At 37.3% G+C, this 53,525-nt stretch carries 48 protein-coding genes, 1 pseudogene and 1 other annotated feature; of the genes and pseudogenes, 43 read left to right on the top strand and 6 right to left on the bottom strand.

Features of this window, described 5'->3' with window-relative positions; genetic code table 11:
- Positions 1-190: 190 nt before the first annotated feature.
- The gene (locus FC36_RS12785) at positions 191-355 is read left to right on the top strand and encodes a C-terminal helicase domain-containing protein (protein ID WP_225349945.1); all 165 of its coding nucleotides are present in this window, start codon (positions 191-193) and stop codon (positions 353-355) included.
- A 294-nt stretch (positions 356-649) separates the two neighbouring features.
- Here FC36_RS12785 and FC36_RS02605 read toward each other — a convergent pair whose 3' ends face one another.
- Together FC36_RS02605 and FC36_RS02600 are read right to left on the bottom strand one after the other, a co-directional pair.
- Complete coding sequence (locus tag FC36_RS02605; protein ID WP_225349944.1) at positions 650-1,963, bottom strand: UDP-N-acetylmuramoyl-L-alanyl-D-glutamate--2,6-diaminopimelate ligase; 1,314 nt, start codon at positions 1,961-1,963, stop codon at positions 650-652.
- A 212-nt stretch (positions 1,964-2,175) separates the two neighbouring features.
- Positions 2,176-3,024 (bottom strand): helix-turn-helix domain-containing protein, encoded by an 849-nt coding sequence (locus tag FC36_RS02600; protein ID WP_025020989.1) that lies wholly within the window; start codon positions 3,022-3,024, stop codon positions 2,176-2,178.
- Between the two features lie 190 nt (positions 3,025-3,214).
- Here FC36_RS02600 and FC36_RS02595 point away from each other — a divergent pair, with 190 nt between their 5' ends.
- The 9 genes from FC36_RS02595 (at position 3,215) to FC36_RS02560 (ending at position 12,652) form a co-directional block, all read left to right on the top strand.
- Positions 3,215-4,999, top strand: coding sequence for a DUF2207 domain-containing protein (locus tag FC36_RS02595; RefSeq protein ID WP_025020988.1), 1,785 nt, complete (start codon positions 3,215-3,217; stop codon positions 4,997-4,999).
- 135 nt (positions 5,000-5,134) lie between these two features.
- Positions 5,135-5,998 carry a PLP-dependent cysteine synthase family protein gene (locus tag FC36_RS02590; RefSeq protein WP_235805795.1) on the top strand — a complete coding sequence of 288 codons (864 nt, stop codon included), beginning with the start codon at positions 5,135-5,137 and terminating at the stop codon, positions 5,996-5,998.
- 204 nt (positions 5,999-6,202) lie between these two features.
- Positions 6,203-6,352: a teichoic acid D-Ala incorporation-associated protein DltX gene (locus FC36_RS11550; RefSeq protein ID WP_225349943.1), complete on the top strand. Its 150-nt coding sequence runs from the start codon at positions 6,203-6,205 to the stop codon at positions 6,350-6,352.
- Between the two features lie 13 nt (positions 6,353-6,365).
- Entirely contained in the window at positions 6,366-7,886 is a 1,521-nt protein-coding gene (gene dltA / locus FC36_RS02585; RefSeq protein WP_025020986.1) for a D-alanine--poly(phosphoribitol) ligase subunit DltA, read from the top strand.
- Entirely contained in the window at positions 7,879-9,069 is a 1,191-nt protein-coding gene (dltB, locus tag FC36_RS02580; protein WP_025020985.1) for a D-alanyl-lipoteichoic acid biosynthesis protein DltB, read from the top strand. Before dltA ends, dltB begins: the two co-directional genes overlap by 8 nt.
- 18 nt (positions 9,070-9,087) lie before the next feature.
- Complete coding sequence (gene dltC / locus FC36_RS02575) at positions 9,088-9,321, top strand: D-alanine--poly(phosphoribitol) ligase subunit DltC (RefSeq protein ID WP_025020984.1); 234 nt, start codon at positions 9,088-9,090, stop codon at positions 9,319-9,321.
- Between the two features lie 6 nt (positions 9,322-9,327).
- Positions 9,328-10,578 carry a D-alanyl-lipoteichoic acid biosynthesis protein DltD gene (gene dltD / locus FC36_RS02570; protein WP_025020983.1) on the top strand — a complete coding sequence of 417 codons (1,251 nt, stop codon included), beginning with the start codon at positions 9,328-9,330 and terminating at the stop codon, positions 10,576-10,578.
- A gap of 45 nt (positions 10,579-10,623) precedes the next feature.
- The gene (locus tag FC36_RS02565; RefSeq protein WP_025020982.1) at positions 10,624-11,775 is read left to right on the top strand and encodes a PTS sugar transporter subunit IIC; all 1,152 of its coding nucleotides are present in this window, start codon (positions 10,624-10,626) and stop codon (positions 11,773-11,775) included.
- On the top strand, positions 11,765-12,652 hold the full coding sequence (locus tag FC36_RS02560) for an alpha/beta hydrolase (protein ID WP_035188336.1): 888 nt from the start codon (positions 11,765-11,767) through the stop codon (positions 12,650-12,652). The genes FC36_RS02565 and FC36_RS02560 overlap by 11 nt, the downstream gene beginning before the upstream one ends.
- Here the strand turns inward: FC36_RS02560 and FC36_RS02555 are convergent.
- Positions 12,633-13,142 carry a hypothetical protein gene (locus FC36_RS02555; protein WP_025020981.1) on the bottom strand — a complete coding sequence of 170 codons (510 nt, stop codon included), beginning with the start codon at positions 13,140-13,142 and terminating at the stop codon, positions 12,633-12,635. The two genes, FC36_RS02560 and FC36_RS02555, sit on opposite strands and share 20 nt — an antisense overlap.
- A 121-nt stretch (positions 13,143-13,263) precedes the next feature.
- Here FC36_RS02555 and FC36_RS02550 point away from each other — a divergent pair, with 121 nt between their 5' ends.
- The 4 genes from FC36_RS02550 to FC36_RS02535 all read left to right on the top strand — a co-directional run bounded on the left by FC36_RS02550 (position 13,264) and on the right by FC36_RS02535 (position 20,287).
- On the top strand, positions 13,264-13,944 hold the full coding sequence (locus tag FC36_RS02550; protein WP_023860132.1) for a response regulator transcription factor: 681 nt from the start codon (positions 13,264-13,266) through the stop codon (positions 13,942-13,944).
- A gap of 4 nt (positions 13,945-13,948) precedes the next feature.
- On the top strand, positions 13,949-15,289 hold the full coding sequence (locus FC36_RS02545; RefSeq protein ID WP_081781963.1) for a sensor histidine kinase: 1,341 nt from the start codon (positions 13,949-13,951) through the stop codon (positions 15,287-15,289).
- A gap of 309 nt (positions 15,290-15,598) precedes the next feature.
- Positions 15,599-18,406, top strand: a complete 2,808-nt coding sequence (locus FC36_RS02540; protein WP_056986691.1) for an EAL domain-containing protein — start codon at positions 15,599-15,601, stop codon at positions 18,404-18,406.
- Positions 18,407-18,523: 117 nt separating this feature from the next.
- Positions 18,524-20,287, top strand: a complete 1,764-nt coding sequence (locus FC36_RS02535) for a 1-deoxy-D-xylulose-5-phosphate synthase (protein WP_025020978.1) — start codon at positions 18,524-18,526, stop codon at positions 20,285-20,287.
- A gap of 127 nt (positions 20,288-20,414) precedes the next feature.
- Here the strand turns inward: FC36_RS02535 and FC36_RS02530 are convergent, their stop codons facing one another.
- Positions 20,415-21,371 carry a helix-turn-helix transcriptional regulator gene (locus FC36_RS02530; protein ID WP_225349942.1) on the bottom strand — a complete coding sequence of 319 codons (957 nt, stop codon included), beginning with the start codon at positions 21,369-21,371 and terminating at the stop codon, positions 20,415-20,417.
- 149 nt (positions 21,372-21,520) lie between these two features.
- On the opposite strand from FC36_RS02530, the gene FC36_RS02525 reads away from it, so the two are divergent.
- The 14 genes from FC36_RS02525 (at position 21,521) to FC36_RS12250 (ending at position 34,218) form a co-directional block, all read left to right on the top strand.
- Positions 21,521-21,760, top strand: a complete 240-nt coding sequence (locus FC36_RS02525; protein WP_023858773.1) for a Mor transcription activator family protein — start codon at positions 21,521-21,523, stop codon at positions 21,758-21,760.
- A 221-nt stretch (positions 21,761-21,981) separates the two neighbouring features.
- A complete protein-coding gene (locus tag FC36_RS02520) occupies positions 21,982-22,773 on the top strand; it encodes a zinc-ribbon domain-containing protein (protein WP_056986690.1) in 792 nt (263 codons plus the stop codon).
- A gap of 12 nt (positions 22,774-22,785) precedes the next feature.
- A complete protein-coding gene (locus tag FC36_RS02515; RefSeq protein WP_025020975.1) occupies positions 22,786-23,337 on the top strand; it encodes a hypothetical protein in 552 nt (183 codons plus the stop codon).
- Positions 23,338-23,339: 2 nt separating this feature from the next.
- Positions 23,340-23,924: a hypothetical protein gene (locus FC36_RS02510; protein ID WP_025020974.1), complete on the top strand. Its 585-nt coding sequence runs from the start codon at positions 23,340-23,342 to the stop codon at positions 23,922-23,924.
- Between the two features lie 304 nt (positions 23,925-24,228).
- Positions 24,229-24,477, top strand: coding sequence for a hypothetical protein (locus FC36_RS02505; RefSeq protein WP_023858769.1), 249 nt, complete (start codon positions 24,229-24,231; stop codon positions 24,475-24,477).
- An 89-nt stretch (positions 24,478-24,566) separates the two neighbouring features.
- A complete protein-coding gene (locus tag FC36_RS02500) occupies positions 24,567-25,499 on the top strand; it encodes a GTPase (RefSeq protein ID WP_025020909.1) in 933 nt (310 codons plus the stop codon).
- The gene (locus FC36_RS02495) at positions 25,480-27,765 is read left to right on the top strand and encodes a dynamin family protein (protein ID WP_025020910.1); all 2,286 of its coding nucleotides are present in this window, start codon (positions 25,480-25,482) and stop codon (positions 27,763-27,765) included. The genes FC36_RS02500 and FC36_RS02495 overlap by 20 nt, the downstream gene beginning before the upstream one ends.
- A 16-nt stretch (positions 27,766-27,781) precedes the next feature.
- Positions 27,782-28,369: a hypothetical protein gene (locus FC36_RS02490; RefSeq protein WP_025020911.1), complete on the top strand. Its 588-nt coding sequence runs from the start codon at positions 27,782-27,784 to the stop codon at positions 28,367-28,369.
- Positions 28,370-28,374: 5 nt separating this feature from the next.
- Positions 28,375-31,617, top strand: coding sequence for an ATP-binding protein (locus FC36_RS02485; protein WP_051527974.1), 3,243 nt, complete (start codon positions 28,375-28,377; stop codon positions 31,615-31,617).
- Positions 31,618-31,637: 20 nt separating this feature from the next.
- Positions 31,638-32,168 (top strand): HNH endonuclease, encoded by a 531-nt coding sequence (locus tag FC36_RS02480; protein WP_025020912.1) that lies wholly within the window; start codon positions 31,638-31,640, stop codon positions 32,166-32,168.
- Between the two features lie 4 nt (positions 32,169-32,172).
- On the top strand, positions 32,173-32,577 hold the full coding sequence (locus tag FC36_RS02475) for an SMI1/KNR4 family protein (protein WP_025020913.1): 405 nt from the start codon (positions 32,173-32,175) through the stop codon (positions 32,575-32,577).
- Between the two features lie 117 nt (positions 32,578-32,694).
- Positions 32,695-33,105: a DUF697 domain-containing protein gene (locus FC36_RS02470; protein WP_025020914.1), complete on the top strand. Its 411-nt coding sequence runs from the start codon at positions 32,695-32,697 to the stop codon at positions 33,103-33,105.
- A gap of 185 nt (positions 33,106-33,290) precedes the next feature.
- Positions 33,291-34,034: a hypothetical protein gene (locus FC36_RS02465; RefSeq protein ID WP_025020915.1), complete on the top strand. Its 744-nt coding sequence runs from the start codon at positions 33,291-33,293 to the stop codon at positions 34,032-34,034.
- 28 nt (positions 34,035-34,062) lie between these two features.
- Positions 34,063-34,218, top strand: a complete 156-nt coding sequence (locus FC36_RS12250; protein WP_023858709.1) for a hypothetical protein — start codon at positions 34,063-34,065, stop codon at positions 34,216-34,218.
- 242 nt (positions 34,219-34,460) lie between these two features.
- On the opposite strand, the gene FC36_RS02460 is transcribed toward FC36_RS12250, so the two are convergent.
- On the bottom strand, positions 34,461-35,039 hold the full coding sequence (locus FC36_RS02460; RefSeq protein WP_025020916.1) for a hypothetical protein: 579 nt from the start codon (positions 35,037-35,039) through the stop codon (positions 34,461-34,463).
- Between the two features lie 265 nt (positions 35,040-35,304).
- On the opposite strand from FC36_RS02460, the gene FC36_RS02455 reads away from it, so the two are divergent.
- The 11 genes and pseudogenes from FC36_RS02455 (at position 35,305) to FC36_RS12585 (ending at position 44,337) form a co-directional block, all read left to right on the top strand.
- The gene (locus tag FC36_RS02455; RefSeq protein WP_056986689.1) at positions 35,305-35,829 is read left to right on the top strand and encodes a DapH/DapD/GlmU-related protein; all 525 of its coding nucleotides are present in this window, start codon (positions 35,305-35,307) and stop codon (positions 35,827-35,829) included.
- A 24-nt stretch (positions 35,830-35,853) separates the two neighbouring features.
- A complete protein-coding gene (locus FC36_RS02450; protein WP_025020917.1) occupies positions 35,854-36,363 on the top strand; it encodes a cyclophilin-like fold protein in 510 nt (169 codons plus the stop codon).
- A 145-nt stretch (positions 36,364-36,508) separates the two neighbouring features.
- Positions 36,509-37,498 (top strand): LacI family DNA-binding transcriptional regulator, encoded by a 990-nt coding sequence (locus FC36_RS02445; RefSeq protein ID WP_025020918.1) that lies wholly within the window; start codon positions 36,509-36,511, stop codon positions 37,496-37,498.
- A 131-nt stretch (positions 37,499-37,629) separates the two neighbouring features.
- Positions 37,630-38,982, top strand: coding sequence for a glycoside hydrolase family 32 protein (locus tag FC36_RS11830; RefSeq protein ID WP_025020919.1), 1,353 nt, complete (start codon positions 37,630-37,632; stop codon positions 38,980-38,982).
- A gap of 18 nt (positions 38,983-39,000) precedes the next feature.
- Entirely contained in the window at positions 39,001-40,269 is a 1,269-nt protein-coding gene (locus tag FC36_RS11825) for an oligosaccharide MFS transporter (protein WP_056986688.1), read from the top strand.
- 188 nt (positions 40,270-40,457) lie between these two features.
- Entirely contained in the window at positions 40,458-41,831 is a 1,374-nt protein-coding gene (locus tag FC36_RS02430) for a L,D-transpeptidase (RefSeq protein ID WP_025020920.1), read from the top strand.
- A 424-nt stretch (positions 41,832-42,255) separates the two neighbouring features.
- Positions 42,256-42,927, top strand: a pseudogene (gene pgmB, locus FC36_RS02425) (beta-phosphoglucomutase).
- A 162-nt stretch (positions 42,928-43,089) separates the two neighbouring features.
- Entirely contained in the window at positions 43,090-43,662 is a 573-nt protein-coding gene (locus tag FC36_RS02420; protein WP_025020921.1) for a helix-turn-helix transcriptional regulator, read from the top strand.
- A 261-nt stretch (positions 43,663-43,923) separates the two neighbouring features.
- Complete coding sequence (locus FC36_RS12400; protein WP_338086174.1) at positions 43,924-44,109, top strand: AbrB/MazE/SpoVT family DNA-binding domain-containing protein; 186 nt, start codon at positions 43,924-43,926, stop codon at positions 44,107-44,109.
- Complete coding sequence (locus FC36_RS12395) at positions 44,072-44,212, top strand: hypothetical protein (RefSeq protein WP_035188254.1); 141 nt, start codon at positions 44,072-44,074, stop codon at positions 44,210-44,212. The genes FC36_RS12400 and FC36_RS12395 overlap by 38 nt, the downstream gene beginning before the upstream one ends.
- The gene (locus FC36_RS12585; RefSeq protein ID WP_263640294.1) at positions 44,212-44,337 is read left to right on the top strand and encodes a hypothetical protein; all 126 of its coding nucleotides are present in this window, start codon (positions 44,212-44,214) and stop codon (positions 44,335-44,337) included. The genes FC36_RS12395 and FC36_RS12585 overlap by 1 nt, the downstream gene beginning before the upstream one ends.
- A 194-nt stretch (positions 44,338-44,531) precedes the next feature.
- Here the strand turns inward: FC36_RS12585 and FC36_RS02410 are convergent, their stop codons facing one another.
- A complete protein-coding gene (locus FC36_RS02410) occupies positions 44,532-45,485 on the bottom strand; it encodes a ketopantoate reductase family protein (protein WP_025020922.1) in 954 nt (317 codons plus the stop codon).
- A 64-nt stretch (positions 45,486-45,549) separates the two neighbouring features.
- Positions 45,550-45,786 (bottom strand) — a binding site (T-box leader).
- 1,514 nt (positions 45,787-47,300) lie between these two features.
- Between FC36_RS02410 and FC36_RS02405 the strand changes: the two genes are divergently transcribed.
- The 4 genes from FC36_RS02405 (at position 47,301) to FC36_RS02390 (ending at position 53,348) form a co-directional block, all read left to right on the top strand.
- A complete protein-coding gene (locus tag FC36_RS02405) occupies positions 47,301-48,944 on the top strand; it encodes an APC family permease (protein WP_025020923.1) in 1,644 nt (547 codons plus the stop codon).
- A 504-nt stretch (positions 48,945-49,448) separates the two neighbouring features.
- Entirely contained in the window at positions 49,449-50,552 is a 1,104-nt protein-coding gene (locus FC36_RS02400) for an ATP-binding protein (RefSeq protein ID WP_056986687.1), read from the top strand.
- A gap of 586 nt (positions 50,553-51,138) precedes the next feature.
- Positions 51,139-51,747, top strand: a complete 609-nt coding sequence (locus FC36_RS02395; RefSeq protein WP_025020924.1) for a cadmium resistance transporter — start codon at positions 51,139-51,141, stop codon at positions 51,745-51,747.
- Positions 51,748-52,046: 299 nt separating this feature from the next.
- The gene (locus FC36_RS02390) at positions 52,047-53,348 is read left to right on the top strand and encodes a sensor domain-containing diguanylate cyclase (protein WP_025020925.1); all 1,302 of its coding nucleotides are present in this window, start codon (positions 52,047-52,049) and stop codon (positions 53,346-53,348) included.
- The last annotated feature ends 177 nt before the right edge of the window (positions 53,349-53,525 follow it).

Genomic DNA, 53,525 nt, shown 5'->3' with positions numbered 1-53,525 from the left:
CGGACTGGAGGCCTTGAAACCGAAGAAGAAAGGTAGGCCAAGTAAGGTGTCAAAGAAAAGTAAGAAGAATGCCAGTAAAATGGTCAACTACCCCAGTCTTTAGACTAGGGTAGTTGACCCATGGTGAGGTTCCAGTCTTTTTGATTTCCTTAAAGGCGGGGGAACGGGGCTAAACCTCACAGAAGCGGATATGGTTATCCACTACGATCCTTGGTGGAATGTGGCTGCGCAAAACCAAGCTACCGATCGGGCCCACCGAATTGGCCAAGCAAACAAGGTGATGGTTTACAAGCTGATTGTCAAGGATTCCTTGGAAGAAAAAATTATGGACATGGAAGCAAAGAAGGCCAAGTAAGCTGACGACATTCTTTCCGGTAAAGGGCTGCAAGATGCAACCATTACCCGGGAAGAATTACTGGAAATTATTTAGAAAAATTATCGAACCGTTAGAAATCAACGCTTTTGTGGCGTGAAATCTCTAGCGGTTTTTGTTTTTCTAATTACAAGTAAAGGCTGCTTGAACTTCAGCGACATCGTCGAATTTGGTGATGGTATCGCCGATGATTTGGTAATTTTCGTGACCTTTACCTGCTAGTAAAATTACATCACCTGGGTGGGCGAGTGCGACAGCCTTGCGAATAGCTTGACGTCAGTCAAGTTCAATTTCAATCTGGGTCATGTCGTCAAGGCCTCTTAACATGTCTAAGATGATGTCAGCCGGATTTTCTTGGCGGGGATTGTCAGTAGTTAAGATGACCAAATCACTGTACTTTTGGGCAATTTGAGTCATCTTAGGGCGTTTATCGGCGTCCCGATTACCGCCACACCCAAAGACGGTGATAATTCGGCTTTGGGTCAGAGGTTTGAGCGTTTGGAGCGCATTGGCTAGGGCAGCTGGTGTGTGAGCGTAGTCAACAAACGCGTTGATTTCATGGGGGCCGGTTACCAATTGTAAGCGCCCTTTAACTCCGGTAACTGTTTTGAGAGCAGCGATAATTGTCTTGAGGTCTAGGCCATAAACATAGGCCCCAGCAATGGCGGCTAGGGCATTGTAAACGTTGTGGGTCCCGACTAAGGGAAGGTAAACGGCATAACTTTGGCCTAATGCTTGGAGGGTGAAATCCGTCCCCTGGGCGTGGTGGTGCAGCTTGGTCGCTTGAAAATCGGCATCCTTATTAATTCCGTAAGTCAAAATTTGGGCTTCAGTGGATGTTATGATGAAATCAGCTAGGGTGTCGTCTTGGTTGATGATGGCAGTTTTGCCCTTTTGTAAGTTACCTAATTGTGAGAAGAGCAAACTTTTAGCATGAGCATATTCCGCCATATTCTGGTGATAATCCAAGTGGTCTTGGGAGAAGTTGGTAAAGATAGCGGTATTAAAATCAACTTCCCAGGTCCGGCCTTGGACGAGGGCCACAGAAGAAACTTCCATGCTGACAGCTTGGACTTTGGCTTCAACCATTTGGGCGAATAGTTTTTGTAATTTATGATTGGCTGGTGTGGTGTTGATGGCTTTAAGATATTGATTGTCAACCTTATGGTACATAGTGCCCACTAGGCCAGTTTTTATGTGTTGATAGCGATAAACAGCGTCTAAAAGGTGAGTTACGGTGGTTTTACCGTTGGTCCCAGTCACCCCAGTTAAGTGGAGTTTTTGACTAGGGTGATCATAAAAGATGGCACTTAAAGTGGCCATGGCTCGCCGGGTGTCGCGGACGTAGACCACGGGCACTTTGACTTGGAGGGGCTTTTGAGCCACAATCAGGCGGGCGCCCTGATTTATGGCTTGGGTAACGAGGTCGTGACCATCAGTTTTGAAACCGGAAATTGCGATAAAGACACTATTGGGTATCAGTTCATGGGTATTTTGGCTGACCAAACTTACTTCAAAGTCAAGATCTTGGTCAGCGGGTAAGGAAATTCTTCGATAGTTTAGGCTGTTGATTAAAGTTTGTGCATTCATGAGATAACCCCCTGGTTATTTTGTAATTGGATATCTCTAGCTTAGATAAGTTTTGTGAATATTTTATGACTAAATTATGGCAATCTTCAGAGTGTTCTGTGTAAATTTAGGAAACGGTGGATTCTGCCCTTCAAGATGAGGGGGACTGGCAGTCATTTATGTCATTATTGTAAAACTTTGGTTTAAGTTTTTTTGTTAGGGGGAAGTTTTTTTCAGGCCCCCAGGAAGAAAAGTTCTTCCCGAAAGGCATCGGGTTGGGCCATGTAGTTTTGGAGCGTATTAGCGTCAAAGTTGTCAAAGCAACGGACCGCACGAGTTAAAATTTTGGTGAAAGCTTTAAAAATGTAGCCTTTAAAGTTATGGTGGCCAGGTTTTTTGGCGAGATTGCGTACGCGTACCATGACGGGGCGGAAGTTACGTATAAGTTCAAAATTTAAAAGCGGATTGGTTTCAAATAAAAAGGCTTCAACTTCGCTACATGAACTTACGGTGACCGTTTTTTCGGCTTGCTTTTTGGCAGCAAAAATCAAGTGCCCTAGTTCGTAGCTTGAAGCAAGTGAGCTATTATAAGTCGCTAAGAGATCCGCTAAATGGGGGTGGAGACCAGCCTTAACTTGTCCTTCTTTGAGGCAGCCAGCTTCATCACCTTGCTTTAAGTCTGGTTGCGTCAGAGTCGGCTGGGGAGTTGCTGGTAGCTGGGCTTGAGATTTAGTGGAATTTTCTGGTGCTGGCTTTTGCTTAGCTGGTATTAAATCCTCAGGTTTGAGGGGAAAGAAATAGCGGTTAGCTTGACCGGGATGTTTGGCAGTTTGTACTTCTAAAAGACCCGCCTTTTTGAGAGCTTGAATATCTTGACTGATGGAGCGTTTGGTAACTTGGAATTCCTGACTGAGCTCGTCATGGGAGTAAACGATGTAGAAGTCGCCATCTTGATAAAAGTTAGAACCATGGCGCATAGAAGAGGCTAGTCGGTTATAAAAACGGCCCATGATGAGCATTTGCCGGCTAGATAGTTGGTAATTGAAGAGAAAATCGTAAACTTTGAAGTAAGTGCTAGTCATAATAAAAATCTCCTTGAAAAATTGTCTTTATATAAAGTAAGGAAATTAGCGCTTAAAATGTCCTATTTTTTTAAAAAATATTTTGAAATAATTTAACTAAGTATTTTAAATTTTTCCCGGAAATTAAAATCGACCGTTGTGGTTGGCTTTTTAGGTGTGGTTTCGGTAAAATAAAAGGGGGTGAAATAAAATGAAAAAGTTGATTAAAAGTGGTTTTTGGGTGGTTCTAGGTTTATTTTTAGGAATTTTATTTCCGCTAGTTGCCCGAGCCGATTACCAGATTACGGCCTATCAAATTCAAGCCCAAATCCAGCCGAATGGCAGTTTGAGTCTTCAAAGAAAGATTACTTATGATTTTGATGATGAGGCTAATGGCGTCTACTACCGGCAAAATTTAGCTAGTGGGCAGAAGCTAAGTCAACCAGAAGTTAAAGTTAATGGGCAAAAAACCCGCAACTATGAATTAAATCACGATCAAGCGGGGTACCGTTTCAAGGTTTATCATCATACGAATGGTGGGAAGGTAACCTTTACTTATGATTATGTAATTGAGAAGGCCGTGATTAATTGGCAAGATACAGCAGAATTGAATTTTAAAATTATTGGTGACGGCTGGGAAGAAAGTCTACACAACGTGCAGGTCAAAGTTAGCCTTCCCCAAAAGCAAGTATCTTCACTGCAAGCTTGGGTTCATGGACCATTGAATGGTTATAATGAGGTTAATCGTTCTTTAGGTTACAGTAAATTTAGGGTGGCTCGCGTACCGGCGAAGACTTTTGTGGAAATTCACATGGTCTTTGATAAAGCCTTAACTGCTAATAATCCTGAGTTGCGCTCTAGCAAGCGCTTAGCCCAGGTGCGCGCCCAAGAAGCTAAATTTGCTAAGGAAGCTAACGCTAAGCGTCGCAATCAAAAGCTATTAGCGTATGTCACTGCGTTTTTGGGAAGCTTGTTGGTCTTGCGTTTGATGTGGGTAGGTTTTGTAAAGAAACCCGAATATGGGCCACGTCCGCTTAAAAAGAGTTTAACGCCTCATGTTTTTGAACCTCCAACTTATCCGGCGGCGATGGCGCAAGCTTTGCGTACAGCGCATGTTCCAAATGCATTAGGTTTGAGTGCTCATTTATTAGAGTTAGTAGCTGCTAAAAAGCTTAAGTTGGAGGAGCTGCCGGGCTCCAAAGGTTCTAAAGAGTATCGCCTAACCTTAGTGGATTTTGTAGATGAAGAATTAATAGATTTTCTGTTCAAAGAAGTGGGGGATGGTAAGAGTTTTACGACCCAGAAATTACGACGGTATGGTAAACGTGCGCGCACTTCTCAGAAAATCAACGATGCTTATAGTGCCTGGCAAGAGGCAGTTTATACCGGTTTGTTTCAACAAGGATATCTTTCAAAAACGCAACAAGATGCGGGAACGAAATTTAACTTAAAGTTAATCTTGGGGATAGTAGCAACCATCTTTTTAGGTCTAGGGATCTTCTTTTTGAATCAAGAGTTTGGCCTTATTTGCCTCTTAATTTGGTTACCGCTAGAATTGATGGTGGCGCTGATTTGGGGATTAAGGAAGTCAGCTTACACAGTACAAGGAGCCCAGGAAGCTACTAAGCTCAATGGTTTGTATAAGATGCTAGATGAAATTGGTAATTTCCGTCCGAAAGAAGTGGGGGATATTACCTTATGGGAAACGTTATTACCTTATGCTACCGCGTTTGGCTTATCGGAAAAGGTAGTAGCGGCCCTAAAAACTGATTTTTCAGTGGCGGAGTTTCAAGCTAGTGGTCATGAGCTGCTTTACTATTCTCTAATTAGCCATAATATGGTGGCAAGTTTCAGTGAGAGTTTTGATCGTAGTTTTGAGCAAAGCTTGACTAATTATAGTGCTTCATCTTCATCGTCATCATCTGGTAGTTCAGGTGGCTTTTCAGGTGGCAATTCAGGTGGCTTCGGCGGTGGCTCCGGTGGCGGTGCGTTTTAATTAAAAAATAAAATCTGAATTCGAATTTGGGAAAACACACGCCCAATTCTGAGTTCGGATTTTTTAATTATTTGACATTATGTAAGCGCTGTCTTAAAATGGTAATTGATTTTACTTAAATGGATGGTGATGGTTGTGGAAGCGCAAGATAATTTGGGAGTGGGACACACGCCCTTGTATAAATTACACACTCCGGCAGATTATGCTGCTGTTTATGTCAAACTTGATTACAAAAATCCTACTGGATCAACCAAAGATCGGGTTGCGGTGGAAATTATTCGTCAAGCTTTAAATCATGATTTGCTTCAGGCAAATGGTACTTTGGTTGAAGCAAGTAAGAAAGATTTTGGCCTTTCTTTGACAGTCTTTGCGAAAAAAATGGGTTGTCATGCGGTGATTGTCATGCCTGAGGATGCGCAAGCACAAAAGGCTGTGATTGAAGCGCATGGAGGTCAAGTGGTGACAACTTCTGCTAATCTAGGGATGGAAGGCGCCCGCAAGAAAGCCCAACTTCTAGCTGATGAAAAAGGCTGGTTTATGCCCAATCAGTACTATAACCCTGCTAATTCAGATGCTCATGAAAAAGGTACGGGCCCAGAAATCATTGCCGCTTTAGCAGGTAAGCGTATTGATGCTTTCGTTGCTGGAATCAATACTGGTGGCACACTTAGCGGGGTGGGTCATGCTCTAAAAGAAGAATGGGTTGGGACTCAAGTAGTGGCGCTTAGTAACCACCATACCCCATTTCTACAGCAGGAGAAGAGCCAACCTTATAGTTTAGAAAGTTTAGGGAATGGCTTTGTCCCTGATATTTTAGATCGGGATATTTACGATGAGGTTTTGCAATTAGACCTAGCTGCCGCGCAAAAGCTGGGTTCCGAAGTAGCACGAAGGGAAGGAATAGTTGTGAAGGCGAAGGCGGCTGAAAATATCTGGACAGCTTATCAAGTCGCCCGGCGTTTGGGGCCGGGTAAGATAGTCGTAACGATTGCGCCATAAAGAGTCCCGCAAAGTTCGTCTGGGTGACGGACTTTGCATTAGCAATTTAAAAAAGTTATTTTAACTTTCAAAATAAATTAAAAAGCAACTAGGGTAAAAACTCTGTCTCCAGAGAATTTATGAAGAAATTTCATTTTAATAATGAAAGACTTTCATTATTAAAAATAAGGTATATGCAATAATTACTATGAGGAGGGAATTAAGGTGTTTAAAGTAATGCGAAATTTTTTCCAAAGACCAGTCGTAAACTTTATCGGCCGGACTCTATTATATTTATTGATTATGATTGGCTTGGTTTACCTCTATAACTATAGCGGGATTAATCAGCCACACTTTATCTACAATGAGTTTTAAGGAGGGATTTTAGGTGGAAAATATTTTAACTCAAATTGACCAGTGGGCTGTAACTGACCCCAACCGTGTTTGCTATGACTATTTGGGGCATAGCTACACCTATGGTCAGCTAAAAGAAAAAAGCGATAATTTAGCTGCAGCCCTTGAAAAGATGGAACTTCCGCAACATGCACCGATCTTGATTTTTGGTGGCCAAGATTTTAATGTGCTAGTAACTTTTTTAGCCAGTGTTAAAAGCGGGCATGCTTATATTCCTGTCGACATTCATTCTCCTTTGAGTCGGATTCAAATTATCAATGAAATTGCTACTCCAGCTGCAATTATTAATCTGTCTGATTCAAAATTAAACATAACTGCAGATCGTGTCTTAGATAAGGCAGAAATTCTTGCATTGATAGCGCAAAAAGGGCAGATATCTCCAGAAAACTTTGTTCACGACGAAGAAACTTTCTACATTATCTTTACGTCTGGAACCACGGGGAAACCAAAAGGTGTTCAAATTAGTGCTAATAACTTACAAAGTTTCTTAACTTGGATGCAAACAGACTTTAATCTTGAAGAGGGAGAAAACTTTTTAGCGCAAGCGCCTTATTCTTTTGACCTGTCGGTTATGTCTCTTTATCCAAGTTTAACTACTGGTAGTAAGCTTTCGGTCTTACCGCCAGAAGTTACTAATAATTTTAAAGAACTTTTTACCCGCTTACCAAAATTAGCTTTAAGTACCTGGGTTTCAACGCCGTCTTTTATGGAAATTTGCCTTTTACAACCGACTTTTAATGCGCAAAACTTACCTAGTTTAAAGCATTTTATCTTTTGTGGTGAAGAATTAACCAAAAAGACTGCGCAAGAATTAAAAACACGTTTCCCAACTAGTCATATTTTTAATACCTATGGCCCAACGGAAGCAACTGTTGCAGTTAGTCAAGTAGAATTGTCTCAACAAATTTTTGACCAGTATACTCGCTTACCAATTGGGTATGTCAAAGACGATTGTCATGTAGTTTTAGTAGACGAAGACTTAAATGAAGTCCAACCAGGCCAACAAGGAGAAATTTTAATCCAAGGTCCGGGACTTTCTAAATGTTATCTCAATAACCCAGAAAAAACCAATCAAGCCTTCATTGATTTTCAAGGCAAACGGGCTTACCGGACTGGAGATTTGGGTTCAATGACGGACGATGGTCTCTTACTTTATGGGGGCCGGGTAGATTTCCAAGTGAAGATGCATGGTTTTCGGATTGAACTTGAAGATGTGGATCACCACTTGAATCGGGTGAAATTGATTAGTCAAGCAATTACAATTCCTAAACATGATAAAAATAAGAAAGTTACTCAATTAATTGCTTACGCAGTTGTTAAAGAAAATGACTACCCATCTAATCTAGCGTTAGCGAAGGCTATTAAAGAAGAAATGGCAACTTTTACGATGGAGTACATGATTCCACAACGCTTTGTCTTTGTAGATTCTTTACCTCTTTCGGTCAATGGCAAGATTGATCGCAAGAAGTTGATTGCTGAGGTTAACCATGATTAATGTTCAACCTTACGCAACCCCAACCTACTTTGTCTGGCTATTTTTAGCGCTAGTACCACTAATTATCGGTCTTTTGAAAGGCAAGCGTTTCATGCTTTATGAAGTGGTTCTAAACTTTGTTATTCTAGTTTTAACTTTTGGCGGTTCCAAGTGGCACGAAGGGGTTGCCTTAATCTGTTATGTGATTTTTGAGACCCTTCTTATTTGGGGCTATCACACTTATCGTCAAAAGAAGAACGGGACATTTATTTTTTGCGTGGCAGTCTTTTTAGCAATCTTGCCTTTAGTTATTGTAAAGATTGTCCCCGCAATTCAGATGGGGAAAACGTCAATTTTAGGTTTCTTAGGGATTAGTTACCTGACCTTTAAAGTGGTGGGAATGATTATGGAAACCAGAGATGGTATGCTGAAAGAATTTTCCTTTTTAAAGACGCTCCACTTCATTCTCTTTTTCCCAACGATTTCATCCGGTCCCATTGATCGTTATCGTCGTTTCAGTAAAGACTATGCCAAACCTTTGAAAAAAGACAAATATCTTGATATGTTGCAAAAGGCCGTCTTTTATATCTTTTTAGGTTTTCTGTATAAGTTCTTACTGGCTTACTTCTTTGGTAGCTATTTATTACCAATCATCTCGAAACATGCCCTAGTACATGGGGGTATTTCTTGGTGGCTTGTAGCATATACTTATTGCTATTCAATGGATCTGTTCTTTGATTTTGCAGGTTACTCTTTATTTGCGGTGGGGATTTCTTATATGATGGGTGTGGCAACGCCGATTAACTTTAATAAGCCATTTGCTGCCCCTAATATCAAGGAATTTTGGAACCGTTGGCACATGTCTTTATCATTTTGGTTTAGAGATTACATTTATATGCGGCTAGTCTTTTTCTTAATGAAAAAGAAACTCGTTAAAAATAAGGTTACGCTTGCTAATCTCGGGTATTTAACACTATTTTTAATTATGGGCTTTTGGCACGGTTTAACTTGGTATTACATTGTTTATGGACTTTACCATGCCTTAGCTATCATTACTTGTGATGCTTGGATTCGTTTCAAGAAAAAACACCAACTGCCAAGCAATCATTTTACAAAGGCTCTAGCAATTTTTACAACTTTTAATGTTGTTTGCTTTAGTTTTCTGATATTCTCAGGCTTTTTGGATACGTTATTTTTTAAATAATACGAGGAGGAATTTAACATGGAACAAGAAGTATTAAATTTATTAGAAGAATTAACCGGCTCTGATGAGGTACAAACTAATCTTGATTTAGACTTATTTGAATCAGGACTTTTGGACTCGATGGCAACGGTTCAACTCTTATTAGAATTAGATGCGACTTTTGATATTGAAGTACCAGTTTCTGAATTTGAAAGATCTGAATGGAATACGCCCGCTAAAGTGATTGCTAAAGTTAAGGAATTACAGGACTAATGCACCATGAAAAAGAGGCTATGGAATATCTTTGGGCCCGTTATTTTAGCGGGACTAATCTTAATAGGTTTACTCTTTATCCCTTTTAACACGGGGAAAAGTAGCCAGTCTACCTTAGATAAGGCAGCTGTTTCCTTGAATAAAAATATTTTTAAAGGCGAAAGTGTAAAACAGTCTGCCTTAGCTAAGAATTATGTGCCATTTTTTGGATCATCTGAACTATCAAGACTTGACGCGTTTCATCCAGCGGTATTGGCTAAAAAGTATCATCGCTCTTATCGGCCATTCCTGTTAGGAAATGCAGGGAGTCAATCGCTAAGTCAGTACCTAGGAATGCAAGAAATTAAAGGGCAGTTACAAGGCAAAAAAGCTGTTTTTATTATCTCACCACAATGGTTTGTTAAAGGGGGGGCGAATCCGTTAGCTTTTGCGCAATATTATTCCAATTTAGAATTTGTTGATTTTGCTTTGGGAGCGCAAAACACGACCACCGACCGCTTCGCTGCTTCTCGTCTACTAGCTTTGCGGGCCAACCAAGCTGGATATTTAGAACGTACGGTTTTGAAACGGATTGCAAAAGGGCAACACCTAACTACCTGGCAAAAAGTTGCTTTAAAATTGAAGAGAAATCAACTTTTAAAAGAAGATGGTTTGTTCTCAACGCTTACGCTAAAGGGAAAAAATTTAGCGAAAGTAAATAAGCAAATGAAGTCTCTACCTAAAACTTATAATTATCAAGTTCTTAATAAATTGGCTTTAAAGCAAGGACGTAAAAGTACTTCCAGTAATAACTTAGGAATTGCCAATAAATTTTGGAAGCGACGACTTGAAAAAAAGTTACCTGAATTAAAGGATTCACAAAAGAATTTTAATTACACGAAGTCAGTTGAATACGGTGACTTTCAGTTAGTTTTAAACCAATTTGCTCAAAGTAAGACGGATGTGCTTTTCATCATCCCTCCTATTAATAAGAAATGGAGTACCTACACGGGATTATCGTTGCCAATGGTTGACAAAACGGTCGGTAAGTTACGTTATCAACTTCAAAGTCAGGGGTTTAATAATGTTTTAGATTTATCTAAAGATGGTGGGCAAGAATACTTTATGCAAGATACCATCCACTTAGGCTGGCGCGGATGGTTGCGAGTTGACCAGGCCGTGAAGCCATTTTTAGAGACGAAAGCTAGTCCAACTAACTATCATTTAAATAATTACTTTTATAGCAAAGCTTGGCAAAACAAAAGTCAAGTTAAGTAGTATAATGTAAGCGGGTTTTCCCGCTTTTTTTAATGAGGTGATTTTATGCTATCAAATTTATTAGATATTGATAATTGGCTTAAAAAGCATGTTTTTGTCAGAAATATGAATCAAACGCTCGACCAACTATTCCCTATCGTTTTAATCGGTGCGGTTAGTGCGCTGTTACAGCAACTTTTCTTTTCTCGGGAAGCTTATTTGAGGGAAATTTTCCATTTGAAAATTTTTCCAACTATGTATTTTTTACAAAACATTACGGATTTAACCTTGGCTACGGTGGCGTTATATGCAACTGTTCTAATGGCATATTATACGGCTCAAAATAAAGGTGCCGGAGTGGTGGTTAGCATGATGGTCTTTTATTTTCTGACTTACCATCCTGATGAACATGGTGTTAATCTAGCTGGGAGAGCGTATGGGATGAATGGTCTCCTCTTAGGGTTGGTTTGTGGATATTTTGTCGCTCAGATGCTTAACCTTTATGGCCTTAGAAAGGGTGGTGGTCTGTTATTTCTGAGCGCGATTGCCCTTAATTTTTTAGCCGGTTGGTTGATCTATAATGGTTATGTAGAACTATTTTTTACCGATGTTCAACAAAGATTAAATAATCAGACTAACATAGGGGGACTTTTTATCTGGAGCCAAGTTTTACTACTTTTAACTTGGTTAGGTTTAGGACATAATATCGTTTTGAATTATAACCAATTTGACTATCAAAATCTGCATTATGCACTACAACATAATGGAAAAGTACGCTATCCTGTTAGTTCTTACACAATTTTAAATCAATATGCTAACCTCGCCGGAGTAGGCGCGATTGTAGCTTTGGTTATTTGTGTAATTATCTGTTCTTATTCAAAAGCCCGTCGTCAGAGGGCACGCTTGGCTTTATTACCGACAATTTTTAATCAGACTAGCGTAGCCTTTATTGCTTTAAATTACTTTTTAAATCCGCTTTATTTAATAGGTGGAGCCCTTGCTACAAGCTTTAATATCCTAGTAGTCTATGGTTTACTTTCGTTAAATATTTTGCCAGTAGGCTTGTACCCACCTTTAAAAGGCGCTCCTAGCTTATTTTATGCTTTTATCGCTAACCGTGGAACTTGGGGGATTCTCCTCCTAGTGATTTGTCTACTTTTTTGTGATATTTTGATTTACATGCCCTTTGTAAAGGTGGTCGAGAGTCGTGAAAAATAAAAATTTACTGTTTTTGAGTTTAGTCTTTTTACTTTTAGGGTTATTAGCCGTACCCACGAGAGTCTGGACTAGAAAAAATGCCACTAATATTGATACTATGCGGGCGTCACGGTTGTCTCCGGTTATTATGATTCCTGGTTCTTCAGCTACAGTGAATCGGTTTGATCCCTTGGTAAAACTTTTAAATCAGGGCTTACCTAAAAATAAACGCCACTCTCTATTAAAGATGAAAGTTTATAATAGTGGGAAAATTATTTCGTCAGGGTCTTTAAGAAAGGGGGACAATGAGCCGATAATAGTAGTTGGGTTTGAAAATAATCATGATGGTTACGTTAACATAAAAAAGCAATCTAAAATGTTCGCCAAAGCATTCAAGTTGCTAACCAAGACCTATAAATTCAATAATTTTAAGGCACTTGGTCATTCGAATGGGGGCCTAATATATACAGCTTTTCTTGAAAATTACTATGCTCCTTACAGCAATGATATCAAAGTAACGAAACTTATGACCATTGGTTCTCCCTATAACTTTGATGAACAATCAGATACGAAAAAGACCCAAATGCTAACCGATTTCATCAAAAAATCCTCTAAGTTACCCAAGAGCTTAGTGGTTTACTCGGTAGCTGGGACGGAAAATTATAGTTCAGATGGCTTGGTTCCAATTCAAAGTGTGCAAGCAGGAAAATATATTTATCAAAAAAAGGTTAAATCCTTTATGGAAATAACCGTAACAGGGGTTAATGCGCAACACTCCAGTTTACCCCAAAATAAGCAAATTGTTCGTTTGATTAAACAGTATATGTTAAAGCGGAATAATAAAGGTAATTTTCTTAGGCGGCAAGATAATGATAAAATTAGTGGTGAAAAGCTTTAATGGTCTTTAATTCTTGGTACACTAAAGTTTGCCACATAAAGGCTAAAGTAAACCCACCTAGCAAGTCAGTTGCTGTTATGCCTTGACTTAAAAGAATGAATCCTGCTAGCAGGATGAGGGGACAAAAGAGTTTTGGGATAAGTTGTTGTTTTAAATTCAATAAAAATAGTGTAATTAAAAAAATAGCAGTATCAGGAAAGCCATGGACTTGATTAGCAATAATGATTTTAAAGCAAATTAAAACTGCCCCGCCAGAAAAGTAATCCCACAGAATTCCTAAAGCTCGTCCCCGTTCTTTTTTATAAAAGAGAATCATGGTTTGTCCAACCATTAAAATTAAGATTAAGGGCCACAAATTAAAAGGAATTTTGACTATTGTCGGCATTAGAAAAAGCTGGTTAAAACTTTCTAACCAGGTTAAATCAAAAATCAGACTTAAGCTTAAACCACTAAATCCCAAAAATGATAGCAAAGCTAGGACTTTTCTCATTGGGAGCCACCCCTTTCATTAAGGTACTTTATAATTAAGTATATGGAGTAATTTGGCAAGTTTAAAGAAGCATATTCTGATATTTATCTGAAAAAATTTCACATTAATTAGAGGTAAAATTATGAAGGAAACAATTTTGTTAGTTGAAGATGAAGTGGCGCTAGCGGAATCATTAAAATTGGAATTAGAATTTGAGGATTATCAAGTTTTAACCGCCAATGATGGGTTACAAGCACTAGAGGTTTTTCAAGCCAATGCCACGCAAATTTCGTTGATTATCCTTGATTGGATGTTACCACGGTTAGATGGCCTGGGAGTTTTACGGCGAATTCGTAAAGACTATCAAGTACCCGTGATTATGTTAACGGCGCGAGATTATGTAGGAGATAAAGTTGCCGGGTTGAAGGGAGGAGCAGACGATTACGTTACGAAACCCTTTGACATTGAAGAACTTTTGGCACGCATTGAAGTAATTCTTAGGCGGTTGACCTCGAGTACCAATCTGAAAACTTATCGTTTAGGGGGGCTTAGTTTAGATGAAAAGTCTCGCCAAGTAGTGCGTGATGGGCAAGCAATCTTACTAACGCAAAGAGAGTTTCAATTACTCCTAGAGCTTTTTAAAAATCAAGGGGAAGTTTGTACTCGAGATGAACTTTTAGACAAGGTTTGGGGAATTGATTTTGATGGCCAACCAAATACTGTCGATGTTTATATCCGCCTGTTACGTAATAAAATTGATAAAAATTTCGATAAGAAGTTATTACAGACAGTTCGGGGCCTAGGTTATATGTTAAAGGGGTAGGACTATGAGGACGTTCGTTAAAAGGGTTCAAGCGTATTTAAATCAGAGTTATATGCAAATTTTGCGCATTAATTTTATCCTAATAATTACAGCTGTAACCTTTATTTTTGGGCTTTTGATCTCCTTAGCCCTTACTCGGCAAGCAATTATGACAACGAAAAATAATAATGCAATCTACATGCGCTTATTGACGGAAACCGTCTTTACCAATGATCGCGAATGGAATTGGTGGATTTTGAAACATGGGATGAAGCATAAACAACTTTATGTCTATATCAATATTGCAGATGGCAAAAAGGGAGTCGTCGATTACTATTCTCCTCGAACAGAGAAGTTTTTAAGCCAGGCTAAAAAAGTTTTGGGAAGTAAACGCTATTACCGTTATCAAGGAAATTATTATTATTACACCAGTGCTAAGCGCTATGGGAATAGGTACTATATGTGGTGGAGTATGACGGGTGTGATTGATATTTTAAAAGACGTTCTAATTGTTATTTTAGCGGTTTGGCTATTGTTAATCATTACCAGTCCTTTTTATATTGAGCCAATAGCGAAAAGGTTAGCGCAACCTATTCAAGATTTGGATAATAATGTTAATAAGTTACCTAAGGAAACACAGAAAACTTTAAGTGTTCCAGCGTGGCCACATGAAGTTCATGATTTGACTGAAAATTTCAATCATCTTTTAGTCCGTCTTTATCAACAAAACCAAAAAGAAAAAGATTTTGTCAACAATGCTGCCCATGAATTAAAAACTCCGATTGCAACGATTAAAAGTCATGTACAACTAATCAAGCGTCGGGGGAAGACTAATCCTCAGATTATTGACAAATCTCTAACTTATATCGCAAGTGAAGTTGAGCACATGAACCAATTAATTGAAGAGCTTCTAATTTTGGCACGGACAGCGCAAAAGCTTGAGCTCCAAAAAGAAAAACTGGATCTTGAAGTGTTGACTTTTGAGCTGTTAGAAAGTCTCCCACTCAAGCAAAAAATTAAGGTAATCGGGCAGGGGAGTATTTTAGCTGATCGCGAAGCTTTACGCCATATTTTAGAAAATTTACTCACCAATGCGGGTAAATATGCTCCCGCTGATTCTGAGATAGAAATAACTATCGCTGAAAGAAGCTGGACGATTACGAATCATGGTCCGATGATTAATGAAAATGATCAGGCGCACCTTTTTGAACGTTTTTTCCGTGGTGCAGATGTACGTGGGAAAATTAAGGGGACAGGTCTAGGATTAGCGATTGTAGCTCAATTAGCCCACCGTAACGCTTTAAAAGTTGAGGTTACGTCAACTAAAAAAGCAACAAGTTTTACAATCGTTCAAAGTGAAATTTAGTTTTTTCTCTAGGATTGCATTCATTATAAAAGGCATGGTCATGACAACGACCATGCCTTTTATTTAATGACCACGATGTTTTTGGCGGTGTTTAATCACTCGCATTTATATCCATAGAAAAGCTATCTTTATCCATATTGTCTATTACTGAAATAATAATTAAATTGATTTTATGTTTTTGAAGTATGATGTGCTATAATGTAGGAAATATGACTGATTTTTATGAGAATTATGAATTGTAATCATGGAAAATAACTGGGATGGGTAGACATGGTAAAAAACATGTCGATATAATTTAGGGGATTTAAAATGTCATTTACGTTTATTGATAACTACTTATCTACTAACTATGTATTAGCCAATATTTTTTCTAGCATTATTTTATTAATTATTTTGTTAGCCAACCGTAATGTTGACGATTTTAGCCGCGCACGTCAATATTTTACCTGGGGCACGCTAGCCTTAATTGCGTATTTTTTGTGTGATTCCTACTGGATGATGATGAAAACTGAAGTTGTAAAATTCCATTGGTTAAGAGCGGTTTGGATTAATGCTTTCTTAGCATGGATTTTAAATTTAGTGAGTGTCCTATTTTTTTCTTATATTCTTCATCGGCGCCGACATCGGTGCATTTTGCGGATTCATTTTTTATGGCGGAATTTACCAGCCATCCTGGATTCGGGGGCGGTACTTTTATTAGCTATGTTTTGGCCCGAATCTCTTTTAACCAAGCACGGTCAAGTTACGTGGCTTTGTGACGTAACTTTCTTAAGTATTCCGGTACTGTATTCCTTGCTAGTAGTTTTATTATCATTACGAAAATTTTTTGAACAACGTGGAGAAAAATTTTTTCTTACCTTGGGTGGTTACCCCTTAGTGATGATTTTTAGCGGTCTCATTCAAATACAGGGGTGGGAAATTCCCCTTTTTTGTTTATCTGTTACCGCCTATGTAGTCTACTCCTACACTTCTTTGACGATTAATAAAATTTCTCTAGATAATTTAACAGGATTGCACCATCGACAATATGTTCAAAGCCAAGCTCAAAAATTATTGAATCAAGGCACGAGAGACTACCACCTCCTGATGGTTGATGTTAATAATTTGAAACAGGTTAATGACATTCATGGTCACTTACGCGGTGATGAGGTTTTAAAAATTGTCGGGCAGGCATTACAAAATTTGACAATCAAAAGAAAACTGCTTGCTTGTCGCTATGGGGGCGACGAATTTTTGGTTTTATTGCATTCCAAAAAGATACAAACTCTAGAAAAAGTTAAGCACGAACTGCGACAAGAGATTCGTAAAATTGCTGCTGAGATGCAAGCAGATACTCTTCCGCAAGTTGCAATCGGTAGTAGTCAGTTGGGTGAATCTTTAAAAAGTAGTATTAAGGAAGCCGACCAAAAACTTTATGCAGATAAGCGTCATTTAAAAAGTAATTCGCGACAATTAGATTTGTTCATTGACCGGGTTACTGGTTTACGAAATGCTAATTATTTAAATAACCAGCAATTTATACAAACAGAAAAACGCCAGGCGACCGTTATTTTTTGGGATATTTCTAATTTGCAAGGTTTTAACAAGCAGTATGGCTATGATCGTGGTAATGGTATCTTAAAAAAGGCTGCTGAAGCGATTAAAGTGGAGTTTCTTGATGAATTAACCGTACGCTATACCGAAGATAAGTTTGTGACGATTACTTTTAAACCGGGGGTAGCGGACAAAGTTCAACGTGTATGTAAAAATTTTAACACGCTGATTAAAAATCGTACAGTAAACCTTAGAGTTGGCAGTTATCAATGGCAACAAAAACAAGAAACAGTTATTATGGCGGTGGATAAGGCCCGCCAGGCCAAAAATTATTTGGGTCAAAACCGCCAAGAAAATTATATTGCCTATAATCATGAGGTTGAAGAATATTATGCTAATAAGGAGTATATTTTAACGCACTTTAATATCGCAATACAACGTGGGTGGATAAAGCCTTATTTCCAAGTTCAAATTCGTAGTTTAACTGGAAATTATGCTGGGATGGAGGCTTTAGCTCGGTGGGAAGATCCTCAAAAAGGGATTATTTCACCTAACGTGTTCATTCCAATTTTAGAAGAAGCACACTTGGTAGAATTTCTGGATCTTTACATGCTGGAACAAATTTGTCAGGCCATTGTTTCTGGGGAAAAATATGGTCTACCAATCGTGCCTATTTCTTTTAATCTTTCTCCACTCGATTTAGAAGGTGGCAAGATTGTAAATAAGGTTGAAAAAGTACGCCAAAAATATCAAGTCGATCCGCATTATATTAAGATTGAAATTCTTGAATCAGCGATGACACAAAATGAAGCAGACTTTCGGAAAGCTATTACCGAGTTTCAACAATTGGGTTATGAAGTCTGGCTAGATGACTTTGGTTCAGGATATTCTTCATTAAATAACTTACAAAACTATAAATTTAATATGGTAAAACTTGATCGCTTCTTTTTACAAAAATCCGAAACTACACCTCAAGCTAAAGTTTTAATCACTCAGGTGGTAAGTTTAATCAAACAGCTGGGGATGCACGTTTTATGTGAAGGTGTAGAAACAGAAGCACAAGTAGAATTTTTGAAACAAATTGGTTGTGAAAGGCTGCAAGGATATTATTACAGTAAGCCGATGCCATATGAAAAAGCTTGGAATTTTCTTAAAAAGAGTGAGTTTAAATACTATGAAAGTTACGAAGAGGGCGTTTACTATGATAAAATTAGCCAAATTGATATTTTAAGTGATCCTTTTAACGAAAATTCTGATTTCGATGGTCGTTACCCGTTAGGGATTGTCCAAAGAGATGCTCAAAATAAGCTGTCAATTTATTTACTCAACCGCCGGTATCAGGAAGTAATGGAATATTACAACTATGACAACCAAAAGCTCGAAGAAACCTTGGCTAAGGATAAGTCTTTACACGCGGAAGTAATAAAAATTTTAACGCAAAGTGAACATTCAAAAACAGCAATCGCTGCGCATCTCAATTTTCATGGTCATGATTTTGTGTTACGTGCAAAGCCGTTGGCTCATTACCAAAGTAAAGTTACCTATGTTTATATGTTGGGAAGTTTAGAAAACTTAATGCGCTAAGTAGTGCTAGCTTGAGCTAGCACTTTTTTTGCTAAAAAGTAAGTAACCTTACTGGTGATTTGTAAGTAATAAGTGTATGATAGAATAGTAAAAAATTAGTACATAAGGAGCGGTTCTATGACGAATTTACATCCCGATTTTTTATTAAATAAAATTTCTAAACCTGCTGACCTTAAGGGGTTAACTTTATCACAATTACAACAACTTGCTGATGAAGGACGCCAATTGGTGGTGGAAAAAGATGCCGCAATTGGTGGTCACGTTGGCCCAAACTTAGGGGCGGCGGAAGCAACGTTAGCCTTCCATTACGTTTTTGACTCCCCTCAAGATAAAATTGTTTGGGATATTTCCCACGAATCTTACATTCATAAAATGCTAACTGGTCGTAAGGAAGGTTTCCTAGATCCGGATCACTACTTCGATGTCACAGGTTACACGAGTCCTGATGAAAGTGAGCATGACTTCTTTACTGTAGGTCATACTTCCACTTCGGTTGCTTTGGCAACAGGGATGGCCCGTGCTCGCGATGTGAAGGGTGAAAAAGGAAATATTGTAGCCTTTATTGGGGATGGTTCCTTATCCGGTGGCTTGGCCTTTGAAGGTTTAAACAACGCTGCGACTTTAAATTCCAACATTATCATTGTGGTTAATGACAACCAAATGTCAATTGCTGAAAACCACGGGGGACTTTACCGAGTGCTTGATGAATTACGCGCAAGTAACGGGACGTCTGCTAATAATCCTTTCAAAGCTATGGGCTTTGACTACCGCTACGTAGCGGATGGGAACAACTTAGCTGATATGATTGCAGCTTTTAAGGCGGTTAAGGACCTTAATCACCCAGTGGTGTTACACATTAATACCTTAAAAGGGAAAGGTTACCAACCAGCAATTGATAATAAGATGGCTTTCCACTGGCATGCACCTTTTGACATTGAAACAGGTGAACCAAAGGCTAAACGGCAACCAACTTACTGGGATGCGGTGTTAGCAGAATTAGATCAACAAATTGCTGCCGGCCAACCGATTGTGGCTTTAAACTCCGCTATTCCAGGAGCGTTTGGCTTGAAGGCTTTTCAAGCTAAGCACCCAGACCGGTATGTTGACACAGGGATTGCTGAACAAGATGCAATTACAGAAGCAGCTGGTTTAGCTAAAAACGGTGCCCGTCCCGTCGTTTTCCAAAACTCCACTTTCTTACAAAGAGCTTACGACCAATTGGCCCACGATGTAACTTTAAACGATTTACCAGTGGTAATGTTGATTACCAGTTCGGGAATTTCAGCGGCATCAAAAACGCACTTAGCTATCTTTGATATTCCATACTTGACAAGCTTGCCTAACTTAGAATATCTACAAGCAAGTAACCAAGAAGAGTTAATTTCAATGTTGCAGTGGGCTTTGCGACAAACTGATCATCCAGTGGCCATCCGTGTTCCTTCAGGCCCAGTGGTTCATGGTTTCGCCGCTCATGACACCTACGCACCATTACAATACAATACCATTCAAAAAGGTAGCAAGGTGGCCTTATTAGGGCTTGGTAAGTTCTTAGCCTTAGCTGAAGAAACAGCGGCAAAATTAGGTGAACACGGAATTGAAGCTACGGTGATTAATCCGATGTCAGCATCAACTTTAGACGTTAAGGCCTTAGATGCTTTGAAGGCAGATCACAGCTTAGTAGCAACCTTTGAAGATGGCTCTTTAGCTGGTGGCTTTGGAGAACATGTCGCTGCTTATCTTGGTGATAGTAACCTTAAGGTACTTAACTTTGGTGCCAAGAAAGCTTACAGCGACAACACGCCTGTGGCTGACCTCTACCAAGAATTCCACTTGACAGCAGAATTAGCGACTCAGGATATTTTAGCTCAATTAACTAAATAATGTGCAACCTTCCGCTAAAAAGCGGGAGGTTTTTTATTGATATTGGGGCGTAATATCAATAAAAGATTAAAAAGTGCTAGAAATCAACGTATTGTTAATCTGATTGTGATTTCTAGCACTTTTAAATTTAGCTGGTATAGTTGGCCAACATGGCTTGTAAAGTTTCCTTCATTTTCTGACGAAATTCAGGAGGGTTAATAATGGTTACCATATCTTTTTGACTTAAAAACCACATTAAAGCTCCGGTATCATACGTAGTTACCTCTAACAGAAAAGTTTGTTCACCCAATTTTTTGACCGTTCGTGAAATAGGAAACTTATCCAAGGCAGCTTCGACAATGCCCGTGTATTTGAATTGGACAGTGATTGGTTTACCGGGGTACATCAACTGAAATTTCTTTTTTTCATTTCCCATATCAAAGGGCATGCGCTCATTAAGTGGAATTTCGTCACTAGCAAAGGACCAATCCAAAATCCGATCCAAACGGTAAATAATATTCTTTTTGAACTCATAATTGTAGGAAACTATGTAAAAGTAATAATCTGAAAAAGTCAACGCAATAGGTGCCACTGTTCGTGTCACAATTTTATGTCTTTGGGTAGTGTAGGTAATGGTAATCGTCGCCTTTTGCAAAATCAGTTTGGAGAAGGTATAAATTGCCTCGAGTAGCTTAGTATCCTTGAGGTGACTGAGTTCGACATATTGAGAAAGCTCACTTTGAATGATAGGCTTGATATCTTTTTGATCACTGGCCGTCAAAAGGGCCACTAACTTCTTAATCAAAGGTTCTAATTCCTTACGTGCTAAACTGCGACTAGCTAATAAAACTTTGATGAGAGCCAAACACTGAGCCTTACTCAACCCTAGTCCCTGATTATCCAGATGATAGGCGTGTAACTTGGCATCATATTCTAAGTTATAATCATTTAAGTAGTCGGCTATAAATTCCCGAATATTGGCGAAATCTCTTTGAGCTGTTCGTGCATCTACGGTAAAGACCTCTTGAATTTCGGACTTAGAAATGTGATTTCCGGAGGTTAAACGTTGATAAATATAAAGTTGTCTGGTAGCACTGCTTGCCATTAAAATCATTCCTTTCTATGACCTAATTATTTTATAACTAATAGACAATTTTTGTCTACTCCCTCCGGCAAACTGTAGTTATTAAAGCAAAGGACATAGACCTTAGAAATGTCTGTGGAATTTAAGTAAGCTGTGCTTGGAGGTTCGTTATGAATAAATACAATGAAATTTATGCTGAACTGGCAGATTTACTGGGGCGACATGGGATGGACTTGGTTTATCAAAATTACCATGGGATGCAGGTTAATTTTCCCGTCCGCCTCTATACCCGCGATTATGTTAAACAAAAATTAAAAAAAGAGAATAATCCGGTTGATATTAAAGCTATGGCTAAGAAGTACGGGTATAGTGAGAAGACTATCCGCCGTATGTTAAAAGAAAGTGAATAGGAGGTTGGAATAAATTGCTAGAAATCAATGTTTAGTAATTTCTAATATCTTCACAACTTAATGGACATATATTGTCTATGCTCACTTCTATAATAAATTTGTAATTAAGAAAGTTACTAGCGTTTCCAAGGACAAGCACTTTAGAAATGTCCCTGAAAAAACGCTAAACTTAGCAAGTGTTATTACATCTCTATACATATTATTGAGGAGGAGTTTTTGTTATGAACAACAAGTTTTGTATCCATTGCGGTAACCAAATTATACCCGGAGCCAAATTCTGTTCGGCTTGTGGTCAACCGGTGGTTGAAGATAGACAAGTAAATCCCAATCAAGTTAATGGTTCCATGCCAAATCAAAATTTTGGTTCTAACCCCAATGACTATCATCAGGGGTCGATGTCAGCTAATTCGGCTAATAGCTTCAGTAGTGCTTTTACCCAGGCAAAAGAATACTATGAAGAAACAAAACGCCAATATAGCCATGCTTCAGACCAAGAACTTGGATTTATTGGTAGTTTTAAATACTATTTGGTTCATTGGTTAGACTTTCAAGGGATAGAATCTCGGAAATCAGTTTTTTGGTGGGGAGTATTAGGCTCTATGCTTACTATTTTAGTTGGTATGCTCTTGTGTACTGTAGTTTCAGTGATTCCCATTTTAGGACAAATTATTGCTTTTATCTTGATTATTGTTTTAACCGTTTTTATTATTATTAACCTTATCGCTGAATATGCTGCTTGTGCTCGCCGGATGCGCTATTTAAATGTACAGAATATTGGAATGTGGCTGATTTTAACTTTACTTTTAAGTTTGCCTGGTTTTTACACATTCTTATACCTAATGTTGATTGACCAACCTTTACAACCAAGTCGCTATCAAGCGCCATATCCGCAACAGCCCGGAACACCTTACCAAAATCAATCATCATACCCTAACCAAACAATGAGTAATCCAAGCATTAATAGTAGTGAAAGTGCTTCGAACCAAAATTTCACCAGTAATAGTCAATTTTAGGTAGGTGAAATCATGAAAAAAAGCACATCCGTTATTTTGTTAATTACCATTGTGGTTCTAGTAGTGGCAGTTGCTTGGAAGTTCGGAATACCGTACTTGAACCAGGGTCAAAAAACTAGCCATTCTCCCAAAGTTGTTTCCGTAGCCAAGGTGAGTTCCCCAACTAAACCTCATAGTCATAAAAGCAGTATGAGAAGTTTCAGTAGTGAAAGTTCGGTTGTTAGTTCTGAAAGTACAAGGATGGCTTCAAGTTCCAGTGTAACTTCGAACCTGGCATATCCTGAATTAGCTCCCTACGCTGGGGTGACTTATTATGCTCAGGGACGGAAATATGTTGAATTTCCGCAAATGTTTCCTACTTCATTCACGATTAGTACTGATGGTCAAACGGTCAATATTAATGGGGAACAAAAGCAAATTACTGGGGTTACCAACGACCATGGCTACATTACACTTACTGATCAAATCAATGTTATTTGTGCTTTCCGTGATGTCGGAACTGGCCAAGTAGAAATGATTAACCAAGGTCAAAAGCTAGATTATAGTACGACTATGGGGGATTAAAAATGAAGAAAAGTACTACAAATTCATTATTGGTAATTATTGTACTTGTCGTAGTTGTTACGGCTGTTGCAATTAAATTTGGTTTACCATATTTGCAGAATGTTAAGCAGAATAAAAGTAGCTCTAATCAAGTGAAGACAAGTAAGCTAGTGTCATCCCTCAAATCTAGCAGTACCAGTCAGCATTCAAGTTCTCAAGTATCTACAAATTCTGATAGTACAAGTTCTCTTAGTAGTGCTTCAAGTGCTGAAGCTTTTAATCAAAAACAAGCACAAACCGGAATTGATGTGTCAGCTTTAACAACGGATCAATGTATATTATGGGCAGTTAGTGAGCGCTATAGTTATCAAAATGCAGATGAACAAAGCTGGGATGCGGTTCGCAATTCTTTAGATAGTGCACGTATTATCCCTTACAATGAAAGTAGTGATGGTTTTGTTCATATTCAGTTTAACTATGGTTCCATTCCTTGTAACTACTACATTGACAGCGACTACAATTTAAAAAATGAACAAGGAGATACAGTTAGTCACTATCCCACAGAATTTGTCAATCAAAAAGCCAATGATTATTTACTTAACCATTAATAAAAAAAGTTTTCGTCTTTAAAGGTGAAAACTTTTTTAGTAGACAAATAGTGTCTATCTTACAAGCGATAATGAAATCATCAAAAAGATTATTGCTTGTGATACAAATATAATGTGTTTTCATCTAAGTTAAATCGGGCAAAAATAAAATTAATTCTTTGCCTGAGGTCAATTCCCGATAGTAGCTACGGTCAAATCCAAGAGCAAAGTCCTTATAAATGACATAAACAACGACAATGGATAAGATTTTAGCTTTGAAGTACATTTTATTATGGGAAGTAAAAGAGAAAGGAGCAACTAAAAGATGTATGAATATAATAAAATTTACCAGGATTTGGCTGAAATTTTAGGTGATGATAAAGATGTCGAAAAAATCTATAAAAGTTTTCGCGGGATGCAGGTCAATTTCCCTATGCGCCTGTATTCTCGTGATTCAGTTAAGGCAGTTATTGCTAAGCAAAAAGATAATCTAGACATCCAAGACCTTGCCCGACAAACAGGTTACAGCACTTACACTATTCGTCGCCTTATTAGCGAAATTAGAGAAGCATAGCAGATTTTCACTAATAATTAATATTGTATATATAATATTAAGGATGTATAATTATTACATGAAAAAAGCCTCAAGGAGAATAAGAAGTAGTGAGACGAAAGAAAATAATTACTGAAGAAAGTAAGCAAATTATAGGTGACTTACTCAGCAAAGAAAGATATTTAGCTTTAGAACCCAGATTGAATTTAGATGTTGAACATTATTTAAAAAATAGAAACATTTTAGAAGCAATTAATTTAAACACTATTCGATGGCAGTCTCAACAGAATAGGGAGTTTACACGTATTTTAGTTACTGCTAATACCAGCTCTGGTAAGTCAACACTTGTAAACGCTCTATTAGGATTGAATGTTGTAGCAACCGCACAGGAAAGCAAAACAGCAGCTGTTACTCAAATTATTGAAAGTTATACAGGTACACGCATTATCAATAATGAAAATCTCATACGAGCACCATTTTTAATGAAAAAGTATACCTCTAACCGCTTAGCTGTGATTGATACTCCTGGTGTTAACGATGCTCAAAATCCTAAATATGTAAAACTTACTAAGGAAGCGATATTAAAAAATAATTACTCATACTTAGTTTATGTGATTGGAACGCCTGGCTCGATAGAAGAATTTAATTATATGCGGTGGATTATCAAACATGTGGAACACGAAAAAATTATTTTTGTGTTAAATAAAATAGATAATTATCAAGCTTCAGAGGATAATGTGATATCTACACTTACAAAGCTTAAATTTGATTTGGAAAAAATAGGTTATCCTAACGCTATAATCTATCCAATGTCAGCTTATGCAGCTTACCTTATTAAGCGACATGAGTTTGCTAATGATTTAGATAATGATGAGTTAGATGAATATGAATATCTCATAAAAAAATTTAAACGACCACAAAATAATTTATCTCAAACAAAAGTAAGAAATGTCAAATTTTTAGATTTATTGAGTATTTGCGGCATGTTGGCATTTGAAAATAAGATAAGAGGAGAATTGAATTATGAAACGAGTATACATTAAATACAACCCATACATTTTAAAAACAGAAATTTTAATCAATGATGATCATCTTGAAGAAAATAGTTTATTGCGTGAAAAAACTGGCCGTAATACATATCTTCAAGAATGGATTGAAGAATTACCTCAACTGCTGGTTGATGAAACCAATGATAATGAGTTTTATATAACTTTCTACGGAACAGAATCAGATTATGAAGACGTAATTGAAACCTTTAGAACCGCTAAGGATAGTGGACTCATTTATGCGGTTTCGTTAGAAAAAGCTGAAGTGAAAAATAAGACTGAATTTAGCGAAAAAGTTGCTAAAATAGATGAAGTTTTTGAAGAGGTTCAAAAAGTAGCTAAAGAAAGAAATATGACTGATTTAATGAGTGAGGAGCTTATTAATACGTATAATCAAGCTAAGAGTAGCAATTTTGATATTAGTATTGTTGCAACTATGAGTGCCGGAAAATCAACTTTAATCAATGCTTTACTTGGAAAAAAGTTAATGCCTTCGGCTCAAGAAGCATGTACGGCAATTATCACTCGTATTAAGGATACAGATAATCCTAAAGGTATATGGAAAGCTGAAGTATATGATAAAAGTGAGCGCCTAATTCAGTCCGTAGACAACATTAATTTGGAAACTATGACGAGGTTGAACAATAATGAAAATGTTCTAGAAATTAATATTGAAGGAAATATCCCCTTTGTTAATACTAGCGAAAATTCCTTGGTATTAATTGATACACCAGGACCAAACAACAGTCGTAATGAGGAGCATGGAGCTGTTCAAAATAAATTCGTCTCGAGCTCATCTAAGACTTTAGTTCTTTATGTTTTAGAACCAACGTTTGGTAGAACAGACGATGATGCTCTTCTTAGAAAAATTGCTAAAAGTATGGAAGTTGGTGGTAAAAAATCAAGAGATCGTTTTATCTTTGTAGTTAATAAGATGGATGGACGCCAAAAAGAAGATGGTCCAATTGAAACAACATTGGATCGGGTTCGGGAATATTTAGAAAGTGTTGGTATTAAGGAACCTAACCTATACCCTGTTGCCGCCTTGCCAGCATTGACAATACGACAAGCTGTAAATGGTGAAGACATTGATGAAGATACTGAGGATTACAACTATGTAGCGATTAGAAAGTTCAATCGGAATGAAAACTTACATCTTGAAGAACATTCACCACTTTTAAAAAGCGAAGAAAGAAAGTTTAGGGAACAAATTGAGTGTGGAACTAAAGAAGAGGAAGCTATCATTCACACAGGAGTTCCTGCTTTAGAAGTAGCTATCCGTCGTTATGTTGATAAATATGCTAATGTTGCCAAAATCAGGACTATGGTTGAAGCTTTCATGCGCAATATTGAAGATAGTGCTGTTTTTGAGGAACAAAAAAGATTGTTAATAAACTTAGATAACGATAATGGCCAACTTAGACAACAAATAAGTTTAATGAAAGAAGCCATTGAGAATTTAAAGGAGACTAAGGAATACAAGGAAGCTGTTGATAACGCTGTAAAGAAGGTTAACAAAGTTACCGAAAAAGAAATAAAATCAAAAACTAAAACCATAAACAGCCGTATTGAACAACGGACGAGAAGTGTTGCAAATAGGGGACAGATTGATATTTATGAAGCTGATGAACTTATTAATAGTATGAAGCGATTTGTTAATCGTTTATCTAAGGAATATCATGAGGATTTAAATGATATTCTCAGGCAAAACTTAATTGACACAGCTAATAACTTAATGGAAAGTTATATCGAAAAAATTAATTCGTTAACAACTGATTTCAATAGTAGCCTATCAAGTGATATTAAAATTGAACCATTAAAATTTATGAGTGCTAAGCTTGAAAATATTAATGTTAATAATTTTGTAGAAATAGAAGAAGTAGTTGTCGGACATCATACAGTAAGCGATGCACATTGGTGGAACCCTTTTTCATGGTGGAGTAGTCATGAGGAGGATGATATAGAAGAAAGAGAATATGTTAATTTAAATAAGCTAACAAGTAGCCTTGGATTAGTTGAAAATAACTTTAAGAATATTGAAAAGAGGGCCGTAAATCATGCACTACAGCAATCGAAAGTAATTGCTGAGAAGTACAATGAAGAGTTTGCAAATATTGATAGAGCAATTAACGATAAATTAGACGAATTGCAAAAATACATCAATAAGATTGACGTAAACGATGAAGAAATTCGAAAGTTAGAGAAGAATATTGCTTGGTTTAACCACATTAAACGAGAAGTCGAACACATCACAGAAATTTAGAGTTGGAGGGATAAAGATGAGTATTGATAAAACATTTAAAGAAGCAGTCCAAGATGGAGACATTCAACTTGTTAGAATTATTTTGAAAAATAGTATTATCATGGATACGACCTTCAAGGATTTTGATGAAATGATTAGTTATGCCCAAGATATGCCAGGTTTATATGAAGAATTTGATAATCAACCATTAAGTCATGATGAAACTTCTTGGGACGATGACTATTTGGCTGATCTTATGGGGGAACTTACTGATAATTTTTCCCACGAACGTATCAACCATTTAAAAAAGGTGGCAAGTAAATTGAGACCTGCTACACCTATTTCACAAATAGATTCTGTGAGTAACTCGAAAAGCACAACACCCACGAAGAAGACGCGTAATAACCAAGCGCAACGAATCATCCGTGAAAAAAGGAGTGCAACGATTCCTCAGTCGAAACAAAAAAAGGTAGTTATTTGTGCTACTGGTGGAGCAATTCTTGGCGCAGGTACGGGAGCAATTGTTGGACTTGCAACTGTTCCTACGGCCGTTACGTTTGGTGCTTTAGGGGCTGTAGTTGGAGGAGCAATCGGTGGTACTGTTGGATATGTCTTAACGAGGTAACATGAATGAGTGAAAAGACTATATTTGGCCAATTTAAAAATCAAGATATAGAGCTTATTTCCAAGAAGGATATTAATTATGATAATACAAATCATACCAGGTTTCCTCAGGTTAATTTTGAAAAGTTATATGGCAACTTCCAAAGTGCTGGTGAGCTGGTTTCAGATGTTGTGTTAAAAAAATACCTACAAAAATTAGAAAATTATGAAATTGAACCTCTTTCTGAAAGTGACAAAACATTATCCAAGATTCGCATGTTTAAAGTGACTGAAATGGTCTATCAAAAAGAAGAGAATACTACGTTAAAGTTTGCTTCAATTTTTAATGCTTTGCAATCTCAAAATTGTGGAGTTTTTCTTTTAATGAACAGTGACGGTAAAAAAACTGATTTCTATATGGGAGTTAGGGCTATGAATAGCCAAAGTTCACCTCGGTCACTAGAAAATATGCTATCTAGTTCCATTAGAGGACAATTTCCAGGTAGTAAAATTGAATCGTTCAATGAAACAAAAATTAACGAAACTCTAGATTTTCTTCCGCAGGAACATATTGTATCAGTGTCAGGAATTGCTGGCTTTAAAGATACGCACCAGACGGAAAATGAGGATTATATTCAAGGGTTGGAGAAACTTGCTACTGCTATGCAAGGTTATAAATATGCCTTGGTGGTGCTATCGAAGGGAATATCGGTTGAAGAATTAGAATTTATAAAAAAAAGTTATGAACAAATTTACACTGAAATCTCCCCTTTTTCGGAACTCAATTTTTCTTACGGAAAAAGTGATGCTATTAGTATTTCTCAGGGATTGTCAAGTACACTAACTCAAGGAAAAAGTGATACTGTAACTGAAACAAAAGGTTGGGAAGAAGGTAGTACTAGAGGGGTAAGTGACACTGAGGGGAAAAGTATCTCTCAGAAGAGTATGGATACAAAAATAGCATCATCAGCCTCAAGTATAGCTACCGCCGCAACTTCACTAGCATTAATTACAAAACATCCTTTGATGGGAGCTATCGCTGGTGCTGTAGGCATTGCTAGTGGGTTTGCTACAATGGCTTTAGATAAGACAAATACTGATACACAGACTAAAACTGTGTCAAATACAACCTCTCATTCACGGACTCAGTCTAATAGTGTTTCTAAAGGAACAACTACTAGCACTTCTAAAGGGGTAACAAATACAAAGGGAAACACCCAAAGTAATTCTAGTGAGATGCAACTTACTAGAGAAAATAAATCTATTAAAAATTTAATGAAGAAGATTGATATACAACTTGAACGGATTGAAGAAAGCGAAGATTTGGGCCTTTGGGAAAATGCAACCTACGTATTAGCGGAAGACCGTTATGTTGCTGATTTAGTAGCAAATAATTATAAAGCACTTATTGTCGGTGAAAATTCTGGGTTAGAAACGATAGCGCTAAATCATTGGGAGAGAGGAGATAAAAAACAATCAAAGCAATTTAGTCTAATGCAAGACTATGTCAAGAACCTTATTCATCCTATATTTAGATATCGTAATATGGTTCCCGTTAAAGCTACTTCTTTGGTAAGCAGTAAAGAGTTGGCTATTTATATGGGCCTTCCTCGAAAATCTGTTGTTGGTCTAACAGTTAACGAACATGCTAGTTTTGAAAAAAATATCATGCATCATAGTTTAAGTGTTAACTCTGAGAAAATTAATATTGGCTCTCTTTATGATTACAGTGACACTAAAGGTGCATCAGTTTCTCTAGATACAGAAAATTTGACTAAACATACTTTTATCACAGGATCGACCGGTTCAGGAAAAAGTAATACCACACGTAAAATAGTCGAAGAGATTACCAAAAAGAATCTGGCTAAAGTTCTTATAATCGAACCTGTTAAGGGTGAATATAAGAACCAATTGGGTAATCGGTTTAGTGTTTATGGCACTAATCCCAAGAAAACGACATTATTACGTATTAACCCATTTGTTTTTCCAAATCAGATTAACGTGTTTGACCATATTGATAGACTAATCAATATACTCAATGTTTGTTGGCCAATGTATGCAGCAATGCCTGTCCTACTAAAGAATGCTATCATTGAAGCATACGAAATCTGTGGTTGGGATGTTAAAAACTCTGAATACTTAGAAGACGAACCTAAAATTTATCCCTCCTTTAGTGACGTCAAACTTTGTCTTGAGAATATTATTAATTCATCTAGCTATTCGGCTGATACTAAAGGCGATTATATTGGATCATTAGTAACAAGAATTAGTTCATTAGTTGAGGGATTAAATGGCCTCATTTTAAATACTTCTTGTATATCTGATACAGAGTTGTTTGATAATAATGTAATAATTGACTTAAGTGATACAGGTTCCCCTGAAACTAAGTCGTTATTGATGGGATTACTAGTGATGAAACTAAATGAGTATCGGATTGCCAATTCAAAACCAAGTAATAACAGCCTGAATCACGTAACCTTCTTAGAAGAAGCCCATAATTTATTGAAGAATCCTAATAGTATTACAGAAAGTACAGAGACTGGCTTACTTGCAAAGTCTGTTGAACTAATTAGCGGTTCAATTGCGGAATTACGGGCTTATGGTGAAGGATTTGTTATTGTTGATCAATCACCTACTGCTGTTGATATTTCTGCGATTAAGAACACTAATACAAAAATTATTATGAAGACTCCGGAGTTGGAGGATCGGATAGTAATTGGTAAATCCATTGGACTAAAAGATGATCAAATTGAAGAAATAGCAAAGTTTCCTCAAGGAGTAGGTGTAGTTTATCAAGGTGAATGGGTAGCTCCAGTGTTAGTTAAGATGGACAAAGCAGAGAACAATAACCATAGCTACTTTAAGCCAGAAAAGAGGTTTGATGCGGAAAAAATATTACTTGAGTATTTAACGCAAAGTAGTATGGCTAATTCAAGCAAAATTTTTGACTCATACCAATTAGAAGAAGCGATGACTCGTTTAAGTTTAGAAACGAGCGTAAAAAATCGTTTGCTCCAGTCGTTTAATAATTATGAAAAAACAAACGATATAGGCCTAAGTGCAAATCAAATTTCTAAATTGGTTACTGTAATTGTTAGAAATAGTAAATATGAGATTTCATTTTTGCAAAGCCAATCACTTGGGGATCAAAGGGAATTTGAAATATCTTTAGAGAAATCAGTCAAAAAAAGAAACCGGATAGATTTAGCAACAGCTAAAAAAGTTACTAAAATCCTTTTACAAGAATTGAATGGTAATAAAATTCAATAACAAAAGAGGGTGTATTTTCAATGTTTAATGAAGTGTCTCCAGAAAAAATGGGTAATCAAGAAATTAATTTCAGTGAATTTAATGGCTCGACAGAAGTGTCGGAAAAAAGTGAGGAAAACCTAGATATTAAAAGTTTAGAGACTCGAAATGAAGATTTAGAAGGGAAGGAGCATGAAATTACAGGTGTTCCTTTTGAAAGGAAGACAGTAACCGATGTACATGGTAATCCAGTCGAAGGTGTTTTTCCAAATTTTGAATCTAGATACACTACCGAACTATCACCTGAACATTATTTAAGCTCAGACAGTGTGCAATTTCATGAATGCAATCAAAATCTATATGATTACGCTGAAGATAATTTAGCCGAGGCTACACAAATATTTGATGACGATCAGTTGGACCAAATTAGGGAGGGTGAACGTCCCGAGGGTTACACTTGGCATCATACGGAAGAAACGGGTGTTATGCAATTGGTAGACAGTGATATTCATCGTCAAACAGCCCACACAGGTGGTCGTTTTGTATGGGGTGGCGGAACAGAAATGAGGTAATAGCGTGGAATGGAAGTTTATTAAAAATCTCACGAATGCAGATTCTTATATCGATGAGGCTGAAGAAAAATTCAGAATTACTTTTCCAAAAGAATATAGAGATATTGTAAAAGTTTATAATGGCGGTAGGCCAAGGCCAGGTATTATTAAATTAAAAGATAATTTTGAATTAATAGTGGATAGCTTTAATTCACTTAACAAAAATGATAGAGAAAATATCTATAACGTAAATAATATTGACTCTAACTTTTTCAAGCAAAAGTATGTAGCTTTTGCAATGGATCCATTTGGTAATTTATTTGGTTTCTATCGTAATAGTAGTGATATTGGATATTATAATCATGATAAAAATCAAGTGAAAATTATTGCCAGAGATTTTAATGAATTTATGTCTTTACTTGAAAAGTAATAAACTAAGGCTGAGGAGGTTTCCTAAGGTTTGATATTAAGTTAAAATAATGAATCTTCTATTATATTTTTAAAGAAAGGAAAGACAGATACTAATTATTCTGTCAAAAAAAGACTTATGAAAAATGACGCAAAACTTGCCATCCATACTGCTTCAACGGCAGCTGCCGGTGTAGCTGCTAGCCCAATCCCTTTTTCTGATGCAGTTTTACTAGTTCCAATTCAAACGACAATGATCGTTGCGATTTACAATGCTTATGGTCAAGAAATACCTAAAGGCCTTGTCAAAGGAATTGTTAATTCTACATTTGCAACTACTTTCGGACGCAATATAGCATCTAACCTTTTGAAAATGATACCAGGTATTGGAACGTTAGCAGGAGCAACACTTAATGCCACTGTTGCAGTGGGGATGACAGAAGCTATTGGTCATGCTGTGGCAAATCAGCTTGAAAATGGTAGTGAACTTGATATTAACGATTTAGGACCAGTAATTTCTGAAGCAATAAAAACTATAAGTAATAAATAGATATTAAAAGGCGTTGTACATACGGATTTTTTAAGTATGTTCGGTATTAAAAATTATTTGTTTCAATAATAGACATTATGTGTCCACCATATGCGAGATAATATCAGTGTTGAAAGGCAAATGATATTAAACACTAGATTTTAAGACTGACAAAAAAGTTTGGTCAAAACGAAAGGATGACACATATGTATATTGGATCAACTAAAATTGATAGTTTCGGGATGATTGTAGGGGCGAGGGAACAGAATATTCTTATCAAAGAAATTGCCCCACGTTTGAAGTTTAATCTGGAAAAGCAGTTACCTGACATTGAGGTAACAGAATATTGTCAAAGCCAACAAAGTGAGGCGCTCTACTTTAAAACTGTCCAACGAGGTAGTGGCGTGCGAGGAGCAAGTTTTAGCATCCGTAACCATACGGCCAAATCAACAACAGACTTTGAATTTCATTTGTCAGATTATGAACGTGAAACTGATTTGATTGTTGCGGTTGTAACAGCTTTAAATGAGTTTTATCAAGCTTTAGCGGAACCAGCTATCACATCGGTAGCTATGGATGCTGCTAAAAGTAAGTCTCAAACTTCTTTGGACTTATTTTTACACCAAACTTTTCGTTTAGGGGTTGCGCAGGCAATTGATAGTTTCTTGGTTACTTACAATAAAGTTTCCGGATCTTCGGAAGCTACTCATTTAGTCTTAAGTTTACTTGAGCTTTATACTGAAGGCCTGTTAGCTACTGATAATGAAAAAGTCAAATGGCGGGCTAAGTGGCATGTTCCGGAACACTATCCTCAGGCTGTTAATATTGGGCGTTGTGAGTTCTTCATTTCAGGTTTTAATGCCAATCAGCCATTGTTTTATGCTGTCTACAATCGGAATATTATTCGATTTTATGCTGATCCAACTGTTATTTTAATGCTTGACAAATGATTACTTAACCAAAAGGAGGTGTTTAATTATGGGACTTTTCGATAATATTTTGGCTTCTAAATCACCACGCGACACACATGGACCAATCGTTAAGACTGGACCTACTGCAGGGCAAAATCGTTCACGTAAGAGCAGTGGTGAATGGCGTAAAAAACGTAGTGATGCTGGGAAACCACGTAAGTAATTACAAAGGTACAAGATATGTCTCTACAATAAAACAGCAGTTCGAAAAAAAGTTCAGGTTAATTTCTGAGCTTTTATGATAACCCTTGGTACGAAAATTATCTTGCGTGAAAGCAGAGCTAATAGTAACACAGAAGCGATTTGGTCCATATAGTTTAGGTCTACAAAATTTTATTTGGAATTTTGTGGACTTTTTATGTTGCCTATATAAAAAGCCCTGGGATCCCAGAGCTTCTTGTAGCTTTAATGCCGTTTGCGGTACCAACCGAAAAGTTGGCACCCGAAAGCAAAGATGGCGTAAATGTTAAAGGTAATCATGAAAGGCCGGATACTTGCAATCGCAGGAATGACATTGACATGTATCCAAATCAAAGCTACCACTAAAATAGCTAAGATATTCACAACGGCCTTTATAACCCGATTGAGTTTGACTTTGCGACTAGGAATTTTGGTAGCTAAGGCAATCAAACCATAGATTGCAATAACCAAAGCTAGGAGCCACGCGATAATTCCCGTGGTCTTAATTAAAGTCGAGGCGCTTTCAGCAATCATCTGGTGTAAACCAGCACCTAAAAGAGCGATTACGCCTAAAAAACTAATGACTTTATAGAGTGTGTCTACTCCAATGGTTTTTTCAACCCAGTGAGGCTTGAGCTTAATCCAGGCAATTTCAACCCATAGCACAAAGGCGATGATTCCTAAATCATAAGCTAAAAGTTTGGCTAATGGGGCTTGATAATTAAAATTGAATGAGGCAATGAGGACGGCAGGAATTAGAACTAAAAAGAAAGCCCAAGCCAGCCAAGTTAAGTGTTTCTTCATTGACGACAAAATCCTTTCTAGACATTAATGCTTAGATTATACCAAGAATTAGCTGAGATAGATAGGCGGATGCCAATTTTGGCATACTTGATTAAAGAATTTTTTGAGCACTCCTTAGTTGACTTCCACTCCTGTAAAAATTAATGTGTCCGCTGTTTCTAACACTTGTTGGTATAGTTTTTAGTTATACTAATTCATTTTATATAACTATTTAACATTGTGAGAGAAACAAGTTAAACTATAGAGTATTAAGGGAGGACAACAAATGTCAGATAAGATTCACCATACTGAACTAGCTCAATTAGACCAAGTCATTCAAGAAAACATGAACCTTTTACAAGAGCTCAACCACGGTGCCTACAACCACGAGCGTATTCGAGATTATTTAGAAAAAATTACGGCCACCAAGCTTGATCCCAGTGTTGAAGTACGCTTACCTTTTTACACGGATTACGGTCGGAATATTCATTTTGGGAAAAATATTTTCATCAATCAAGGGGTTACTTTAGTTGACCTAGGTGGAATTTACCTAGGCGATCATGTTTTACTCGGCCCAAAGGCCACCATTATTTCAGTCAACCATCCTCTTGATCCCAAAGAGCGTCGGGGAGTAGAGCTAAAGCCTGTGCACTTAGCCGAAAATGTGTGGGTTGGTGCTAATGCTACCATTTTACCGGGAGTTACGATTGGCAAGAATGCCGTAGTTGCTGCCGGGGCGGTGGTCACCAAAAATGTCGCAGAAAACACTGTCGTCGCGGGGTGCCCGGCTCAGGTAATTAAGACAATTTAAGTACACAAGAAAGAGGGTATGTATATGCATCAGAGAGGCATTATTGTAACACTTTTAGGGCTAATTTTGTTAGCTTTCGTGGCCTTATTTATTCGGCAAAATCGTATGCAATCTACCACTAAAGTCAAAACAGCAGACATTACTATGGCAAATCAAAAAGATTCAGCAATAGCTTCTCGCCAGATTATGGTAAGTTTCAATGGTCAAAGTTTCACCGCGACTTTAAACGACAGTCCTGTTGCACAAGTCATCCAAAAGCAGATACCATTCACGGTAAGTTTTACCGCCTATGGTAATGGTCAAGAAAAAATTGGCGATTTACTTTTTACTCCGCAGTTAGGCAACTATAATTATGATGACAATGGGCAAAAAGGCAAGCTTGCCTACTGGCAACCAGATAATCGTCTCGTACTATATCATGGCCCGGTCGGTTCTTACCCCGGTATCAAGGTGATTGGTAGCTTTGATAATGCCAAGGCAGTTTATGCGCTTAAGAAAATGGCCGATAATACTGAAGTTACTTTCAGCAAATAAGAAAGAAGTTCCGTGGCAAAACGTGCAACATTTTTCCAGATATTGATATTTAAATTATGCCAAGAAAAAGACTTTATGGGGAATTTTTTCGATGGGATATGCTAAAATAAGAATAAGAAATTTAGCAAAGATGGGGGAAAAATCAATGGTAAATTCCAAACATGCCAAACTGGAGGACGTGGCTCAACTGGCAGGAGTATCCAAAACCACTGTCTCACGGGTTTTAAATAAACGAGGCTATCTAAGTCAAGCAACCATTGATAAGGTTTATGCAGCGATGAAAGAGTTGAATTATCAGCCTAATACCATCGCGCGTCAACTTTTCAAGCAAAAAACTAATATGGTAGGGCTGATTTTTCCAACAGTTAATAATCCTTTTTTTGGACAATTGGTGGCGAAACTAGAAAATATTCTCTATGAGCGGGGCTACAAAGTTTTAATTGGAAATTCGCAAAATGATCCCCAAAAAGAAGAAGATTATTTGAACCAATTATTGGCTCATCAAGTTGATGGTTTAATTGTCGGGGCGCACAACCGAGGATTAAAAGAGTACCAACATGCTAATTTACCCGTAGTTTCTATTGACCGAATCATGAATGATGATATTCCAGTCGTTTCCTCAGATAATTATCAAGGCGGTAAAATTGCGACGGAAGCTTTAATTGCAGCCGGTTGTCAGACTATTATTCATACCGATGGGCCAGAAAATTTGGAAAGTAATACTAGCAAGCGACAACAAGCATACGAAGAGGTAATGCGTCAACATGAGCGGATTCCTGTGACTTACAACTTAGACTTTAACATTTCTACAGCTGAGAAAATTAAGATTTTTCGCAAAATCTTTGAAGACTATCCCCAAGTTGATGGCATTGTGACCTCTAATGACACGGATGCAGCGACCATTCTTTCTTTGGCACCTTTGTATAATAAGAAGGTTCCCCATGATTTAAAGATTATTGGCTATGATGGGGCAGATATGACCCGCTTGATGTTACCGCATCTATCTACTATTCAACAACCAATTGATAAGATTGCAGAAGTGGCAGTTAATTTATTGGAAGAAAAAATTTCTGGGAAAAAACCAAGTAGTCCTCCACCACTTGAAGTCAAGTTTATCAAAGGATTAACCTCGTAAGAGCTTTCATTATTGAAAGCTTTTTTTAATTAATTTATGATAACCGGTTGACACACCTTTTTGAAAGCGCTATATTAAAACTGTAAATAATATATCAACCGGTTGACATAAATTGAAATGAGGTTTTAACGATGGAAGAAATGCGAGTTACTAATAATCGTTTCCGACTAGACTACCACTTAATGGCGAAAGCTGGTTGGATTAATGATCCTAATGGTTTTTCCTATTTTAAGGGTTACTATCATATGTTTTATCAATACTATCCTTATGCTTCTGAATGGGGGCCTATGCACTGGGGGCATGCTCGCAGTAAGGATATGATTCACTGGGAAACCTTACCTACGGCGCTATTCCCAGATGAAAAGGATGATGGCTGTTTCTCAGGAAGTGCAGTAGTTTACGATGATAAATTATGGCTAATTTATACAGGTCACCACTACATTGATGAGGAAAATGATTTATTCTACGAAGACCAAAATCTCGCTTATTCTAGCGATGGCATTCACTTTAAAAAATACGCTGGTAATCCGGTTTTAAAGACACCTACTGACAATACCAAACATTTCCGCGATCCTAAAGTTTGGCAAGAAGATGATACTTTTTACATGATTTTAGGGAGTCAGGGTGCCGATGAACTGGGGCGTGCTTTATTGTACCAATCAGTAGATTTAAAAACTTGGCAACGGGTTTCAACTTTAGCTAAAGCAGAAAATCTTAAGGATGAAGGTTATATGTGGGAGTGTCCGGACTTCTTCAGGATTAATGGTCAAGATGTTCTTTTAATGTCACCTCAAGGTTTGGAAGCGCGGGGGGAACTTTACCGTAACTTAAACCAGACTGGTTACTTATTGGGACACTTGAATCGTGAAACCCATGAATTAAAACGCGGAGGCTTTGAAGAAATAGATAAGGGCCACGACTTCTACGCAACGCAAACAGCGTTAACTCCCGATGGTCGGCGGGTTATGGTGGCTTGGATGAATGCCTGGGATTCGCCAATGTATGAAAAAGAAGATGGCTGGGCAGGAGCCTTAACCATCCCACGAGAGCTAATTGTTAAAGATGGTAAACTTTACCAATTACCGGTTACAGAAATGTTGAGTTTACGTCAAGAAAAAGTTGTTCAAGAAGATTCTCAAGGTAATTATCAATTGAGTCGGGCCACGGAATTTAGTCTTAAAGCTACTGCTGAAGGCCAACTCTTTAAATTAAGTGATGGTGAACACACCTTAACAATTACTAAAGAAGCTGACAAACTAATCCTCGAAAGAAATACTAAGGACGGCCAACGTTCAGCACAGGTTAGCGGTAATGTAACAAAACTACAAGTCTTTGTTGATGCTTCTTCAGTTGAAGTTTTCGTCAATGACGGCCAAGTAACTTTTACAGAACGTATCTACTGGCAACAAGCCCCTGTTTTAAGCGCTCAAGCTGGTAGTTTCTTGGAGATTTATCGACTCGAGGAAAATGTTAACCAATATTAATTTTTGGGGGATAAGAATATGGAAAAAAAGAAAAGTTTACAAAACCCATTTTATTTAGGAAGCTCCTTAACCTTTATTCTCTTCTTCTTTGGTTGGGGAATTTGGTGGTCTTTCTTCCAAATTTGGCTTACGACTAAGCAAGGATTTTCTGGTGCCCAAGTTGGTACTATTTACTCTTTTGACTCTGCCTTGACCTTAGTTTTAATGTTTGCTTACGGTTCTATCCAAGATAAGTTAGGCATTAAAAAAACGTTGTTAAATATCTGTGTTTTCTTAGAACTTTTATTAGGACCATTCTTTACTTGGGTTTATGTCCCAATGTTGAAAAGTAATTTTTATTTAGGAGCATTCATTGGCTCTATCTACTTATCAGTGGCTTATTTAGCTGTTTCACCAACTTTTGAAGCTTTGGCCGAAAGAATGAGTCGGCGTTTCTCCTTTGAATATGGTCAATCACGGGCTTGGGGTTCCTTTGGCTATGCAATTGCAGCCTTAGCAGCTGGTTTCTTGTTTAATATTAATCCGTACCTAATTTTTTGGGTAGGTTCCTTCTTTGCACTTTTGTTATTACTAGTGATGCTCTTTTTCAAACCTGAAAATAAGCAAGCAGCTGTGGATAAATACGAAGTTAAAGATGAAGAAGTAAATGAAGAAGAAAAACCTTCTTTCAAAGATATCCTTGGTGTCTTTAAGCTAGTTGAACTATGGAAAATTATCATCTTCATTATCTTGAGTTGGACCTTCTACACAGTTTTTGACCAACAAATGTTCCCTGAATTCTTTACTAAGTTCTTTGGATCAGCAAGTTCTGGAGCTGAAGCTTACAGTATTTTGAACTCTGCAGAAGTGTTCTTAGAATCTATCATGATGGGCTTAATTCCTGTGATGATGCGCAAAACAGGGGTTCGCAAAACCTTATTAATTGGTTTGGTGATTATGATTATCCGGATTGGTGGTTGCGGTTTGGTAACTAACCCATTGGGTGTATCAGTTATCAAGTTACTACATGCCCCTGAAACAGCTATCTTCGTTTTAGCGATGTTCCGCTACTTTACTTTGCACTTTGATACGCGGATTTCAGCTACTGTTTACATGGTTGGTTTCCAAATTGCTGCACAAGTTGGGCAAATTATTTTCTCTACACCATTTGGGGCTTTACACGATAAGATTGGTTACCAAAATACTTTCTTAGTTGTTGCTGGTATTGTTTGTGTTTCTGCTATCTATGCTTTCTTTATTTTAAAGAAGGACGACGAAGACGTTTTGGGTCAACCTTTAGAAGATTAACTTAAATAGTAAACCGTTAGAAATTATGTTACTAGAGCATTATTTCTAACGGTTTTTATGATGATGAAATTTTTATCCTATCTCGTAGAAATCTGATAGACCGCTAAAAATATCGTTAAGATTCCTTTAATTCATTGATTTTTTTAAATAGAGCGGTAAAATAGTCTCCGGAAAGGGGATTAAGTTTTATGCGGAAAAGTTTAATTGTAATGGGGACGCTATTGTTAGCGTTGCTTGGTGGTTGGTACCATTATCAGCACCACCATTTCAATCCTAATACCTATATTAATCAAGTGGATGTTAGTGATTTAACGACTGAAAGTGCTTTAAAAAAACTCGAAAAGGTTAAGATTAACAATCAACTTTATGTTGATAATCAGCTAATTTATCAGGGAAAAAAGCTTAATACCGGTGTTACTCCAAGCGACAGTGGTTATCTTAAGCAACTGCTTAAAAAGCAAGCATCTTTTTTCCCTAACCATAAGATTAAAAAGTTTTACGTACCTGCTATGCAAAAAAACTTTGAACGTAACCAGAAATTAGAACAGTGTTTAACCGCATACCTCAAAAGCGAGAATCATAAACGGATACGGCCAGTTAATGCTTACGCAACTTATACTGATGGGCAAGTCAAAATTATCAAGGAAAAGAAGGGCGATGCTTATGATATAGCTAAAATGCTTCAAACCTTGAAAAGACGAGAAAATCAGGGAACAATTAAGGTGAAGTCCCAATACTTACAACCTACAACAAGTAAAAGTAAAGCCGTCCAAAAACAAGCTCAATTCTTAAAAACACTCTTAGCACAAAAAGCAACTTATAAAGTTCAGGGTAAGACTTACGATATTAAAGCAAAAGATGTTATTACTTCAGCTTCCTATCAAACCGGTAAACTATCGCTTGATACCAATAATTTAACTGGAAAAATTATGCAAATTAATCATTCACAAGCGACTTTTGGGAAAGAGTATCTATTTAAAACGTCACATGGGACTAAAATTCGAGTAAAAAACAGCACCTATGGGTGGAAGCTAGCCCCTGCTAAAGCGACGCATCGAATTTTAACGGCTTTAATTAAACACCGCCGAGCATCGCTTGATGCGCAAAAAGATCTTTATGGGACTGGTTTTTATAGTACGGGGACAGGATATAAGCATCTTTCTAATCATGGTCTAGGAACCACTTATGCTGAAGTGTCGCTTACTAAACAACATGCCTGGTTTTATAAAGCTGGCCACCTGGTAGCGTCAGTCTCTGTAGTTACAGGAAACGTGGCTGAACATAGTGAAACTCCTAAAGGGGTCTATTACGTTGGTTATAAACAAGCCCCCACTACTTTACGTGGCCGTCATACTAACGGTACACCATATGCTTCCCCGGTTAAATACTGGGCTCCCTTTACCGTTGATGGTTGTGGCTTTCATGACGCGAGCTGGCGCCACGATTGGTCGCCTAAAGCTTATTTGACTAATGGCTCTAATGGTTGTGTTAATATCCATCCTGAACAAATGTCAACTATATATCATGCTTTAGAGCCAGGTGAACCCGTCGTAATCTATTAAGAAAAACTGCTAGAAATCAACGATTTAGGGATTCTAGCAGTTTTTTATTTTCAAGACTTTTTCGTCATTTCTTAGTGTAGGGAAAGCGAAATGATAGGATAATCTTTATGGAGTAGCGCTTTTTGATAAAATGAAAGTAGAAGTCAATTAGGTTAAAGGTATCACAATATTAGCGAGGTGACAAAAAAGGTTTAGCGATTGTGATTTCAGCCTTAAAAATATTAAGGCTTACATAATAATTTTATCCGTTGTTTTAGTGTGAATTGCACTAGTTTTGATAGAGAGGATTTTAATTATGCAAAGAATTTTTGAAGTTGATCCGTGGAAGGTTATTACCCATACCCTAGATAAGAAAAATAAACGGCTCCAAGAATCCATGACTTAGTTAATGGTCAAGAATTAGTCTTGGAATAAGGGGCTTTTTATGCAAGCAGTAGTTTTTGATTTAGATGGTGTACTAACGAATACGGCTAAATTTCACTTTGAGGCTTGGAGTCGGTTGGTTGGAACACGAAAAATTGGCAGTCACCTTACCGGCTGAGTTTGAAACGAATTTAAAAGGTATTGGTCGCCTTGAATCCTTGGAACGAATTTTGGAATTTACGGGAATGACGGACAAGTTTACGGAAACAGAAGTCAATGCCATGGCTAATGAGAAGAATGATCATTATGTCCAAGTAATTTCTAAATTAACACAGGATGACATTTTGCCAGTAATTAGCCAATTACTGACAGATTTAAAGGCTCATGAGGTGAAGCTTGTTGTTGCTTCGGCTTCGAAGAACGCACCTTTTATCCTGAAAAATCTTGGCCTATTTGCAACTTTTGATGCTATTGTCGATCCAGCTAAGGTCGCGCATGGTAAGCCTGCGCCAGATATTTTTTAGCTGGTGCGAAGGCTTTAGGTGTTGATCCTCGTCAATGCGTGGGGGTGGAAGATGCCACCGCTGGGGTTCAAGCTATTAAAGCTACGGGGATGGTTGCTATCGCTGTGGGTGATAAAGCCGACTTGATTCAAGCTGATGTGGTAGTACCAGCGACTAACCGCCTTAACTACCCTTTACTTGCGGAAGCCTTCAAGCGTTATCATAAATAAAGATTGAATAATCACTGTGATGAAAGTTGCAGTGATTTTTTGCAGGCTAAATTTTTTGACAAACCACTAAGAAAGCTTTATACCATGGGATGTCAAAGGATTTTGATAGACGGTTTCGGGAATTTTTGCTAGCATGGACCTTGAGCAAGGAGGGAAAGTAAAATGAAAATTGGTCAAAAAATTAAAAATTACCGGACTCAGTTGGATTGGACCCAAGAGACCTTAGCACAAAAAATTAAGGTTTCACGACAAACTATTTCTAATTGGGAAAATGATAAAAGCTATCCTGATATTTACAATATTAAGTTACTTGCGGAAGCTTTTAATCTTGATCCGGCTGAACTCTTTAAGGAGGACTTGGATATCATGACAGAAACAATTAACTACCTTGATATTAAGCAACATCGAGCGTTTACAATTGAAATGGTGGTTGCAATGGTGATTAGCGGGGGACTTTTTCTTATCTCCATGTTAACCACGGGTTCGGTAAGCGATATTTGCTTAGGAGCTGCGGGGATGGCTTGGCTGATGGTAATTTTCTTTACCGTTCAAATGCAAGAAATTAACCGTAAATATCAGCTCAAAACCTTCAAAGACATTAAAGCTTTTAGTGAAGGTAAGATTTCCGAACCACAAAAGTACCAACCACACCGATTGCTTATGGGACTGCAATTTCTTTTAATTTTAAGCGGCCCCTTTATCGGTTTACTACTAGCTTATTTATTCATAGGCTAACTTAAAAAGCCGTCTCTAAACCCGCTAAAGTTTGCTGAGACGACTTTCCTAAACCTTGCTTGACTCTTGGTTCATGCTAAGAGTCTTTTTTATTATAACTTACTTTACAATGACATGCAGTACTTTACAAAAAATTTACAGTGGCTTCTTTTTTTGTATAATGCAAATAAGACGTAAAATGTATAGTTGTTTTGATTAAATAACAATCAGTCATGAAGTAGTTAAAAAGATCAAGAGTAACTGAAGAAATATAATGTTTTAATGCGAAAATTGTTTAAATTACGAGGAGGAATTACAGTGGCAAACATATTTATTGGAAAAATGTCGCAAAAAGGACAAATTGTTATTCCGGTGGCACTTAGAGAAGCTTTAGGTTTAGAAAAAGGGAGTAAAGTATCTTTTGAGCTGAATGGTAGAGAAATTACCAACTGCGTTAGACTGGGCTGACTTAGTAAAGCAAATTCCAGTTGAAGAAGTGGAATTTGATGAGAATGGTCACTATGACCCTAAAAAAGCACCTGATTTTCATGATCGGATGGTCAATGGCTAATGGAATCAATGGATATCTATATTGCTAATGTACCTTTTGATGATGCAAATGATTCCAAAGTCCGCCCTGCTTTGGTAATTAAAGTTGGTCGAAAAAAAGTAATGGTGTTTAAAGTTGCTAATTAGTCAACATGCATATTCTAGAAATTCGTGAAGATATTGACGGAGTCCTACAATTAACCGTTAATAGCCAGGCTAATCTGGAAAAGGCTTATTTTCCACCAAAAAGAAAGTGGTGTTGACAGTATTAGTGGCGCTTCAGAAAGCTAAAAACACCCCCAAATTCTCTTGGAAAAATTTGGGGGTGTTTTGCGCAAATATTAGGCTTTGTGTTGACGGGTGTGTTCTGCGAGGTGAACCAAATTAGTTAAAAAGGCATGTGTATGTGCTTCGTAGTGGTATTTACGCCCTAACTTAACAAGATACCCATTGATGTAATCGACTTCTGTTGGGCGATTTTTAGACATATCTTGGTACATTGAAGGGTAGTGAAGAGGGTTAGCAACCTTACTTACATAGTTAACGGATTCTAATTCTTCTTGGCGGGTATTTATCATTTCAATCCCAGCACGTTCACAAACATCATAGGCTTCGTTAATTAATGCAACAGAAAGCTCATCAGCTTTTGCAAAGGCAGCGTATTCACCCATTGTGATTTCAAAGAGGGTACATAAAGTGTTGACAACGGAGTTAAAGACAACTTTAGCCATTAAAGTTCCTTGGAAGTTAGTGGTTAAAGTAGGGTTAAAGTTAGCCTTTTGAAGTTCGGCCACTACTTTATGAGTCATTTCATCTGGTTGTTCGGTATAATTAGCGAGATTCATCGTCCCCGCCCCAGGTTTACCGATGAAGTCAACTTCTCCTGGGCCATCAAGAACGGTCGCTACTAGGGCGGTTCCAGCTAATAATTTTTCAGGTTTAAAGTAATTGAGTAATTTATCCACGTGACCCATCCCATTCATTGCTGTCAGGACATATTGGTCGGCGGTAAAGAAATGCTTACAACGTTCTAGCATATCAGCAAGTTGCATTTGCTTTAAAAAGAATACTAATACATCCGCGTCAGTATTTTGATATTCTTCAGGATAAAAGACTTTAACGGGAACTAAGTGGCGATTTTCATGATCACGTTTAACATAAACGCCACCTTGTTCCTTCATTTTTTCAACATGTGGTTGCCAAGCATCCACAAATTCTACTTCATTACCAGCTTCTTGTAATAAAACACCATAACGTAAGCCCATTGCTCCGGCTCCAACAACTGTAAATTTCATACGAAAAACCTCCTAAAAAATATTATGTAACAGATTAAAAAAGCGTCCTTTGAACTAACTAATTTCAAAGGACGCTATGAGCGTGGTACCACCTCAATTTACCAGTTTCCTGGCCTCAACCATCTAACAAAACTTAGATGCTCCGTCGATAATGGGACAGTTCCAGTCAAAGCTACTAATTTTATGGTTTCACTCTAACCCAGAAAAGGGATTTTCAATCTTAACGCAACTATCTCTTCACAGCGAACCGAGACTCTCTGAAGCTTAATTAAGATTTACTTTGCTTTTCCATTGGTTTACAAATCTTTTTTTAATTTATAATTAATTTACACCTAATTGTATTAAAAAGCAACTACTTTTTTCAAATTTTTCGGTAAGTATTTTACATTTCAATTTGATAATTACGTGACAGCATTTTAAACGTTCAAATAGATAGCGGGAAAGTTTGAATGTATAATGGTTCCGTGACCTAAAAGGTCACACTACTCCGGAGTAGTAATGCTTATAAGTTGACACGACAGCATATAAGTATTACCGGTGATTAGGAGGTGGAGATGTGCATAGCACACTTTTTGATGTGTTGTGCGCCTACGCACAGTAGCTCTTGTGATTGTCAAAATCATTAAGATTGTGGTGGAGTTCTACTTTCCTAAGAAGTAGAGCTTAAGTAGCGCAACCTATATACATTTAACACTTGCGAGTCGTGCCTCGCTTTTACATAAAAATGGTTGCACTTTTCTCAACTGTATGCTAACATACAGTTGTTAAATGTATGGTTGCAAAACCTAAGTTCAAAAATAATTTTTTAGTTTGTGCTAGTCGTTGTTTTCACAACGACTTTTACATAATTGCTCACTTTTTTCCGAAGGTGGGCTTTTTTGTGCAAAAATCAAAATCTAGGAATAACTTTTTGCACGGTAATTGGTTTAGAAGACATCATGTATAACTTCCAAAACTAAGAAATGGCCGTCTTATTGGATGCCATGACGCGGATGTTAATCAGCGATATGAGTGACAAGTTCATGCCAAAATTCCTCAAGAAGACTAACAATCAAGGATAGTTCAACAGTCAATGATTATACCGCAACCGTTTTCTCAAGTGGTTTAAGTTTGAAAGAAATTTAGTTTGAGACACAACAATAGCCTCCTAAAAAAGAAGGCACACCAAATAATAGTAGAATTAGTTAAACTTTTTTATCAATACAACTAAACTACTATAAATCCTTGTTTTTGAGCCAATGCGATAGCCGCTTGGATATTAGAGTTCCATAGAGACGGACAAAAGTTTTGATAGGTAAATTTTTTAACTAAATTCACAAAACAACTCCTAATGGTACAATGATTATAATCAAAAAAACATTATCTCGAGGGATACAATAAAGCTATATGCAATCCCCAGGGGACTTTACTAAGGGCACATAAGTCGCTCACTCCCTATGGCGTGGAGTGTCGAAGGAATCAATACATTAGCTGTGGTCCAGATGCTGTGTACAACAAAATAGACATTTTTGAAATTCGTATGTGAAAGCTAAAGAAACACACGAAGAATGATAAGTATTACGAAAACCCTCAAACTAGGGAGTTAACGTCAAATTCTAGATTGAACAAGGCAATAGTTAGCGTTGGGAAAAATTAAAAATATAAAAAGTTTTGACTATCTAAATTTGGAGAGGCATTGCTTTAAAAGATGAACGATAGTAAAATTATTAACTGTAAATTTTTATTTAGGGAGGGTAGCTTGTGCTTTCACAAAATAAATCTCCTGGTTATTAGATACTAATCTATAACTTGAATAACTGAAATGGAGAAATTAAAATGGATGAATTAAATATAAAGGGTAAATACATAACCTGGCCAACCCTTGCTATGATGGCTTTTGTCACGGTAATTGGTTTAGAAGACATCATGTACAACTTCCAAAACCAAGGAATGGCCGTCTTGACTTCCTGGGTAATTATGGTCTTCTTCTACGTGATTCCTTATTCCTTGATGGTGGGGCAATTAGGCTCCGTCTTTAATCATGAAGGGGGCGGATTGTCTTCTTGGGTACGAGGAACTGATGGTGAATTTCTCGGTTACTTTACTGCCTGGACCTACTGGGCAGCTTCTATTCCTTACGTTATTGATACAGCGAACTGCTTCCTCGTTGATATCGGCTGGGGGTTAACCGGGACGGACGACTTCGAAGATACTAGTGTAATTTCTACACCCATGTTTACTTTGATTTCCTTTATTTTATTCTTGTTGGTGGTTCTTTTATCCCACAAGTTCAAAAATTCCTTGGAAATCTTATCTGACATCGGGGGGATTGCAATGTTCGGTATGACCATTCTCTTTGTTTTGATGGCCTTTGTCGGCCTGGCTATGAGCGGTGGTCATACAGCTAGTGAATTTTCTTGGAACAGTATTGTTCCTAAATTTGACCTCAAATACTTCTCTACGGTAGGGATGCTGATTTATGCGGTTAACGGTTGTGAATTGGTTGCACCTTATGTAACACGGATGAAACATCCTCAAAGAGAGTTTCCTAAATCTATGATTATGTTAGCCTTGATGACAGTTTTCTTGACTTTTTTTGGCTCGATAGCTTTAGGAATCTATATTGACGCTAATCACATGCCTAATGACTTGAAAATGAATGGTGAATACTATGTCTTTGGTGCTATGGGGGAACAATTTGGAATTGGTAAAAGCCTTGTTTACATTTATGCCTGGTGTTCTTTAGCATATAACGTGGCTTTGATGGCCGTCTTACTGGATGCCATGACGCGGATGTTAATCAGCGATACAGGTGACAAGTTCATGCCAAAATTCCTCAAGAAAACTAACGATCAAGGTTTACCAGTCAATGGTTACGCCTTAACTGTTTTTTTAAGTGGTTTTATTATGATTTTAGGGGTTTTCTTGCCAGAAATGAATGACGTCTTCAACTGGTTATTAAACTTAAACGGGATTATCTCGCCAGCCGTAACTTGTTGGATTTTCTATTCCTTTATGCGGATTCGCGGACGTGATAAGGCCAAATACCCATCTGAATACGTCTTTATCAAAAACGATAAGATTGCTTGGACGGTGGGATTGATTTTGTTGGTAGTTACTGCTATTGCTACAATCCTGGGAATTGCCCCCCAAGATGTTAAGATGCTCTCCAATACCTGGTGGTATGAATTAGTTATTAATATCGTTTCTATCGTGGTCTTAGTTGGGTTAGGTGTGCTCTTGCCATCAATTCGACGGCGAGAAGACCAATATGGTTACGCTTTTGATAAGTACCAATGGCGGGCTATTATTGGGATGATTTTAGGTTCCATCATCATTGATGTTTGGCTAGGTGGGACGAAATTACCTGGGCGTGTTTGGATGATTGTTGTTGAAGCTATTTTAGCTTTAATTATTGTTTGGTTGATCGCTCGTCGTAAGCCCGGTAAACACCCATCTAGAATTGAAATGGATATTTAAAAATATGAAGTCGCCTTGAGCGACTTTTTTAGTAAGATTAATTTCTCACAATATTTATCTTCAAATTTATAATTGTTTTAAAAATATTAAACTTTTTGTCGGAAAAGTACGAAGTTATAGAAAATCGGTTTAAAATCGAAAAAGTAAAATGATTTGATTGAGTAACTGAACCAGGGATATGCAAAAAATATATTAATCGGTTTTATGATGGTCCCGTCTAGGCCTTTAAAGCACCTTTAGTAGCCATTTTTATTAGTACGATGTTAAAAAACAATTTTATGTAACATTTACGGAATGTTGATATATCAGCATTTCTATGCTGGTAACAAAGATTATTTTGAATTCTTGAATATAATTTTCCCAAAATGCTGATTTTAAAGTATTTTTAAAGTGTTACCCACAAAAAGTTTTGACTATCTTTTTAGGAATATTAATTGACTGAGGTTATAAAAAGTTATAAAATTAATTCTAAGTTATAAAAAGTTATAAAAAGAGGAGGACTGTATGAAGAATCCATTTAGTCCAAGTTTCGGGAGTGTGCCTGATAATTTTATTGATCGACAATTATTAGCCCAAGAAACAATTAGAAAAATCCAGGAAGGCGATAAATTGTACCAAACTTCCTTAATTTACGGCCAAAGGGGCTCTGGGAAAACCGCTTTGATGACGGAAATTGCTAAGGCTCTTAGTCAACATGCAGATTGGCTAGTGGTTAATCTTATTTTGGAGAGCGACTTAATTTTGTCGATTTTGAGTCAACTTCAAAATCAAATTAACCAGAAAAAACTAACTGCCAAGCTAGATTTGAAAGTTAGTTTTTTAGGACTAGAACTTGGTACCAGTCTTAGTGCCGAAAAACATAGCCTTGATTATCAGGCCATTCTTTTTAACTTACTGCGGGATTTGAAGAAACAGGGTGTTCAGGTTCTGATTACCATTGATGAAATTAAGGCGACGCCAGAATTAAGGAAGTTTATTAGTTACTACCAGTTAATGATTCGTGAGGACCTAGCGGTTGCTTTAATGATGGCTGGTTTACCGAAAAATGTTTCTGAGTTGCAAAACGATGATGTCTTAACCTTTTTATTGCGCGCTAATCGTATTGTCTTAAACCCACTGGATTTAATGATTATTAAAGATAGTTACCAAATGCTGTTTAAGCAAGGAAGCTACAAGCTTGAGTTAAAACCCGCACTTTACATGGCCAAACAAACGGCGGGCTTTGCTTATGCCTTTCAATTGTTAGGTTACTTGCTTTGGGATCACTTAGAAACTAGCACTGAAACTACTTTAACTATTGCAACAGTTGATGCCGTTCTCGAGGAATTCCACCAAATACTTTATCGGAATGTTTATCTGCGGATTTATGGTAGTTTGACGGTCAAAGAAAAAGAATACCTGCAGGCTATGGCTCAAATTGGCGGTGACAAAATTAAAAATGCGCAAATTGGTGCGGTGCTTCAAAAGCCAGCTAACTATCTTTCTGTTTACCGACGTAAGTTAATTGACAGCCAAATTATTGTGGCTACCGATTATGGTTATGTATCCTTCCTTTTACCAGCATTTGGAAATTATCTAGAAGAGCAGATGTTACTGGAAAGTTTATAAAAGGGGAAATTTTGAATGATATTTTTCAAAAAAGAGACTTATTTAAAATAGATAGTAGTCCCGGAACATTATAAAATACAATTCGTCAATTAAAAGCATGAATTCCTTGTCAAATAAGGTATTCATGCTCTTTGTTATATTTGACACTAAGTTGGTTAGCCTATCAAATATGGTTTGCAAACAGTATTTTAGATGTATGCTGAAACTAGTAAACTTGATTATAAAAAAATCCACGTCGCATGGGGAAATAACGTGGATTAAGGGGAAAGTATTAGTATGAAAAAAGTTTTAATGTTATTAGCTATGCTTTAAAGATACGACAGAAATTTGAAGAAAATATGACGAAAAATTTGGAAGTTAGTTTTTTAATTCTATCTTTCCGAAAAAGGTATATATTTTAGAAAGATTATTAACAACAAAGGAACTCCATTTCCTCTGATACTTTCTCTTATGTTCGCCTTTCTAAAAATAAAATAAGTTATTTGGAAAGCTTAAGCAACAGTGTAAAAGATGACGTATCTCAATATTGACGTATCAGTTGATTTAGCCTAAAATTTGAGTATTAATTTTTTTGCGAGGTTAACTTGTGTTTCACACGATTTTTTCGGCAGCTACTGCCTATCTATCTACTAATATTGATTATTTGGTTCTATTGATGGCCTTCTTCTCCCAAAGTCAATCCCGGTACAAATTTCGAGATGTATTTTTAGGTGATGTTATGGGCTCATTTGTCCTAGTTATGGGATCTTTGACTTTAGGCGTTATTTTACACATCATCCCCGAAGAATGGATTCTCGGATTTTTAGGAATCATTCCCTTTTACTTTGGTTGCAAATTAATCTTGCAAGGGATGTCTGATGATGACCAAGTCCAAGCCGACTTTAGTGGTTTTAAACTTAGTCGCTATGTAGCTTTGATTACCATTACGTCTTGTAGTGCTGATAATATTGGTATTTATACCCCACTATTCGCCTCTATGCAGGTCGCAAGTGAAGTTTACCTGACGCTATTGACCTTTGCAGTGATGTTAGTTCTGGTCTTTTTAACAGCGATTATCTTGTTTCATATTCCAATGATTACAACGATTATTGAAAAGTATGGTCGCTGGGTAAGTGCCATCATTTATCTTGGCCTTGGTAGCTATATCATGTACGAAAGTGGCACTATTAATCATTTATTGCTATTGTTACACTAAAGCTGAATATTTAAGACGTTTCTTGCTTACAAGAGGCGTTTTTTATTTTCCCAAATACTTGATCTAATAATATGGTTGTATAGTTTAAGTGCAAAACGTATAATAGTCCTAGGGTATGATATGAAAAAGGATGTAATAAAAATATGTATACGCAAACTAAGAATAAATCAAAAATTCGAGGAATTGTTATCATCAATCTTTTCTTGGTGATTTTACTAGGGATCTTCATTTTCTTTGGTGTTCAGAGATTTTATCAAGCAAACGAACGTCGGTTACTTCCATAAGATAAAATGTATCTTATGGAATCTACCCGGCAAAAAAATCAGCTGGTTCAAACGACCTTCCAACTAAAAATTGGTGCTGTTACTCGTTTAGCAAATAGTTGGGCAAGCGAGTTACCTCAAGGTAATTATCTTGAGCAACTAAGACAACTTAGCGGTAGCCAAGATTTTGAAAACCTAATTTATGTTAATGCGTCTGGCCATGGTTATACTAGTAATAATCTCGAAGGAGATTATCAACATAAGGATTTCTATCTGCAGGGGATGAAAGGTAAAACTGGAACTACCACTCTCATGACTGAGACAGGGGCCCGCGCAATTGTTTCATATGCTCCTGTGAAACAAGCTGGGGAAATAGTCGGCGTTTTAGCTGGTTTAACCAGCAAAAAGTCAGTGGAAACATTGTTAAAAGAATACATATACGACTTCAAAGCTAATGTTTTTTTATGTGATGAACGTGGAAAAATTCTTTTTTATTCCTCCGAGCATAATTTTGATATGGTCAAAAATATCACCGATACTAATCCTAACCCCGGTAAAGATCGTGACCGAATGATTAAGAAGATGTTAACCACGATGTCTACCCATAAAACTTTAACCATGAAATACTTTGGAACTTCCGGTGTCAATTCCTATATCAGAATGGTACCAGTTAAAGATACGCATTGGACTTTGGTTATGAGTTTTCCATCCGCAGCTGAAAAGAAGCTTCAAGGTCAAGCTAACAAATCCGCTCAAAGTCTGATGACCGTTATTAGTACCTCGCTAATAGCGTATATTAGTTTGATTGTTATTTTTACTTTTACCACGCTACATAGAGAAAGGCGTCTAGCTGAACAGGCCAAGCAACTCGATCATGATGAGATGACGGGATTATTTCACCGCCGGGCCTACGATGAAAATCTCGCACGCATTCCGACCGATGGTAATTATCTCTATTTTGCGATTGATGTCAACGAATTGAAAAGAACCAACGATAACTTGGGACATGCAGCTGGGGATGAGTTACTGATGGGAGCCGCTAAGTGCATGAAAACATGCTTTGCTGGTGGGAAGGTCTACCGCATTGGTGGTGATGAATTTGTCGCTGTGATTAAAGCAACACCGGAATCTGGTAAAATCTTGCGCCAAAGGCTTCATGAACTATGTACAAATTGGCATGGCAAAAAAGTAAAAGAATTGTCAATGTCGGTGGGGTTTGTCAGTTTAGATGAATATCCTGACAAAAAGCCTCAGGAAATCATCGCATTGGCAGATGAGCGTATGTACCTAGAAAAAAGTGCATTTTACCAACAAAGTGGGCATAATCGTCGACGTTAACTTTAGTCAGCATAAAGAAGCTATGGGACGACCGTAGCTTCTTTTTGTTTGCGAATTTTTTTATCAAAAGGCTTGACTTGTAGTTAACTCCAAGTAATATCATAAGTTCATGTAAGAATTTATGTAAGCACCCTATAACACCCCCGTATTAATTATCGGGCAATCTCTCTGTATACT

This window comes from Ligilactobacillus equi DSM 15833 = JCM 10991 (genome assembly GCF_001435735.1).
Classification (GTDB): Bacteria; Bacillota; Bacilli; order Lactobacillales; family Lactobacillaceae; genus Ligilactobacillus; species Ligilactobacillus equi.
This window is presented reverse-complemented; position numbering and strand designations above follow the sequence as displayed.

Excerpts from the sequence above, each read along its gene's own strand:
- FC36_RS02445 (WP_025020918.1), top strand. The coding sequence starts at position 36,509 with ATGGTAAATTCCAAACATGCCAAACTGGAGGACGTGGCTCAACTGGCA.
- FC36_RS02540 (WP_056986691.1), top strand. The coding sequence starts at position 15,599 with ATGTCATTTACGTTTATTGATAACTACTTATCTACTAACTATGTATTA.
- FC36_RS02450 (WP_025020917.1), top strand. The coding sequence starts at position 35,854 with ATGCATCAGAGAGGCATTATTGTAACACTTTTAGGGCTAATTTTGTTA.
- dltC (WP_025020984.1), top strand. The coding sequence starts at position 9,088 with ATGGAACAAGAAGTATTAAATTTATTAGAAGAATTAACCGGCTCTGAT.
- FC36_RS02480 (WP_025020912.1), top strand. The coding sequence starts at position 31,638 with ATGTTTAATGAAGTGTCTCCAGAAAAAATGGGTAATCAAGAAATTAAT.
- FC36_RS02605 (WP_225349944.1), bottom strand. The coding sequence starts at position 1,963 with ATGAATGCACAAACTTTAATCAACAGCCTAAACTATCGAAGAATTTCC.
- FC36_RS02535 (WP_025020978.1), top strand. The coding sequence starts at position 18,524 with ATGACGAATTTACATCCCGATTTTTTATTAAATAAAATTTCTAAACCT.
- FC36_RS02515 (WP_025020975.1), top strand. The coding sequence starts at position 22,786 with ATGAAAAAAAGCACATCCGTTATTTTGTTAATTACCATTGTGGTTCTA.
- FC36_RS02595 (WP_025020988.1), top strand. The coding sequence starts at position 3,215 with ATGAAAAAGTTGATTAAAAGTGGTTTTTGGGTGGTTCTAGGTTTATTT.
- FC36_RS02510 (WP_025020974.1), top strand. The coding sequence starts at position 23,340 with ATGAAGAAAAGTACTACAAATTCATTATTGGTAATTATTGTACTTGTC.
- FC36_RS02405 (WP_025020923.1), top strand. The coding sequence starts at position 47,301 with ATGGATGAATTAAATATAAAGGGTAAATACATAACCTGGCCAACCCTT.
- FC36_RS02420 (WP_025020921.1), top strand. The coding sequence starts at position 43,090 with ATGAAAATTGGTCAAAAAATTAAAAATTACCGGACTCAGTTGGATTGG.
- FC36_RS02495 (WP_025020910.1), top strand. The coding sequence starts at position 25,480 with ATGAAACGAGTATACATTAAATACAACCCATACATTTTAAAAACAGAA.
- FC36_RS02555 (WP_025020981.1), bottom strand. The coding sequence starts at position 13,142 with ATGAGAAAAGTCCTAGCTTTGCTATCATTTTTGGGATTTAGTGGTTTA.
- dltB (WP_025020985.1), top strand. The coding sequence starts at position 7,879 with ATGATTAATGTTCAACCTTACGCAACCCCAACCTACTTTGTCTGGCTA.
- FC36_RS02525 (WP_023858773.1), top strand. The coding sequence starts at position 21,521 with ATGAATAAATACAATGAAATTTATGCTGAACTGGCAGATTTACTGGGG.
- FC36_RS02485 (WP_051527974.1), top strand. The coding sequence starts at position 28,375 with ATGAGTGAAAAGACTATATTTGGCCAATTTAAAAATCAAGATATAGAG.
- FC36_RS02400 (WP_056986687.1), top strand. The coding sequence starts at position 49,449 with ATGAAGAATCCATTTAGTCCAAGTTTCGGGAGTGTGCCTGATAATTTT.
- FC36_RS02430 (WP_025020920.1), top strand. The coding sequence starts at position 40,458 with ATGCGGAAAAGTTTAATTGTAATGGGGACGCTATTGTTAGCGTTGCTT.
- dltD (WP_025020983.1), top strand. The coding sequence starts at position 9,328 with ATGAAAAAGAGGCTATGGAATATCTTTGGGCCCGTTATTTTAGCGGGA.
- FC36_RS02390 (WP_025020925.1), top strand. The coding sequence starts at position 52,047 with ATGGAATCTACCCGGCAAAAAAATCAGCTGGTTCAAACGACCTTCCAA.
- FC36_RS12400 (WP_338086174.1), top strand. The coding sequence starts at position 43,924 with ATGCGAAAATTGTTTAAATTACGAGGAGGAATTACAGTGGCAAACATA.
- FC36_RS02465 (WP_025020915.1), top strand. The coding sequence starts at position 33,291 with ATGTATATTGGATCAACTAAAATTGATAGTTTCGGGATGATTGTAGGG.
- FC36_RS02490 (WP_025020911.1), top strand. The coding sequence starts at position 27,782 with ATGAGTATTGATAAAACATTTAAAGAAGCAGTCCAAGATGGAGACATT.
- FC36_RS02505 (WP_023858769.1), top strand. The coding sequence starts at position 24,229 with ATGTATGAATATAATAAAATTTACCAGGATTTGGCTGAAATTTTAGGT.
- FC36_RS02530 (WP_225349942.1), bottom strand. The coding sequence starts at position 21,371 with ATGGCAAGCAGTGCTACCAGACAACTTTATATTTATCAACGTTTAACC.
- FC36_RS02460 (WP_025020916.1), bottom strand. The coding sequence starts at position 35,039 with ATGAAGAAACACTTAACTTGGCTGGCTTGGGCTTTCTTTTTAGTTCTA.
- FC36_RS02470 (WP_025020914.1), top strand. The coding sequence starts at position 32,695 with ATGAAAAATGACGCAAAACTTGCCATCCATACTGCTTCAACGGCAGCT.
- FC36_RS02565 (WP_025020982.1), top strand. The coding sequence starts at position 10,624 with ATGCTATCAAATTTATTAGATATTGATAATTGGCTTAAAAAGCATGTT.
- FC36_RS02600 (WP_025020989.1), bottom strand. The coding sequence starts at position 3,024 with ATGACTAGCACTTACTTCAAAGTTTACGATTTTCTCTTCAATTACCAA.
- FC36_RS11830 (WP_025020919.1), top strand. The coding sequence starts at position 37,630 with ATGGAAGAAATGCGAGTTACTAATAATCGTTTCCGACTAGACTACCAC.
- FC36_RS12785 (WP_225349945.1), top strand. The coding sequence starts at position 191 with ATGGTTATCCACTACGATCCTTGGTGGAATGTGGCTGCGCAAAACCAA.
- FC36_RS12585 (WP_263640294.1), top strand. The coding sequence starts at position 44,212 with ATGGAATCAATGGATATCTATATTGCTAATGTACCTTTTGATGATGCA.
- FC36_RS02410 (WP_025020922.1), bottom strand. The coding sequence starts at position 45,485 with ATGAAATTTACAGTTGTTGGAGCCGGAGCAATGGGCTTACGTTATGGT.
- FC36_RS02455 (WP_056986689.1), top strand. The coding sequence starts at position 35,305 with ATGTCAGATAAGATTCACCATACTGAACTAGCTCAATTAGACCAAGTC.
- FC36_RS02520 (WP_056986690.1), top strand. The coding sequence starts at position 21,982 with ATGAACAACAAGTTTTGTATCCATTGCGGTAACCAAATTATACCCGGA.
- FC36_RS02550 (WP_023860132.1), top strand. The coding sequence starts at position 13,264 with ATGAAGGAAACAATTTTGTTAGTTGAAGATGAAGTGGCGCTAGCGGAA.
- FC36_RS12250 (WP_023858709.1), top strand. The coding sequence starts at position 34,063 with ATGGGACTTTTCGATAATATTTTGGCTTCTAAATCACCACGCGACACA.
- FC36_RS02545 (WP_081781963.1), top strand. The coding sequence starts at position 13,949 with ATGAGGACGTTCGTTAAAAGGGTTCAAGCGTATTTAAATCAGAGTTAT.
- FC36_RS11825 (WP_056986688.1), top strand. The coding sequence starts at position 39,001 with ATGGAAAAAAAGAAAAGTTTACAAAACCCATTTTATTTAGGAAGCTCC.
- FC36_RS12395 (WP_035188254.1), top strand. The coding sequence starts at position 44,072 with ATGGTAGAGAAATTACCAACTGCGTTAGACTGGGCTGACTTAGTAAAG.